Annotated in this window: 46 protein-coding genes (2 of these 46 running past the window's edge); 21 read left to right on the top strand and 25 right to left on the bottom strand. The window is 57.6% G+C overall.

Annotated elements, in window-relative coordinates:
• Window positions 1–186: the beginning of a protein rep gene (locus KI792_08405; GenBank protein ID MBV6633037.1), read on the bottom strand. It extends 1,161 nt beyond the left edge of the window; 186 of the gene's 1,347 nt are visible here — the first part of the coding sequence; its start codon is at window positions 184–186; its stop codon lies beyond the left edge, outside the window.
• Between the two features lie 26 nt (window positions 187–212).
• Here KI792_08405 and KI792_08410 point away from each other — a divergent pair, with 26 nt between their 5' ends.
• Window positions 213–614: a hypothetical protein gene (locus KI792_08410; GenBank protein ID MBV6633038.1), complete on the top strand. Its 402-nt coding sequence runs from the start codon at window positions 213–215 to the stop codon at window positions 612–614.
• A 182-nt stretch (window positions 615–796) separates the two neighbouring features.
• On the opposite strand, the gene KI792_08415 is transcribed toward KI792_08410, so the two are convergent.
• The 9 genes from KI792_08415 to KI792_08455 all read right to left on the bottom strand — a co-directional run bounded on the left by KI792_08415 (window position 797) and on the right by KI792_08455 (window position 15,084).
• Window positions 797–1,816 (bottom strand): hypothetical protein, encoded by a 1,020-nt coding sequence (locus KI792_08415; GenBank protein ID MBV6633039.1) that lies wholly within the window; start codon window positions 1,814–1,816, stop codon window positions 797–799.
• 245 nt (window positions 1,817–2,061) lie between these two features.
• Window positions 2,062–3,912, bottom strand: coding sequence for a hypothetical protein (locus tag KI792_08420; GenBank protein MBV6633040.1), 1,851 nt, complete (start codon window positions 3,910–3,912; stop codon window positions 2,062–2,064).
• A gap of 11 nt (window positions 3,913–3,923) precedes the next feature.
• Complete coding sequence (locus KI792_08425; GenBank protein MBV6633041.1) at window positions 3,924–5,426, bottom strand: MBOAT family protein; 1,503 nt, start codon at window positions 5,424–5,426, stop codon at window positions 3,924–3,926.
• A gap of 36 nt (window positions 5,427–5,462) precedes the next feature.
• A complete protein-coding gene (locus KI792_08430) occupies window positions 5,463–6,680 on the bottom strand; it encodes a sel1 repeat family protein (GenBank protein MBV6633042.1) in 1,218 nt (405 codons plus the stop codon).
• Window positions 6,680–7,990, bottom strand: coding sequence for a hypothetical protein (locus KI792_08435; GenBank protein MBV6633043.1), 1,311 nt, complete (start codon window positions 7,988–7,990; stop codon window positions 6,680–6,682). The genes KI792_08430 and KI792_08435 overlap by 1 nt, the downstream gene beginning before the upstream one ends.
• A 209-nt stretch (window positions 7,991–8,199) precedes the next feature.
• Window positions 8,200–10,086, bottom strand: coding sequence for a DUF4114 domain-containing protein (locus tag KI792_08440; GenBank protein ID MBV6633044.1), 1,887 nt, complete (start codon window positions 10,084–10,086; stop codon window positions 8,200–8,202).
• Window positions 10,087–10,289: 203 nt separating this feature from the next.
• A complete protein-coding gene (locus tag KI792_08445; GenBank protein MBV6633045.1) occupies window positions 10,290–11,702 on the bottom strand; it encodes a nucleotide sugar dehydrogenase in 1,413 nt (470 codons plus the stop codon).
• 197 nt (window positions 11,703–11,899) lie between these two features.
• The gene (locus tag KI792_08450; GenBank protein ID MBV6633046.1) at window positions 11,900–13,498 is read right to left on the bottom strand and encodes a glycosyltransferase; all 1,599 of its coding nucleotides are present in this window, start codon (window positions 13,496–13,498) and stop codon (window positions 11,900–11,902) included.
• Window positions 13,495–15,084 carry a PilZ domain-containing protein gene (locus tag KI792_08455; GenBank protein MBV6633047.1) on the bottom strand — a complete coding sequence of 530 codons (1,590 nt, stop codon included), beginning with the start codon at window positions 15,082–15,084 and terminating at the stop codon, window positions 13,495–13,497. The genes KI792_08450 and KI792_08455 overlap by 4 nt, the downstream gene beginning before the upstream one ends.
• A gap of 385 nt (window positions 15,085–15,469) precedes the next feature.
• Here KI792_08455 and KI792_08460 point away from each other — a divergent pair, with 385 nt between their 5' ends.
• The 6 genes from KI792_08460 (at window position 15,470) to KI792_08485 (ending at window position 22,884) form a co-directional block, all read left to right on the top strand.
• Window positions 15,470–16,957 carry a mannose-1-phosphate guanylyltransferase/mannose-6-phosphate isomerase gene (locus KI792_08460; GenBank protein MBV6633048.1) on the top strand — a complete coding sequence of 496 codons (1,488 nt, stop codon included), beginning with the start codon at window positions 15,470–15,472 and terminating at the stop codon, window positions 16,955–16,957.
• A gap of 24 nt (window positions 16,958–16,981) precedes the next feature.
• Entirely contained in the window at window positions 16,982–17,437 is a 456-nt protein-coding gene (locus KI792_08465) for a hypothetical protein (protein ID MBV6633049.1), read from the top strand.
• A gap of 87 nt (window positions 17,438–17,524) precedes the next feature.
• Window positions 17,525–17,731: a hypothetical protein gene (locus KI792_08470; GenBank protein MBV6633050.1), complete on the top strand. Its 207-nt coding sequence runs from the start codon at window positions 17,525–17,527 to the stop codon at window positions 17,729–17,731.
• Window positions 17,732–17,910: 179 nt separating this feature from the next.
• A complete protein-coding gene (locus KI792_08475; protein MBV6633051.1) occupies window positions 17,911–18,417 on the top strand; it encodes a molybdopterin-dependent oxidoreductase in 507 nt (168 codons plus the stop codon).
• A 22-nt stretch (window positions 18,418–18,439) separates the two neighbouring features.
• Window positions 18,440–21,445, top strand: coding sequence for a response regulator (locus KI792_08480; protein MBV6633052.1), 3,006 nt, complete (start codon window positions 18,440–18,442; stop codon window positions 21,443–21,445).
• Window positions 21,442–22,884, top strand: coding sequence for a sigma-54-dependent Fis family transcriptional regulator (locus tag KI792_08485; GenBank protein MBV6633053.1), 1,443 nt, complete (start codon window positions 21,442–21,444; stop codon window positions 22,882–22,884). The genes KI792_08480 and KI792_08485 overlap by 4 nt, the downstream gene beginning before the upstream one ends.
• A 5-nt stretch (window positions 22,885–22,889) precedes the next feature.
• Here the strand turns inward: KI792_08485 and KI792_08490 are convergent, their stop codons facing one another.
• The 3 genes from KI792_08490 to KI792_08500 all read right to left on the bottom strand — a co-directional run bounded on the left by KI792_08490 (window position 22,890) and on the right by KI792_08500 (window position 25,609).
• Window positions 22,890–24,008 carry a dimethylsulfoniopropionate demethylase gene (locus tag KI792_08490; protein MBV6633054.1) on the bottom strand — a complete coding sequence of 373 codons (1,119 nt, stop codon included), beginning with the start codon at window positions 24,006–24,008 and terminating at the stop codon, window positions 22,890–22,892.
• A 107-nt stretch (window positions 24,009–24,115) separates the two neighbouring features.
• Entirely contained in the window at window positions 24,116–25,006 is an 891-nt protein-coding gene (locus KI792_08495) for a methylenetetrahydrofolate reductase (GenBank protein MBV6633055.1), read from the bottom strand.
• A gap of 66 nt (window positions 25,007–25,072) precedes the next feature.
• Entirely contained in the window at window positions 25,073–25,609 is a 537-nt protein-coding gene (locus KI792_08500) for an NTP transferase domain-containing protein (protein MBV6633056.1), read from the bottom strand.
• Between the two features lie 74 nt (window positions 25,610–25,683).
• On the opposite strand from KI792_08500, the gene KI792_08505 reads away from it, so the two are divergent.
• The 3 genes from KI792_08505 to glpK are packed head-to-tail and all read left to right on the top strand — an operon-like array spanning window position 25,684 to window position 29,580.
• On the top strand, window positions 25,684–26,454 hold the full coding sequence (locus KI792_08505; protein ID MBV6633057.1) for an SDR family oxidoreductase: 771 nt from the start codon (window positions 25,684–25,686) through the stop codon (window positions 26,452–26,454).
• 27 nt (window positions 26,455–26,481) lie between these two features.
• Entirely contained in the window at window positions 26,482–28,065 is a 1,584-nt protein-coding gene (glpD, locus tag KI792_08510; GenBank protein ID MBV6633058.1) for a glycerol-3-phosphate dehydrogenase, read from the top strand.
• A 24-nt stretch (window positions 28,066–28,089) separates the two neighbouring features.
• The gene (gene glpK, locus KI792_08515; protein ID MBV6633059.1) at window positions 28,090–29,580 is read left to right on the top strand and encodes a glycerol kinase GlpK; all 1,491 of its coding nucleotides are present in this window, start codon (window positions 28,090–28,092) and stop codon (window positions 29,578–29,580) included.
• Between the two features lie 45 nt (window positions 29,581–29,625).
• On the opposite strand, the gene KI792_08520 is transcribed toward glpK, so the two are convergent.
• Window positions 29,626–30,564, bottom strand: a complete 939-nt coding sequence (locus tag KI792_08520) for a pirin family protein (protein MBV6633060.1) — start codon at window positions 30,562–30,564, stop codon at window positions 29,626–29,628.
• 214 nt (window positions 30,565–30,778) lie between these two features.
• Here KI792_08520 and KI792_08525 point away from each other — a divergent pair, with 214 nt between their 5' ends.
• From KI792_08525 to KI792_08545, 5 genes are all read left to right on the top strand, one after another.
• Complete coding sequence (locus KI792_08525) at window positions 30,779–31,198, top strand: MAPEG family protein (protein ID MBV6633061.1); 420 nt, start codon at window positions 30,779–30,781, stop codon at window positions 31,196–31,198.
• A gap of 68 nt (window positions 31,199–31,266) precedes the next feature.
• Complete coding sequence (locus tag KI792_08530) at window positions 31,267–33,693, top strand: transketolase (GenBank protein MBV6633062.1); 2,427 nt, start codon at window positions 31,267–31,269, stop codon at window positions 33,691–33,693.
• A gap of 165 nt (window positions 33,694–33,858) precedes the next feature.
• Window positions 33,859–35,124 (top strand): hypothetical protein, encoded by a 1,266-nt coding sequence (locus KI792_08535; GenBank protein ID MBV6633063.1) that lies wholly within the window; start codon window positions 33,859–33,861, stop codon window positions 35,122–35,124.
• A gap of 10 nt (window positions 35,125–35,134) precedes the next feature.
• Window positions 35,135–36,226: a hypothetical protein gene (locus tag KI792_08540; protein ID MBV6633064.1), complete on the top strand. Its 1,092-nt coding sequence runs from the start codon at window positions 35,135–35,137 to the stop codon at window positions 36,224–36,226.
• Window positions 36,227–36,250: 24 nt separating this feature from the next.
• The gene (locus KI792_08545) at window positions 36,251–37,591 is read left to right on the top strand and encodes a hypothetical protein (GenBank protein ID MBV6633065.1); all 1,341 of its coding nucleotides are present in this window, start codon (window positions 36,251–36,253) and stop codon (window positions 37,589–37,591) included.
• A gap of 24 nt (window positions 37,592–37,615) precedes the next feature.
• Here KI792_08545 and KI792_08550 read toward each other — a convergent pair whose 3' ends face one another.
• The 6 genes from KI792_08550 to ppa (KI792_08575) all read right to left on the bottom strand — a co-directional run bounded on the left by KI792_08550 (window position 37,616) and on the right by ppa (KI792_08575) (window position 45,850).
• Complete coding sequence (locus tag KI792_08550; protein MBV6633066.1) at window positions 37,616–38,428, bottom strand: DUF1499 domain-containing protein; 813 nt, start codon at window positions 38,426–38,428, stop codon at window positions 37,616–37,618.
• A gap of 92 nt (window positions 38,429–38,520) precedes the next feature.
• Window positions 38,521–41,964, bottom strand: coding sequence for an error-prone DNA polymerase (locus KI792_08555; GenBank protein ID MBV6633067.1), 3,444 nt, complete (start codon window positions 41,962–41,964; stop codon window positions 38,521–38,523).
• On the bottom strand, window positions 41,964–43,472 hold the full coding sequence (locus tag KI792_08560) for a DNA polymerase Y family protein (protein MBV6633068.1): 1,509 nt from the start codon (window positions 43,470–43,472) through the stop codon (window positions 41,964–41,966). Before KI792_08560 ends, KI792_08555 begins: the two co-directional genes overlap by 1 nt.
• A 46-nt stretch (window positions 43,473–43,518) precedes the next feature.
• Window positions 43,519–44,388: a hypothetical protein gene (locus KI792_08565; protein MBV6633069.1), complete on the bottom strand. Its 870-nt coding sequence runs from the start codon at window positions 44,386–44,388 to the stop codon at window positions 43,519–43,521.
• Window positions 44,389–44,593: 205 nt separating this feature from the next.
• Window positions 44,594–45,229, bottom strand: coding sequence for an inorganic diphosphatase (gene ppa / locus KI792_08570; protein MBV6633070.1), 636 nt, complete (start codon window positions 45,227–45,229; stop codon window positions 44,594–44,596).
• 93 nt (window positions 45,230–45,322) lie between these two features.
• Window positions 45,323–45,850: an inorganic diphosphatase gene (gene ppa / locus KI792_08575; protein ID MBV6633071.1), complete on the bottom strand. Its 528-nt coding sequence runs from the start codon at window positions 45,848–45,850 to the stop codon at window positions 45,323–45,325.
• 117 nt (window positions 45,851–45,967) lie between these two features.
• Here ppa (KI792_08575) and KI792_08580 point away from each other — a divergent pair, with 117 nt between their 5' ends.
• Genes KI792_08580 through KI792_08590 form a run of 3 tightly spaced genes read left to right on the top strand, consistent with a single transcriptional unit; the run spans window position 45,968 to window position 48,979 of the window.
• Window positions 45,968–46,894 carry a glutaminase gene (locus KI792_08580; protein MBV6633072.1) on the top strand — a complete coding sequence of 309 codons (927 nt, stop codon included), beginning with the start codon at window positions 45,968–45,970 and terminating at the stop codon, window positions 46,892–46,894.
• Between the two features lie 49 nt (window positions 46,895–46,943).
• Entirely contained in the window at window positions 46,944–47,864 is a 921-nt protein-coding gene (gene rocF / locus KI792_08585; protein ID MBV6633073.1) for an arginase, read from the top strand.
• Window positions 47,865–47,908: 44 nt separating this feature from the next.
• Window positions 47,909–48,979 (top strand): ornithine cyclodeaminase, encoded by a 1,071-nt coding sequence (locus KI792_08590; protein ID MBV6633074.1) that lies wholly within the window; start codon window positions 47,909–47,911, stop codon window positions 48,977–48,979.
• On the opposite strand, the gene KI792_08595 is transcribed toward KI792_08590, so the two are convergent.
• Together KI792_08595 and KI792_08600 are read right to left on the bottom strand one after the other, a co-directional pair.
• Window positions 48,976–49,824: a sulfotransferase gene (locus KI792_08595; protein MBV6633075.1), complete on the bottom strand. Its 849-nt coding sequence runs from the start codon at window positions 49,822–49,824 to the stop codon at window positions 48,976–48,978. The two genes, KI792_08590 and KI792_08595, sit on opposite strands and share 4 nt — an antisense overlap.
• A gap of 92 nt (window positions 49,825–49,916) precedes the next feature.
• The gene (locus tag KI792_08600; GenBank protein MBV6633076.1) at window positions 49,917–51,065 is read right to left on the bottom strand and encodes an alpha-hydroxy-acid oxidizing protein; all 1,149 of its coding nucleotides are present in this window, start codon (window positions 51,063–51,065) and stop codon (window positions 49,917–49,919) included.
• 371 nt (window positions 51,066–51,436) lie between these two features.
• On the opposite strand from KI792_08600, the gene KI792_08605 reads away from it, so the two are divergent.
• Complete coding sequence (locus KI792_08605; protein ID MBV6633077.1) at window positions 51,437–53,476, top strand: hypothetical protein; 2,040 nt, start codon at window positions 51,437–51,439, stop codon at window positions 53,474–53,476.
• A gap of 11 nt (window positions 53,477–53,487) precedes the next feature.
• Here KI792_08605 and pyk read toward each other — a convergent pair whose 3' ends face one another.
• Window positions 53,488–54,900 (bottom strand): pyruvate kinase, encoded by a 1,413-nt coding sequence (gene pyk / locus KI792_08610; GenBank protein ID MBV6633078.1) that lies wholly within the window; start codon window positions 54,898–54,900, stop codon window positions 53,488–53,490.
• 293 nt (window positions 54,901–55,193) lie between these two features.
• Here pyk and KI792_08615 point away from each other — a divergent pair, with 293 nt between their 5' ends.
• Together KI792_08615 and bfr are read left to right on the top strand one after the other, a co-directional pair.
• Complete coding sequence (locus KI792_08615) at window positions 55,194–55,469, top strand: hypothetical protein (GenBank protein ID MBV6633079.1); 276 nt, start codon at window positions 55,194–55,196, stop codon at window positions 55,467–55,469.
• A 154-nt stretch (window positions 55,470–55,623) separates the two neighbouring features.
• Window positions 55,624–56,109, top strand: coding sequence for a bacterioferritin (gene bfr, locus KI792_08620; protein MBV6633080.1), 486 nt, complete (start codon window positions 55,624–55,626; stop codon window positions 56,107–56,109).
• Window positions 56,110–56,112: 3 nt separating this feature from the next.
• Here bfr and KI792_08625 read toward each other — a convergent pair whose 3' ends face one another.
• Both KI792_08625 and KI792_08630 read right to left on the bottom strand, forming a co-directional pair.
• Window positions 56,113–57,279, bottom strand: coding sequence for an aminotransferase class V-fold PLP-dependent enzyme (locus tag KI792_08625; GenBank protein MBV6633081.1), 1,167 nt, complete (start codon window positions 57,277–57,279; stop codon window positions 56,113–56,115).
• Window positions 57,280–57,281: 2 nt separating this feature from the next.
• Window positions 57,282–57,671, bottom strand: the 3' end of a protein-coding gene (locus tag KI792_08630; GenBank protein MBV6633082.1) for a transglutaminase family protein. It continues 2,979 nt past the right edge of the window; 390 of the gene's 3,369 nt are visible here — the last part of the coding sequence; the start codon falls outside the window, past its right edge — the gene reads right to left on this strand; the stop codon is at window positions 57,282–57,284.

Consider the following 57,671-nt stretch of genomic DNA (forward strand, 5'->3'; position numbering starts at 1 on the left):
TTTCTTGACCCGTTCCCCTGGAAGTAACGAAGCAGATGTTCGGCGGAGCTGGTGCCGCCTGATCTTGGAGAGTCCTCTGTCACCATTATCCCCAGCCTGTGCATGGGATTGTTGCCGGTTACTGGTTACTAGGGCTGGGGGGGAAACATTATTTGCGTGTATATCAAGATTTGCAGGGGAGCTCATGTAGCTGCACCCCCGTTTTTCCGGAAATGAAAGGTAAGGTCTTGGCCAAAATCAAAGAGTTCGTTTGTGAAATACTCGAAGAGATTTCTGAGGCTGTTCTTGAGTTCAATGATCAGCAAAACGAGCGAGATCAAGGTCGGCGCTCTCACATCCCACTTGCCTCTCCCGAAGGCATGAGGGGGCTGGATGCTGGCGAAACAAGCCATACAAAGGTTGGGAAATGGCAAAGGCTGGTCTTGCCCGTGCGCTTCGATCTGGCACTTGAGATCGGCGAAGATGGCAAAGCGGAGATTGCGGTAGAGGGCAGCTTTATGGGCTTCCTCTCTTCCAGAGGAACGGGCTCTTTGGGACGTTCGTCTGCGCGGATCAGCCGTGCCAATTTTGAGATACCTTTGCTCCTGCCTACCAACATCAGAGGAAGCGACTAGAGCTTTCCTGCTCACCAGCCTCAGGGGGACGACTGCCCCCTGAGCCATTGGCAAGGCTCTGGGCGATGCCATCCTGTCAAACCCCTCCCGCACCACTACCGACCTGCGGTCGGTACCGGGTCGGGGTGTTGACAGGCTGTCTGCGGTGCTCTCCGGTAGGGCGTGTGCAGGCGATTGGTAGGTCATTGGCGAGCCTCCCCATCGGTACCGGGAAGGCTACCGGCCAGCTCCTTTGCGAGCTTTGCGACCTTTGCTTTTGAGATGTTTAGCCGTTCTGCAATTGATGCATCGGTAAGCCCCTCAGCCTTCAGTCGCTTGATTGACTGGATGCGTCGCCGCTTGATGTAGCGCTGCACGTGCTCGCGCCGGTGACGCATTTTGAATTCTGCGATTTCGGCAGTGATGCCATGTGGCTCACCTATGGCCTTTAGCGTTGCATGACGCGTGTCTGCCTTATGTTCGCCACGGCGGAAGGATCGATAGACTTGAATACTGATTGGATCGCGGGCGAGCTCATCTTTGATGCCGCTAGCCGCAACCGTTCCGCCCGCCCTCGGGGCGGCCGGGGTCTTTTCTTTAGGTTTGGAGGGGAGCCTGTCGGCCTTGGTGGCCTCCGGTGGTGCTCCCTGACCAACCAGCGGTGCCGGTGGTGAGGTAGGCTGGTGAGCGACACCGCGCGAGGTGCGAAGCATCGCAATAAAGTCTCGATGTTTCGCGAGCACCTTATTGACGGTGCTGGCCGAGACTGGTGGCTCGAGTTTCTTACCGATCTGTGCGTTGGTGTAGCCCAGAAAATAGAAGCGAATGATCTTTTCATCGCGCTCCCGTATCGCGGCCTTGCGCTGCTTCTTGCGATAGCTGGTCAGGATGGCCTGAAGGCTGCTGACCGGCGTGCTGAAGTTGCTGGCGAAGGTTGTGATAACTTCAGCCTCGGTAACCCCGCCGCTACCTGTTAAGCGCTTGATCTCGGCATCGAGTTCGGCAGCCAAGCGATGCCATTCATCAGTACGATCTTGAGCATCAGCATCTTGATACTGCTCTAGCCGTTTTCGGCGCTCATCGTTGCGTTTGACCAACTCAACCGCTTCGACGATTGCCTTGACCAAATCCATGCCCTGATCAGCAATGAGTTCGGCAACCTCGAAGGGTAACTCGAGGGTGACGCTGACCGTCTCTGGATTGATCGAAATTCGCTTATCCATGGGCGGCCTCCATCTCGAGAGGCTGGCCAATTGAATTTCCCGGACATGTCCGGGTTATTAATGGGTGTAGAGTGTGAAGCGCCCGCAAATGCGGGAATTGGCGGATAGGCTGTACAGGGCCAAGTGGTTGATGTTGTTTGTTACCCGCTCGTTGACATCGTAGGGGTCACTGGTTCATTCCCAGTCGCGCCCACCATTTTTTTCTAGAAATGCTATCTGTTCAGTGGGTTGCCTTGTCCGCTCGCTCAATCGCGCCTGCGCAGCATGAATGCGGTTAGATCGCTGATCGTCTCGACCTGATTGGTTGTGCAGCCAGCTTGGCTGCAGTGTTGATGGTGAAGCGTTAACCGGGTGTCCGATGCCTGTTTGGCATATACGGCGTAGCTGAAGAGCGTGTCAGCGGCGTTCCAACCCGGCATGCGGGATGCGAACAGATGTTTCATCGCCTTGTTGTCTAGATGGGCCCAGCCACCAGCGGGCAGCCACCTTGGATCCCTTGGTCCCTCACCATCGATATCCCTGGCTGGGAAGAAGCCTTGGCTAGCGACGGTCGTTAGGGTCTTTGATAAAGGCCCGCTGGCTTGCAGGCGGTTTTGATGACCAGCTGATGCGAGGCCCAGGATTGAAATGCCGGCATGGCTTACATCCTCAAACCGGTTTGAGGTGCGCGCGGGCCAATATCGCCATAGCTGATGGCCTTCTTCTACCTCATGGCTGCTTAGGAAGCTGGTCACGAGCTTATTGGCATCTCCCGTCCAGCTGCTTTGATCAAACATCTGCCCGGCTTGGGCGAGGAAACCTGCCATCGCCATCTGCCAGTTCCAGGGGGCAACCTCCCCGGCAAAGCGGAACGGAATATTGGCCGGGATCAAATACAGCCCGGTATCGGCATCAACCTGGGCGCTAAAGAAGCGAATGATGCTGCGTGCGGATTGCTCTAGCCGTCCCATTAGGGCTGGGTCACAGTATTCCTCAATACCACCGCACGCTTCGATCAATGCCATGCCGATCATGCCCAGATTGACCGCATGGGCGATGGGGGTGCGTTGGTTACTTGAATAGATGCGGGTTGCCCAGCCATGCGCCGGTAGGCCGTGATCTGCGGTGATCTGCAGCTGGTGATTGGTCTGGCCCAGGATCCGGTCGATAGCCTGGGCTTCTAACAGGGCAAAGACTTCATCGCCCGTCTTTTGATACAGCAAGGCAAGTGCACGAAGGCGGTAGCTCTGAGACCAGCTGAGGGTGCCAGCCTCATCAGAGGCAAGCGCCCTCGGTTCGCCAAGCTGCCCCATGGTTAGGCCAGCCAGGGCATGGAACATTGCCCTCGTCTCCGGCGAGCCTTCTAGCTTCAGTGCCCTCACGCCAGGCTGGTCTTTGGGGCCGCTGCCCCAGATGAAGACATCCTCACTGCCCGTAATGAACTGAGGTTTAGCATTTGGCTGCAATGGCAGTGAGATCAGTTGTGGTTTGTCCGTATGGTTGCAGTAGGCCTCAGCGAAGAGGGTGTTCTGGCGGATGCGGATGGTACCAGTGGCACAATCCACCAAGCGCCATTGATGGGTTGCTGAGGGCGCCACACGACCATCGTTACCAACGGCGTAGAGTTCGATCAGGGTCTCAAGCTCTTTGCTTCGCCATCGGCTGGTAATCAGGCGGTTTGCGTTGAACTCAATAATCGAAACCTGGGTGCCGTAGGGTAGGGAGATGACGGTATCACCATCCTGAACGATGTCAGTGGTGTCACCCCGGGTCTTCGTGGTTCGCACATAGGCATATGAACCATCACGGCGAAGGCGAAAGCTGCCGATACGGGACACGTCATTGGTATCCGCACCATCGATTAGAATCTGATCATTGATTGTAATTGTTGGTCTGAAGTCCCCTGCACGCCACTCGATTATGGCTTGGTGCTTGGGGCGATTGATCACCGCCTCAAGTCCCGGGCGGCTGATCCGATGTTTAGTGATGAGGCCGGTGACCAAATCAACCTCTGCACCGGTGTGTTGAGAGATCAGAGTCTGGGCAGAAGCGGGTGGTGCCGCGGTGATGAACACCGCGGCAACCACACTGGCTAGGATGAACCTGGCTGGGGGCATGCCGGTTCTTCCTAGAAGTTGAAGTAGATGAATTCAGTCAGATCACCGATCCGGTACATCTGAATGATCGAGATCACCGCGATGGTTGCGATGGCAAGGGACCAGGCCGGGGTCGGCTGCCAAAGCTTAGGCGCCTGGCCAAGCTTGATCCGCAGCTCCCGTGCCACATCGATCACGGGGCGATAGCGGGCGGTTAGCTCGATTGAGTTGGGCATCCACACTGCGATGATTGCCAGCGCCAGGAACTGCAGCCAGATCCATGCTGAACCATTGGTCAGCCCTTCCCACAGTGTTGGCTCCAACGCGGTTGAGAGGCCGGTCATGCCATGCAGGATGGCGATGGCGGCATCGAAGCTCTCTGCCCGGAAGAAGACCCAGGCAATGATCACCGCGATCATCGTGACGCCCCAGCTGGCACAGATCTTCACCGGGGCCGGGATGATTTGGGCCAGGCGGGTATCTTTCATCACGGCTGACCAAGCGTGATTGATGGTCAGGTACAGGCCGTGTAGCAGACCCCAAACCACGAAGGTCCAAGCGGCACCATGCCATAGGCCACCCAGCAGCATGGTGAGCATCAGGTTGAGATAGCGCCGTTGCTTGCTGCACTGATTGCCGCCCAGCGGGATGTATAGGTAATCACGCAGGAAGCGAGACAGGGTGATGTGCCAGCGACGCCAGAAATCAACGATGCTGCGCGCCTTGTAGGGCGAGTTGAAGTTGATCGGCAGTCGAATGCCAAACAACCGCGCCAGGCCGAGCGCCATATCGCAATAGCCAGAGAAGTCGAAATAGATCTGGAAGGTGTAGGCAAGAGCGCCAATCCAGGCCGCCTCAAGCGGTATGCCATGGGCATCACCGGCGGCCCCAAAAACCAGGTTCGCATAGGGGGCCATGCTGTCAGCCAGCACGATCTTCTTGAATAGGCCAATGGCCAAGAGCGTACCGCCAACGGCCAGGTTGGTGCTCAACTTGCCCTGGAACACCTTCAGCTTGAACTGCGGCAACGTATCCTTCTGGAGGACAATCGGGCCGGCGATCAGCTGCGGGAAAAACACCACGAACAGGGCATAGCGGGCGAAGTCACAATTGGTCACCTGGCCCTTATAGGTATCGCAGAGGAAGGAGATCTGCTGGAAGGTGAAGAACGAGATCGCCAGCGGTAGCACGATGTTTAACAGGGCCAGATCATGGCCACTGATCGCGTTGTAGTTCTGAATGAAGAAGTTGGCGTATTTGAAGTAAGCCAGTGCCGCCAGGTTCAGCACGATGCCGATCGTCAGCACCGCCTTATCTTTCGATATCGATAGGAACCGGTGCAGCAAGTAGTTCACCACCACCGAGCCAATCAGAAGCAGCAGGTACGGCACGCTCCACCAGGCGTAGAAGGCGATGGAAGCGCCAACCAACCACCAGATGATTGCAGCCTCATGACCCCGCCAGCGCAGGAACAGAAAACCTGCCAGTACCGGTGGTAGGAACAGATAGATGAATTCTAATGAACTGAAGACCATGATCCCCTCCTAGAGCATCAATTGGTTGGTGACTGTTTAGTCTGTTGCAGCCGCGACTTCCGTGACGGTCAGCGCGGCGTGCTGGGTGTCGAGTTGTTTGAGTAAGGCGCGCGCACCCTGGTGCCGTTGGGCGGCCCCCCGTTCGGCGAGCTCTCTCGCCCTGGCGAGGTCGCGTGGGACAAGATCCCCTTTGAAGTGCAGGCGTCCCAGCTCAGCCATGGAGCCGGGATGGCCCACCTCAACCCCATCTTCCAACAGGGCGACGGCATCTGGCCGCTCCAGGCCAAAGCGCTCTTTAAGGTGCAAGCGGGCGAGGTCGGTCATGGCGCCGCCATGGCTGAGGGCGATTGCTTGGTTCAGCCAATCGATCCCTTCCTGCGCTGCCTCGGTTGATTTGGCATTGCGGGTCAACATGAGGCCCAGCTCATGCATCGCGCCGGCATCGCCGAGCTCGGCTGAGCGGACAAACCACCGTTGGGCCTGATCAAGGTCGGGATCTTGGAATTCACCCCTCAGATAGAGGCGGCCAAGGGTCTTCGCCGCACTGGCGGAGCCGCTATTTGCCTTGCTGATGAGGCCGTCTCTCGCTCTTGCAAACCAGTACTGGGCCATGCGGGGGTTCTGTGCGAAGCCGCTACCACCCTCATTTAGCAGGCGGGCCAATTGTATGGTGGCGGTTGGATAGCCAAAGATGGCGGCCTGCTCGTAGTGACCGCTGGCCGCTTCATAGCTAACGGCAACGCCGAGGCCACGCTCGTAGTGTTTGGCGAGCTGCACATGCGCTTTGTCATGGCCGAACTCCAGGCTCTTCAAGAACCATTGGAAGGCCATGGTCATGCAACCTGGGCCGGTGGCCCGTTGGTATAGCCGCCCAAGCTCATAAGCCGCCGCCCCGCGCTCCGCAAAGTCGTAAGAAACGGCGCGTTTGAAGGCCTCTTTGGCCGCGTGTGGGTCCGGATCAACGCCATGTCCTGATTTGAGCGCCCGGCCGAGATGGTAAAGCGCTGTCGGGTGCCCTTCGGCTGCTAGGCTACGAATGATCTCGTAGGCCTCTTCCCATTGCTTAAGCTTCTGTAACGCTCGGGCGTGTTTCAGCTGCTCAAGAACCCGTGCATCAACGCGTTGGGTTGGCTCGACCGTTGTCATGAGCGCTGCGGCTGGTGGTTCTGCCATCATGAGGGCGGAAACCAGGGCGGCGCCTGCCAGGGTGCCAAAGGCGGTCTTCACCGTTCGGGTATTCGTCTTGCGTAACATCACTGGACCCCCTTCCAGATGCGGCAGCCTTTGCCAGTGCTTAGGCTGATGCCGTCTTGTTGAATGGTGTTGGTGGTTGATGCGGGATCGAGCGGGCATTCCACCGTGTCGCTGAAGTTGCGGGTGGCACGCTGCACATGCGGCGCCTCAACGGTCATCCGGGCCAGCTGCGCGACAATCTCGCGGGCTGCATTGGCGTCGAAGTGATAAGCGTCAGTGAACCGATCCAGATCGCGTGTGAAAGCGCTGTCGAAATCGAAGTCGACCACCGGTGCCAGTTCAGCGAGCCGGAGGCGGAAATCGTTATTGGCACGCGCCATGCCGAAATCATTCAGCCGTTGCTGCATCTCGGTAATGGTTGGCGGGATGACGAAGACCAGCTGGACGTCGTTCTGTCGGGTCCAGTCCGCGATCTCGACGATCTTTGACCATAGGCGATCGGAGAATTGGAACCGACGCCAATCGGCAGCCCCGTTGGTGCCCACTTGCTTGGCGAAGCGACTGGGCAGATCACGCTCAATCTCCTCAATCTGCCAGATGGCGGACCAATGACCGAGGCCGCGCCCAAGACCCAAATTCGGCCCCTTGGAATGATCGCCGATGATCAGCGACATGCGTTGGGCAATGGCCCGCTGGTCGACTTCACAGTCTTTGCAATTTTCGGGGTCGAGCAGAACTTCCAGCGTAACAGGCTCTTCGCCAAGCTTAATGGCTGTCGTCTGGCTGTCTGTGGCAGCTGCATGGGCTGTTGAGGTAAGCGATGGCAGGTTGGCATGAAGCTCCTCGCCATAACGGTCTTCGAGGTTCTTAATGGCCGTCTTTAGGACGAACCAACTCGTGTAGTACTCGAACGGGCTATCGGCGATACGGATCGCCTCAGGTACCCGGTTGAGCCCACCCTTATGCCGCTCATCAAAGCTGCGTAGGGGGAGGCTGACCACAAGGGTTTCAAGGTCGGTGCGGTCCTGCAGGTATTTGAAGGTGTCATAGATCTCAAAGATCGTGGCACCGCCATAGGCGAAGTTGTAGACGCCCTCGACACCAACCTCATTCCAGTATTTGTCCTGCAATGCACGGGCACGGCTGTCGCCTAGAACGATGAACTGATCCTGACGCCGTGGATACTCAATCATCTTCCACAGCGGATAATGGGCGCGGAGGCTGATTTCCTCCCGGTCCAAGCCAAGGTCGAACTGATTGTTCATCCGGAATGGATCAACGATCCAGTTGGCCAAGGCCGGGCCGAAGCCGAGTACCAAAGCCAGGATCAAAGCGGGTAGATAACGCCGTGGGCGATTTTGTTTAAGCATTGTTGGAACCTCCGATTGCCTAAGAAGTGGCAAGGACGATGCCAACGGGTTGGTGTTTTTTATTTCAGCAAAAACAAATGGTTATGGTTTTTTGTTGCTTTTGCGATCTGCAAAGGTTTGCGATTTGCAAAATGCCGTCACCACAAGATTCGCAGCATAAAAAAGGGGCGGGACCAAAGCCCCGCCCGTTCAAGTGTTGGTTGGTTTAGTTAGACGATGAAGATGCCTGCATCGAAGAGTGAGGTTGCATCCTCACCATCGATACCTTGCAGGATGACAAGATCGGTCAGGCCATCACCGGTCCCGCCTTTGCGGACCGAGATCAGGGCGCCATCATCCGTATCCTCGACATTGAGGCGGGCGATGATCTCATCATCAGTCTCTGCGTTCTTCATCACATGACGAAGATCGATGGCATCATCGTTAAGATCGAAGTCGGTGATGATGTCGGCATCGCCATCAATGTCATAGCTACGCCATTCGAAGATATCGTCACCCGACCCACCGGTCAGTGTATCCTCGCCACCAAGTGAGCGGATGCGATCATCACCGCCGCCAGCAATCAGCTCATTCGCTTCTTTGCTGCCCTTGATGCTGTCATCACCATCACCGCTGATCGCGTTCTGGATATACTTCAGGTAGTCATTGCCGATCTCAAGCCCGTGTGCCTTCTTATTGTGCAGTAGGATTCTGAGATCATTGTCGTAGTCGGAGTAATCGACCGTGTTGACGCCCCGACCACCATGGAAGGAGTCATCACCGGCATCGGCAATGAAGGTATCATCACCATGGCCACCCTGTAGGTCGTCATCACCATGACCACCAGACAGCGTATCCTCACCGGCACCACCCTTTAGTGTGTCATCGCCATAACCACCGATTAGGTAGTCATCGCCAGACCCACCGATGACCAGGTCATCATGGTTACCACCGTCGAGCGTGTCCTGGCCATGGCCACCAATGATGGTGTCATCCTGGCTATCGCCATTGATGACATCGTCACCGCTGTTACCGCCAAGGCTATCACGCCCCTGACCACCGGATAGGTTGTCATTACCCGAGTTGCCAAAGACGGTATCGTCGCCTGACTCCCCGACCGCCTGGTCATCACCAGAGCCACCATGCAGGGCATCATTGCCGTTATCGCCTTCAAGCTTGTCGTTGCCGGACCGGCCATGCAGTTCGTCAGCGCCATTACCGCCATAGAGGTGATCATTATCGGATGGCGGGATGATTACGACGTCATCGTCACCGTCGCCATCACCTGTATCCGGATCCTCATCGTCATTCCCGGTTTGGTAATGGGCATTCAGAACCTGGGCATTAACGGTGCCGATATCGACCGTGAAAACACTGTCATCAAAGTCGCGATCGCCGCCATTGTAGAGATCCTCAAACCCAATGGTCAGCGTGCCAGCATCAGGCTTCAAGATGCCCGCCGTATGCAGCAAACCATCCGCGTTTAGCTGTTGATGCTCACCGAATGCCGCCGTGTGGTACTTGTCCACACGGATTTCGGTTTCGGTGCCATCCTCGGCCACGTGGATCAGATCGGGGTTGATGCTGTTCAGGGTGGCAATCTCACCATCCGCATCACGAAACTCGAGAGCGCCAGCCTCTAGATCAACATCGTTGTATCGACCGTTGAGATTGTAACCATTGGAAACGATGAAGAAGGATATTTGGTCACCAGCTTCCACGTCCAAGTACTCTCTCGAAACCCCCTGAACCAAATCACCGCCTGAATATCTCAGCGATGCATTTGGCCAAATGATCTCAACATCCGTAATGGTCTCATCCTCCTGCACCTTGTAGGTGCCGAAGGTGTTTTTGTACCCGGCTGTTTCACCCTCAAAGATAACAGAGACATCGTAGTCATCGGTGATCTCGACAGATTCAACATCGACGATGTTGGGGCCGCCGGAGCCGAAGACGATATCGTTGCCGTTATTACCTCTTAGGGTGTCATCCCCGGTACCGCCCCAGATCTCGTCATTCCCGTTTTGGCCGGTGATAGAGTCATCGCCAGCCCGTCCGGACATAACGTCTGAGGTATTCTTACCAGTAATATTATCATCCTCATTGGTGCCCACGATGGGGCGACTTGCAATCAAGCTAGGCATGATTTGGTCCTCCTAGATTTGCCAAACGGACCACACAGCCCCTCGTCTGTGTGGTCTCGCTTAGGCAGGGGGGGTAAGGGGCCGTTGCGCGGGTTCGGAGGGGACTCTGGCGAGGTGGAGCTTGGGGGGGTGATCACCTAGCCTTAGAGTTGTGCGCAACGGCCCCAACTCTCAGGTCACCATCCGATGCCCTGGTAATTCTTGTGCGCTGGCAGCTCTTGAGACATCCGGACCAGGTCCAGGACTTTCGTCTCTTCCAGCCGCTCATAAGCAGCACCGCGATACGGATCCTTGTTGTGTGAGATCACAACCAGCTCGGCCTCCTCCGTCACTTCGCCAATGCTTTTACGGGCGATGTTTGGCAGGTCCTGAACCACCCGGCGCAGGTGAGGCCGTGCGTGCTTCATGTAGCCGTAGTGCTGTGAGAGCGAAGCATCGAGGCGCAGGTTCTCATCATGGAGGACAACCTCCAGACCAGCCGACTGACACATCGCGATCAGCTCAAGCGTTGGGCTTTCCCGCAGGTCGTCGGTATTGCCTTTGAAGGTGATGCCGAGGAAGCCGATGCGTTGCGCCTTGCTCTCGACGATCATGCGGAAGGCTTCCTCCACATGCTCTTCATTTGAGCGGTTCAGGTTCTCCATCAGCGGCAGGCTGATGTTTAGCTCATCCGCCAGGTGTTCCATTGCCCGCACCTCTTTCGGTAGGCAGGAGCCACCGAAGGCAAAGCCAGGCTTCAGGTAGTAGGATGAGAGGTTGAGGTAACGGTCCTTTACGAAGATATCCATCACTTCGTGGCTATCGGTGCCGAGTGCCTTACAAAGGCGGCCAACCTCATTCGCGAAGGTGACCTTGGTGGCGTGCCAGGTATTGTCGACATACTTCACCATCTCCGCCGCATCGATTGAGCAGAACAGGATCTCCTCTTCAACGGCTCGGTAAACTTCGGCCAGCATCTCGCCAGCGCGTTCGTCATTCGCACCGATTACCGTTTTCGTGGGGGTGAAGAAGTCAGCGACGGCGGTACCTTCGCGCAGGAACTCAGGGTTGAAGCAGAGGCCAAAATCTGGGCCGAGCTTCTTGCCCGATGCCTGCTCAATCTCAGGCTGCATCACTTTCAAGGTGGTGCCCGGTGGCACGCTGCAGCGCATGACGATGAGGTGATACTCATCCTTCTCACGAAGTGCCTCACCAATTGTGCGGGAGACTGAGCGGACAAAGCTTAGGTCACAGCTGCCATCCTCAGCGGTTGGCGTGCCGACAGAGACAAAGGTGATGTCGGTTTCAAGAACAGCGCGGTGGCCGTTGCTGCCCGCGGTGATGATGCCCATATCAACGCCCTGGGTCAGGAGTTGATCTAGGTTGGCCTCCAGCATGGGGGAGGTGCCGTTCTGAATGGCGGCGATTTTGTCTTCAGCCAGATCAACACCGACAACCCGGTGCCCAAGGCTGGATAGGCAGCCGATTGACACGGCGCCGACATAGCCAAGACCAAAGATACTGATCGCGGTTTTCTCTTGAAGCAGCTCTTCATAAGTGGAGGCGGCTTCATCGATAAGAGCCGATGGCAGTTGAGTAATAGCGTTCATTTTTAAATCCCTCCGAAGATCGGGTCTTGTGAAACTCAGAGGGATATTTTCAAGTGCTGTGCCACATGTATAAATTATTTAAAAACAAGGGCTTATAAATTTTTTGGCAAATTGGGTTTTATTATAAAATCGATATCTGAAAAGATTGGTTTGCAAATACGAAAGCTGGATTTTCAATTTGCAAAGTTGGGCAACTGTTATCGCAGCAGCGTGCCAACAATGTGCGCAGATGGCATGTGGACCAGCTTGCTGTACCAGATCACACCAATGAACAGCATGGTGACCGATAGGGCGGTTAGGTATTTGGCCATGCCATTGCGAAACTGGTCGATAAAGGTGCCGCCATCAAAGCCTGCGGATTGGTTTCCACGGTTTGACCAGCGTTGCTTGGATAACCGCCAGATGCAGTAGACCTTCACTGACGCATTGATCAGCTGGTTCAGATACAGAATGAACGGATAGGTGATGTCGATCTTGCGCGAGTAGGTAAACAGTACGAGCGACAGCATCATTCTCGAGAACAGAATGAACAGAACGTAAGAGACCATGTAGTAGGGGGAGACCAGCAGTGACGCCGATAAGGCAAGCGCCGGGCTGACCAACATGGTCCACATCGATAGCCGCTGATCGATCAGGCACCACCAAATGAAGAAGGGCATGGCACGGGGACCGAGTTGGATTGCGCGCATGCCATTGCGAAGCATATTGCCCGACCAACGACGGAAATTCTGAACCATCCGGTCCATACCGCCACCCTCAATCACCTCCACGGTATAGCCAAGGGCATCGGGCACATAGAGCATGCGAGAGCGATGCTTTAACAGGTAGTACCAGGTGCTCTTGTCATCACCGGATAGGAAACGAAACTTGCCCCATAGCCAGTGATCCAGGTGATCCGCTTCAAGCACCCGTATGAACTCTAACTGCATCAGGTGATTGGCACGGAACACCGACATCCGACCGGTAAGGGTTAGGACGCGGTTAGAAAGGGCGTGGCTTTGCATGGCGAGGCGTCGCTGGGCAAACCGCATCGTCAGCCAGCTGGCAATCCATTTGGGCCCGATGCAGATGACCTCCTCATCCGTGGTGACGGCCTGCAGATCAGGGTAGAGGCGGAACAGCGGCATGCATTTACCAATACAGCCTTGGCCAAGGATGAAGTCACCATCCATGAAGATGATCAGATCATCGGGCTCAACATTGCCGCGGTTCATAGCACGAAGCACAAGGCCAATCGCGGCCCGTTTGCCCGGCACGTTCTGGCGAACAATCTTAAGCTCGAAGTCAATGTCCGTGGTCTCACGCCGGATCAGGTCGGCGATGATCTCCTCATCATAGATATCACCGGATCCAAGCCAAATTGTGCCCGGAACACCGGCGTCGCGGACTTCACGGATAATGCTGCGCACTACCTTCTCGGTAATGTCCCGATGCTCTTTGAAGGTGGTGAACATGAAATGCAAATGGCGGGGGCGCCAGCCATCCCGCCAGAGTTGCTCACCCTCCGCTTTAAGCCGCGGATAGACATGGCGGCCATAGTTGCGGGCCCTAACTGCATGGGTCATCCACCAGCCATATCGCCAGACACCAAGTATGCCGAGGGTGAAGGTGATGGCCTGGGTTTCAGGATCCCACAGGGTGTTGGGGATGACGGCGCTGCCAATGAAAACCAGGCTGAAGAATAGGAAAATTTGATAGAGCACCAGTGGTGTCCATTTCTTGAAACCGGTGGGCCAGACCGTGGGGTCATCAATTTTATAGTTCTGGGTTACCGCCCGTCGGATGGGATGGGTCATTGCACCCCCTCGAGCATTTGTGGCGCCCCCGGCACCTCTGCGACCATCTGTTGATGACCGAGGCCGGATGACCATGCGGTTGCCAGGCTGTGAACCACGCCATCGGCGGCCCGCTGGTTGAAGACAACAATGGCGGGAAGGCCGGCCACCACATCATCGGCGCTACCATCCTGTGGCAGGGAGAGGCGAACCATGCCGGACCGGTCGGTCTCGGTCCGCCAGCTATAGCGGGAGCGTTCGGCCTGAACAAAGCCGTCGGTTCGGTCAACAACCTCAACCCGGCCAATGATGGTGCGATCCAGCGCCGGGATATAGATCGATGCCGGGTCACCTAGGCCGATGCGCAGGATCTGTTCCTGGCGAACAAATGCCAGGATTTCCCGCTCATGCGATTGCTCCACGATGAAAAGGGCATCGCGCTTATGAATGCTGGCGCCATTGGCCCGCAGGTTATCAATCAGGCGGCCATTGAATGGTGCCTTGATTAGATAGTCATCCCGCTCTTGCTGCAGCAGGTCAACCCGACGCCGGGCATTGCGTAGCTCGGCGCTGGCGATCTTGCGGTCTGCGTTTAGGCGATCGGTTTCGGTGGCGAGACGCGCACTCTCAAAGAAGTTGTCGCCGGACGCTTTCACCGAAACTTGGCGAAGCTCCGTAACATCAATCCGGGTTTGTTCAACCCGTGCGGCCTGTTCGGTAACTCGGCTGGCGAGTTGATCGCGCTTGGATGCCGTGGTCAGGCCTTTCTCTAACAGGATGTCGGCCCTAGCCAGTTCAGCCTTCGCGATGCGCAGCTCTTCAAGTTCAGCGCTTAGGCGTGCCTCAGCCCGTTTCACATTGTTTAGGCCGATAATCTCATGATCGCGGGCCCGACGCTGGGCGCTGCGCAGGTTTTGATCGATGGAGGCAACCTCCGCTTCAGCGGCGGCGACGGCGAGGCCTGCAGCGGCAATGCGTCGGTCCAGGGCGGGGTTTGCAATCTCCGCTAGTACTTGTCCGCGATAGATTTGGGTTGGCGCATCGGTGATCTTGATGATCAGCTCGCCATCGACCTTAGCGGTGATCGTCTCAACCGGTGCCGAGACAACAGCGCTATCGATCTCAAGCACGAAGATATTGCTGTAGGCGAGTAGCAGGGCGTAGCCGAAGACAATCAGGCCAAGGAAGGCATAGAAGCCGGTCATGGCCACCATCTTTATAGGCCAGCGCCGAACGGGGATCTCTGCAATCGGGTTTGGATCGGGCTTGGTTGAAACCGGTGTGACCGGGACATCAATACGCTGGATGGTATCTTCAATAACCACCATTGAGCCGCGCACCAGCTCATCAACATAGTGGGATAGTAGACCGGTTGCCCGATCATCAAGATCGACAAAAGACAGCCCAAGCTCGCCAACATTCCGATCAATGCGACAGACTTCCATCTTTAGTTCAAAAGAGATGTCAAAGCCCTGGAACGGCAACACGGCCGAACCGGATAGCCGGTCACCCTTCTGTAGTCGACCAATCTCGTCCACCTCTAAGCACAGCCCGCCGAGGCTCCAATTCACCACGGCATAGTCCTTGCCATCGATGATGAGCTTCATTGGTGCTGTCACCCTATGGTGCAGACGCTGACTTGGTCGTTCTCTTACGACCTTCATGATTGGACCCTCCGATTGTCCTCCCCTATAGGAGCAAAGGAGGGGCCAGTTTTTATTTGTTTTAAATCAACGGGTTAGAAATTTGCATTTTATGCGATTAGCAAATCCGAAAACGAATCTTTCGATTTTGCAAAAATTTTGGCCCCGACTTATCAGCCTGCACAATTTGGTGCCTTGGCACGACCAGCCGGTGTTTTGGGTTGAGGTCAGTGAACCCCGCAGAAAGACTGGCGTTGGCATGTAAATCATCCCCTGCAGATCAGATTTGGCATCGTGATTGCCCCGTAACGTCCATCAGGTTCAATCCAATCGGACGGAGGGTCCTTTCATGCAATTCACTAATCAGAAGACGACACCGGTGATTATGGCTGGCGGTTCAGGTACCCGCCTTTGGCCGCTTTCCCGGTCCATGCGCCCGAAGCAGTTTCAACAGCTGATCGGTAATACCACGCCATTCCAAGAAACATGCCAACGGGTTGCCGACCAATCGCGGTTCACCGCGCCAATCATCGTGACCGCCGAGAGCTATGTTGAGCTGGTCCACGAGCAATTGGCCGAGTTGAGCATCGAGCCATTAGAGGTGATCGTGGAACCGATGGCCCGCAATACCGGCCCAGCCATCGCCGCTGCTCTGATCTCTATGAAGTCGAAGATGCCGAATGGTCGGATCTTGGTTCTGCCATCGGATCACTTGATCCATGACCGGGCGGCCTTCCTAACCGCAACGGACCGTGCCGAAGAGCTTGTCTTGGCCGGTGATCTGATCACCACCTTTGGGATTGAGCCAACCGAGCCGCATACGGGCTATGGCTATATCTGCCGTGGTTCAGCGCTAGTCGTCTCTGAGACCACAACCATCGACCGGTTCGTGGAGAAGCCAAACCGTCAAACCGCTGATCAGCTGATTAGCGATAAGGGTGCGCTTTGGAACAGCGGCATGTTCTTCATGTCCGTGAAGCGCGGCCTGCGTGAGCTTGCGGTCCATGCACCGGAAATCCTGGCATCGGTTAACCAGGCTCTCAAATTCTCTAAGCAAGAGCGGACGACCGTTCATCTGGAAGCTGTCAGCTTCTCACGATGCCCCGACATCTCAATCGACTATGCGCTGATGGAGAAGACCAGCTATGGCGCCGTTGTCGCGGTGGATTGTGGTTGGAGCGACATTGGTGGCTTCACCGCCCTATGGCAGCAGCACAGCCACGACCTGGATGGCAATGCCACCAACGGCGATGTCATTACCAAGGACACCCGGAACTCATTTATCCGCAGTGACGGACGCCTGGTGGCGGTTGTCGGGCTGGATGATGTTGTCGTGGTCGATAGCGGCGACGCTGTCTTGGTCACCAGCAAAGACCGCTCCCAGGATGTGAAGTCCGTGGTGGCTGAGTTGTCTCAATCGGGCAATCAGGTCGCCCATGAGTTCACCGAACAGCAGGGTGCCTCCGCATCAACCCGCCCATGGGGCAGCTACCAGATCCTTGATGAGGATGAGGGCTTCAAGGTGAAGCGCATCACGGTCAAGCCGGGTGGTCGCCTATCCCTGCAGTATCACCACCACCGTGCTGAGCATTGGACCGTTGTTTCCGGCGTTGCCACCGTCACGGTCGATGACGAGGAACACACACTGAAGCCAAACCAGAGTGTGCACATCCCGCTCGGCGCCCATCACCGGCTTGAGAACTTTGGCACAGAGCCGGTGCACCTCATCGAAGTTCAGTGCGGCACCTATCTCGGCGAGGACGACATCGTGCGCCTCGACGATGTGTACGGCCGCGATGCAGTCGACCAGGCCATCCAGCCGGTCGCCGCCGAATAATCAAATTGGGAAAGGAGAGGACCAATGATCCATTACGTTTTCGATATCTGTGGAACCCTGCTGGATGATGAGGGCTTCCTGGACAAAGACTTCGCTGACTTCTTCCGGGAATGGAGTGAGGGACAGCGCGTGACCATCCTAAGCGAGGGCGCAAACTCCCGGCATATCGCCAATGTCTCCCTGCTTGGCCGTCACATCGAACCCATGGTCGGCCCCGATCACCTGCATCGGACCATGAACTCCATCCTCGCAGAGCCACGCCTTAGTCGCGTCAACCTGTTCATGAACCTGGAGCGCAATGTCGAACGATATCGGCCAATTGCTGAACAGCTCTGGGGCCATGCCCAGGGGCACTGCGTCACCCCAGTCGCCAGTTTTGAGGATACCTGGCAGGCCCTGCAGAGCACGCTACGGCCAAGTTGGGATCGTGCGGCCAGCCGACATCAGGTTCGGCCATTCATCTACCACAACGCCGCTTAAGAACGGCGCCATGAAGGAGGACACGACATGACCATGATCGAAGAAATGATTAGCAGCATTACCGCCAGATTCAGAGGAGGCCCCCAAATGACCCTGCTTGAATACGTCTTCAACGGATACCTAATCGCCTGCGAATGCGGTGAAGAGTTTCACGTCCCTGAAGCCCAGGCCGAAAACATTGTCTGCCCCTGTGGCCGATCCCTGTCTTGCCAACGCGATGATTTGGATAAGGCATGGCACCTAATTCGATCCGGGGAGATCAAGCCGGAGGAACTGACCATCGACGCAGCATGACGGTGTTTTGCAATGTCAAAAGTGCAAACAGCAAACTTTGCATCCTGCGAATCTAAACTTTGCAGGATGCAAAGTCTGTTCAGTCGAGAGTTGTCTAATATATTGTTTTAAATGAATATTTGTGGTGGCACGAAGATTGATCCTTCCCTCTTGAACAGACCAACCTGTCGGAGGACACAATGAAAACCATCGCCCTGCCCAGCCAGCTTCGTGACATCAGCTTTACCTTCATCACCGTTATCATCATGGCCTTTGCTAGCCTCAGTGCCGCCCATGCCAATGATCCCATCCTTATCGTGAAGGGTAAGGTCACCGGCGCGCCTCATGTGCATAGTCATGAGACGCTTAACCGGTTTAACCAGCACACCATCCGCACCACCACTGATTGGACGGATGGCATCACCGAATTCCAAGGGCCGCTTGCCCGTGACATCCTCACCGTCGCCGAGGGCGCCGGCGACACAGTCCGGGCCGTTGCAGTGAACGATTATGCCGTCGAAATTCCTATGAGCGACTTCTGGGACTACGATGTCATCCTGGCCACCTCAATGAACGGCCAGCCGCTGTCATTGCGCGATAAGGGGCCAATCTGGGTGGTTTATCCAAGGGATGAGCATCCCGAGCTGCAATCCGTTGAACACAATGATAAGTGGATCTGGCAGCTTAAAGAGATCATCGTCAAATAGACTGATTGATCGGGGGGTATCAGTGAAGAACGCAGCGGCCATCCGTTATGCCGTCGTCATCATCGCGATTGTCGGATGTGCAGCTGCCTTCTGGACTGGTATCCGGAATGCCCTGAAGGCTGATCAAAGCCTTCAGGAATTCCTGATTGAGGATGTGGTTTGGGCGGCTGCACAGACCCATAGCGAGCTCGTCAGGCTCAGCGCTGAAATTCACGAATATCAACGCATCAATGATCGTGCCCGGCTATCCCGCCGGGTCGATATTGTTTGGAGCCGGTTAAACGTTTTGCAACGCGGATCAGTGGCAGAATTCCTGGACCAGACCGATCTTGATGAGGTGCCTAGTCAGCTTGAGCAGGCGCTAGAAGATCTGGATGCCATGCTGGCGCCCGTGTTGCTGAACCAAGCCGGCCATGTTGATTGGACGGCCGCCAGTGAACTGGTAAACGGACAGGTGATTGCTATCCGGAGCTGGTCTAACAGCGTGCTGCATGCTGAGCAGGGGAGGATGGCGCGTTACGCCAGCCAACGTGACAGCGCTTATGGCTATATCATCGCCGCATTTGGTGGGCTGGCCCTGGGCAGTATTCTGTTCATCATTGCGTTTGGTTTGGAGGCGCGAAGTGCCCGCCGATCCCAAGCAGCGGCGCAAGAGGCGGGTGAACGTGCCAGCGCCGCCGAGCAGCGCCTGATTGACGCGATTGAGGCGCTACCTGAGGGGTTTGCCCTCTATGACAGCGATGATCGGTTGGTAATCTGCAATAGCCGCTACAAAGAGATCTACAGCCTCGCCGCGCCGGAGATTTATCCCGGCAATACCTTTGAGAACATAATCCGATACGGCGCCGAGCGGGCCGAGTATGTCGAGGCCCAAGGCCGCGTTGATGACTGGGTTCAAGAGCGGCTGGAGATGCATCGCAATCCCGGCCCACCAATTGAACAGCGGCTAGACGGTGGGCGTTGGCTGCGGATCGAGGAGCGGAAGACCTCAGATGGTGGTGTCGTCGGCTTCCGCATTGATATCTCTGAGATCAAACGGGCCGAGCAGCTGCTTTTGCGTGCTGAGGAGGCGGCCCAGCTGGGTCACTGGACCTACAATGTTGAGGATGATGAGATTGTCTATTCAGAGCAGCTTTTGCAGCTTCTGAACCTCCCGGCTGATTCCAAGAACATCGCGCTCGAGACCTTTGCCGAGCTTATCGATGATGGCTATCGGCAGGGCTTCTATGACCAGCTGCTGGACTTGGCCTTCACGGGTAAGTCCGCCGAATACATGGCCCGTTTGGTTGGGAACACCGATCGATATCTGTTGCTCAAGATTGTGCCAGAACTGGATGCAAAAGGCCGGGTGATCTCGCTGTTCGGCACGGCGCAGGACATCACGGCGAGGCACCTTGCAGAGTTGCGTATGGAAAGCGCCATGCAGCACGCACAGGAGGCAGATAAGGCAAAGAGCCAGTTCCTAGCCGTCATGAGCCATGAGATCAGAACCCCGCTCAACGGTCTCATCGGTGCGCTGAACCTGGTCGGCGATGCAACCGATCCGGGGGAGAACAGCCGCTACATCGACCTCGCGGTACGGAGTGCCAGCCGATTGCGCACGGTGCTGAATGATGTGCTCGACTTCACTAGGATTGAGAGCGGGCACCTGAAGATATCTTCTGATCCCTTCGACTTCTCCCGCTTCATTCAGGACACCATGCAGTTCTGGCAGGCCTCTGCCGTCGCGAAGCAGATTAACTTGAGTTCAGAGGTCGATGCGGAAATCCCACCGACCCTGATCGGCGACCAAATTCGGTTGCGGCAGGTGATCGACAACCTGATCAGCAACGCGATTAAGTTCACCCCGGAGGGCGGTGAGGTCACCATCTGCGCCGAGTTCAGCCCGATGGAATGGGCGGTGGCCGATGAGCGCTACCAAATCCGCTTCCGTATTTTGGACAATGGCCCCGGCCTGGATGAGAGCGTTCGCAGTAAGATTTTCCGCGAATTCGTTCAGGTTGGGTCTATGCAGAACGCGGAATCCCAAGGTTCCGGCCTTGGTCTTGCCATCTGCCATCGTCTGGTCGGCCTAATGGGTGGTGAGATTGATTTCCGTGCCCGACGGGATGGGGGCACTGAATTCTGGTTCGATGTGCCCATGCTGGCGATGGATGAGGCCCTTAACCCAATCGAACCACAGCAGGCAGCCCGCCCGAGTGAGGAAGTCACACTGCCCTCAGGCCTGCAGGTGCTGCTGGCCGAAGACAATTTGACCAGCCAGATCGTTGTGGAGGCAGAGCTGGCCAAACGAGGCTGTGAAGTTACCGTTGTTGGCAATGGCCAAGACGCGATGGAGGCCGCCCTGGCTGGCAGCTTCGATGTGGTCCTGATGGATGTCTCGATGCCGGTGATGAGTGGCACGGATGCGACCCAGGCGATCCGCAAGAGAACCTCTGAGCTGCCGATCATCGCCCTAACGGCCTATGCCAGCCTTAATGAGGCTGAGCAGTTCATTCAGGCAGGCATGAATGCCGTGGTTGCTAAACCAATCGATTGGTCTGTGCTGACGACCGAAATTAACCGATGCTTGGCCACTGGTACTTCCGGTAGCCAAAGCATTGGCCTGGTCAAACCCGCGCTGTCTGATCCGGAGCCTGAGATGTTGAATGATCCGCTAATCGACGCACCGCAACTTACCCAGATGTTGGATGCGCTAAGCGAGGCGGCGATCGAACGCATGTCCGGCCAGATCGGCCAGGACTTGGCGGGATGTCAGAGCCAACTTCAGGCCGGCGTCGATGATCAGGATTTGGAACAGCTGGAGGCTGGCTCTCACAAGCTTCAAGGTCTAGCAGGCATCGTCTTTGCTGATCGGTTAAATACCGCCGCTAAGCTTTTGAATGATCAGGCCCGGGCGGGTAATCTCGCAGCCGCGCTCGACGCATCCCAGACTGTGCTGCCCTTGATCAGCCAGACCAACCAAGAATTCGATAAGTTCATGGCCTTACGTCAGGCCGGATCTCAGACATTGAGTGCTGACACATGACCCAACACCCCGTCCTTCTCGTTGAAGACACCCCGTCCTTATCGGTGGTCTATGAAGATCAGCTGCGCAGCGCTGGCATCGGTTGCGATATGGCTGAAACCGGGGCGCAGGCCTTAGAGTTCCTCAATCAGCGCAGCTACAAGGCGATCCTTCTTGATCTGAAGCTGCCCGATATGGATGGCTTCGACATCCTGCGAAACCTCAATGATATGGGAGTGGATAGCGCGGTTATCGTGATCACGGCCCATGGCTCGATGAACATGGCGGTTGAGGCCATGCAGCTGGGCGCGAAGGACTTCCTGGTGAAGCCCTTTGCCAAGGAACGCCTGATCACAACGGTTAAAAACGCGATTGAGACGGCAACACTCCAGTCTGAGGTCACCTCAATCAAAGAGGACCTGGGGCGGCCAAGTTTCCAGGGTTTTGTGGGCAGCTCCCTACCGATGCAGGCGATCTATAAGACCATCGCCAGTGTCGCCACCTCAAAGGCCAGTGTCTTCATCACCGGCGAGAGCGGCACGGGTAAAGAGGTCTGTGCTGAGGCGATCCACAACGCCAGCCCGCGCCGCACCGAGCCCTTTGTTCCCTTGAATTGCGGTGCAATCCCGAGCGAGCTTATTGAGTCTGAGATTTTTGGCCATCTGAAGGGTTCCTTCACCGGTGCGACGGCGGATCGTCCGGGGGCCGCATTAATGGCCAATAAGGGGACGCTGTTCCTCGATGAAATCTGCGAGATGGACATCAACCTGCAGTCCAAGCTGCTCCGTTTCCTCCAGACCGGCAAGGTGCAGAAGGTTGGGTCATCCAAGCTTGAGGATGTGGATGTGCGCATTGTCTGCGCAACCAATCGTGACCCCCTGGTCGAGGTTGAGGCTGGCCGGTTTCGTGAAGACCTCTACTATCGTCTGCATGTTGTACCGATCCATTTGCCGCCCCTGCGAGAGCGTGCCGGTGATGTGTTGGAGATTGCTGAGGACTTCCTAAAACGCTTCAGCCGTGAAGAGGGCAAGGCCTTCACTGCCTACACGCCAGAGGCCCAGGATAAGCTGGTTACCTATGGTTGGCCCGGTAATGTAAGGGAGCTTCAGAACGTCATTCGCAATGCTGTCGTCTTAAATGAGGGCGAGCAGCTGGATGCCAGTATGATGACATTCAGTGAGCGGAGCGGCCAACCAGCCCCGACACCTATCACGGCGACGCCGACAATGACGGCGCCAGCGCCATCGGTCGCTGCGGCAACCCCGGCACAGCCAGCCCAAAGCGGCCCAAACTCAGTATCACTGGGCCGCAGCTACAAAGAGATTGAACAGGACGTCATTGAGAAGACCATCTCAATGTGCGGTGGCAGTATCCCAAAGGCCGCCAAGCTTCTGCAGCTCAGCCCCTCCACGATTTATCGTAAGCGTGAGGGCTGGATTGAGGTGACAGCTGGAAGTTGATCTGCCTAAGCCCAGAACTTCTCGTGCACGACCGCTTCTTGATCGCCGGTGGAGGTTTGGACGGTTAGTTCCGTGCCCGGGTCCCAATGGGTCATGCGGATCATGCCGATTGAGACATTGGTATTGAAATCCGGTGACCATACGGCCGAGCTAATCCGGCCAACCCGTTTTTGATTACCGTTCTTGTCGGTGGCCATGACCGGCCAATGGCGGTCGCAGGATGGTACTGGATCGCCTTTGATCTCAACTGGGCGGATGGCCTGAACGGGGCCTTCCTTGTCGACCCGCAACAGGGCATCACGGCCAATGCAGCCAATCGCCGATTGGATGTCGCAGAACCGGTCCAACCCACACTCATGGGGCGTGTTGTCATCGGTCATATCGTTGCCATAGGACAGCAACCCACCCTCAATCCGCTCGATCAGGTTGGGGCAGCCCGGATGAACGTCGAGGTCGCGCCCGGCCTCCATCAGCGCATCCCAAACTGGCATGGCATTCTCACTGCCCTCGACATAGACCTCAAAGCCACCCTGCTTAGAGTAGCCGGAGCGGGCGATCGGCATCGCCTTGCCACGATGTTCAAAAATGCCGAAGCGGAAGAACTTCAAGTCTTTCACGCTATCGCCGAAGACGCGGGCCATCAGCTCCTCAGCCTTTGGACCTTGCACGGCGAGGGGGGAGACATCGGGCTCATCCACCAGCACATCAAGGCGCCAGCCATAGGCGATGGCCTTAATCCAAAGCAGTAGGTCGCTATCAGCGATGGAGACCCACCATCGATCCTCGGCCAGTTTGATCGCCACCGGGTCATTCAGCATGCCGCCCGTCTCATCAACGATGGGCACGTAGAAGCATTGGCCGGGGTTCATATGGGTCAGGTTACGCGGGGTCAGCATTTGCATCAACCGCCCGGCATCGGGGCCACGCAACTCAACCTGCCGCTGAACCGCCACATCCCAAAGCTGCACCGCGGATTTCAGGTGGTGGTAATCCTCTTCCAAGCTACGGAAGACGGTGGGCAGCAACATGTGGTTGTAGACCGTATAGGCCTTAACACCGGCAGCCTCGACGGCGGCGGAAAACGGGGTGCGGCGAAGCCGGGCGGAGGGGGTGATCAGGACCATAGTGCTAGCCCCCGGGCCGATACGGAATGTGGCGTCATCTCTATTCTTTCCTCCCTCTGACCACGGGCATTTAGCACGCGGCAGTGGTCATGGCGGCGGCAGCGTCTTTATGCGCTGTCCTGCCTTAAGCCCTGCAACCAATCCACAGCATGGGTGAGGTCGCCAAACGGGTAAATATGAATTCCGCGCACCAGTGTTTCTTGGGCTGGATCGGCTTGCATTTCAGCAAGCTCCGTTAAAATGTCATCGGCAGCCCAGCGTCCCAGTAGCTTCATCGAGCTAGGTCGTTTCGCCAGCATTGCGGCGGACGCAGTAACCCCGCATTGAACGGCGTATTTCAACAGGGTTGGCAGCTTGGCCGGGCCGGGTAGGCCGACATGAACTGGCAGGTCAAACCCCTTATCCAGCAGGTGCCGGTCCCATTTGATCAGTGGCTCGGTGCTAAAGATGAACTGGGTGACGATCCACATCTCCGCCCCCTTGTCCTTGGCATAGGCGGATTTCACCTCAATCGCGCGGTCGAGCTCAGCGCTATCGGCATGGGGGTGACCCTCCGGGTGCCCCGCTACCGCAATCCGGGTCATACCGTGCTTAGCCAGTAAACCGGTTTCCAGCACATCCATCGTGCTATCGAAGGGGCCAGCTGCTGGGTTGGTGTCGCCTGCGATCAACAGCACCGTATCAACGCCATAGCCGGCCAGTTCGGACAGCGTCTCATCGAGCTCCCTCTCACTCTTCAGCGTGCGGGCCGGAATGTGCGGCACGGGGCGCAGGTCCTGAGCAATTAGCTTCGGTGCGGCACCGGTGGTGGCCTTAATCTCGCTGCCCGGCAGGTAGGGAATATAAACCTCACTGCCAGCGGCGAGCATCTCACCCAGATTATCCCGCTTGGCGATTTGACCTGCGGTCATCTCAACCGACACGCCGTTGAGCAAGCGCGCGAGAGCGTCTTGCTTGGTCATCGGCTCGGCGGTGGTGGTTTGGCTGCTATCTGTCATGGCACTAACCATAGGTCGCGAAATCTGTCCGGCTAGGCATTCAAAACCCAACCTTGATCGCCCCCTTTAACTGACCTGACCGGCAAACGCACGCGCCGCGATTTCATACTCTTCCGGCGTGTTGATGTTCAGGAAGCTGTGGGGAGGGAGGTCAAGCGGTGTGGGTAGGGCCTCAGCACCGTAAAGTGCCCCCAGTTCTCGCATCGTTACAACCTCGCCAGTGTGTGCAGGGCCGTGGAGGCAGATGGGTAGAATGGATGCTTCAAAGTAACCACTGCGCGCTGACTTGAGGAGCATTTGGCCAAGGGCAATCGGGAACAGCGGCATGTCCACCGGCATGGCTAGGTAGCGTTGGAAGCCCGGATGATTGTTGATGATGTCCATAATGGCCCGGGCAGGGCCGTTTCCCGGCGTATCATCTGTTGCATAGCGGTAACCGGGAACATCGCCGCTAACGATAATCTCACTGACGCCGATCTGCTCAAGCAGGGCAACCATATGCTCAATCATCGGGCGACCGTCGAGCATTAGGCTGGTTTTGTCCTGGCCCATGCGGCGGGAACCGCCACCTGCCAGGATGATGCCGAGTGATTGATTGGTCATTGTGCCCTTGATCCCTGGCCCTGATCGCCGATATGCCAGGCTTGCCGATTTCCCGAAGCTAGTTGAGCGTCACCATGGATTACCTCGCCGATAAAGTCATCATCATCACCGGTGCGAGTAAGGGCATCGGCGCTGCCGCCGCCGAGTACCTCGCGGATAAGGGCGCGAAGGTTGTGGTGGCCGCCCGCAGCGCCAGTGCGCTGGAAGAGCTTGTAGCCTCAATCAAGGATGCCGGTGGCATTGCCCAGGCGGTCGCCTGCGATGTCAGTGACTACACCCAGGTTAAGGCGCTCGCCGAAACAACCAAGCAAGCCTATGGCCGTATTGATGTGCTGGTGAACAATGCTGGCATCATTGATCCGGTTGCCCGGATGGATGAGATTGACCCAGCCGATTGGGACAAGGTTATCGATATCAATGTGAAGGGTGTGTTCTATGCCGCCCATTCTGTTCTTCCCGCCATGTTGGCCGAGGGGGCAGGCACGATCATCAACATCAGCTCAGGCGCGGCCTATAACGCCCTAGAGGGGTGGAGCCATTATTGCGCTAGCAAGGCGGCCGTTCTGTCCTTAACCCGCTCGCTCCATAAAGAGTATTCCGAGCATGGTATTCGGGCGGTCGGCTTGAGCCCTGGTACGGTAGCAACCGATATGCAGCGGACGATCAAGTCGTCGGGTGTAAACCCGGTTTCCCAGATGGATTTTGCGCAGCATATTCCAGCCGAATGGGTGGCGAAGGCGATTGCCTATCTCTGCAACCCTGTGGCCAACCTACCCTTGGGCGCTGATTTTACGCTGAAGACGGATGCCGAACGGGCGGCGGTTGGCCTCCCACCGGTTGGCTGAGCGGCATTGCCCCGTTAAGCTTTCAGCATGAGTGACCCAATCGACGACCTCTTCATTATTGGTGGCGGTATCAATGGCTGCGGCATTGCGCGTGATGCCGCTGGCCGGGGCTTAAGCGTGACCCTGGCTGAGAAGGGGGACCTCGCCGGGGAGACGTCATCCTCGTCGACCAAGCTGTTCCATGGTGGCCTTCGCTATCTCGAATACTTTGAGTTCCGGTTGGTGCGGGAAGCACTGATTGAACGGGAAATTCTGCTGCGTGCCATGCCGCATATCAGCTGGCCCATGCGGTTCGTTCTGCCCTATCACGACGAGATGCGGTTTGAGAGTGATACACCCACCTCAAAACTGCTGAGTGCCCTTATGCCCTGGATGAAGGGGCGGCGACCGGCTTGGCTGATCCGGCTGGGTCTTTTCCTCTACGACAATCTCGGTGGCCGCCAGATCTTGCCCGCTACACGCACGGTGAACTTGGCCACGGATGAGGTTGGCAAACCGCTCAAGCCCAAGTTCAAGAAAGCGTTTGAGTATTCCGATTGCTGGGTTGACGATGCGCGGCTGGTCTGCCTGAACGCCCGTGATGCGGCACGGCTTGGCGCCCAGGTCCGGACGCGGGAGCGGGTGGTTTCCGCCACGGTGGAGGATGGCGCCTGGACCATCACGCTCGAGAACCAGGAAACGGGTCTGAAGAGTACAAGCCGGGCCCGGATGGTGGTCAATGCCGGTGGTCCTTGGGTCGCCGATATATTGCGCAACAAAATGCGCAGCAATTCAGCCAGCGATATTCGCCTTGTCCGGGGTAGCCATATCGTTACCCGCAAGCTGTTCGAGCATGATCACTGCTACTTCTTCCAGGGTAAGGATGGCCGGATCATCTTCGCCATCCCTTATGAGACCGACTACACCCTTATCGGCACAACGGATGTTGAGCATAGCGACCCGAATGCCGACCCCGAATGCTCAGTTGAGGAACGCGACTACCTGCTGAACTTTGTCTCGGAGTACCTTGAGAAGCCGGTAACACCAGACGATGTGGTGTGGAGCTACTCCGGTGTGCGTGGGCTCTATGATGATGGGGCCAGTTCAGCAAGTGCTGCGACGCGGGATTATGTGTTGGAGCTGGATGGTCACCTAGGCGCACCGGCGCTTCACGTGTTTGGCGGTAAGATCACGACCTATCGCAAGCTCGCCGAGGCGGCGATGGAGCAGGTGGCGACCTGTCTGTCAGAAACCAAGCATGCCTGGACCAGGGAGGCGCCGTTGCCTGGAGGGGCCTTTCCGGTCGATCAAGTCACCAATCTGGTCGATGACCTATTGCGGCGGTATCGGTTTTTAGATCGCCGTACGGGCCTGCGCCTTGTGCGGGCCTATGGCACCGAGGCCGCCATTATGCTGGGTGATGCCAAGTCATTCGACGATCTGGGGCAAGATTTCGGCGCTGGTCTAACCCAGCGTGAAGTTGATTGGCTGATAACCCATGAGTTCGCCCGCACCGCAGAAGATGTGGTGTGGCGCCGGTCAAAGTTGGGGTTGAGACTGAGTGCTGATCAGATCGCCGTTCTAGATGATTGGATGCGCGAACGCTGCGCCACCCGTCCCGCCGCCGAATGATCAAAACGAAGAAGCGAAACCGCCATGTCCTATATCCTCGCCATTGATCAAGGCACCACCTCAAGCAGGGCCATCCTGTTCGACCAGAGCTTGCAGCCGGTTAGCATGGCGCAAGAGGAGTTCACCCAGCACTTCCCCAATTCAGGTTGGGTTGAGCATGACCCGGAGGATATCTGGTCAACCGTTGCTGGTACCTGCCGAAAGGCGATGGAGCGGTCGAATGCGCGCCCCGGCAGCATCACGGCAATCGGGATCACCAATCAGCGTGAGACGCTGGTGGTTTGGGATAAGGAGACGGGCAAGCCAATCCATAACGCCATTGTTTGGCAGGATCGCCGATCATCTGAGATCTGCCGCACCTTCCGGGAGGCAGGTCACGAGCCAGAGGTGACCAAGATCACCGGCCTGCTGCTGGATCCTTATTTCTCAGGCACGAAGCTTAAATGGTTGCTGGATCATGTGGAGGGCGCGCGAGCGAAAGCCGCGGATGGCAAGCTGCTGTTTGGCACGATTGATAGCTATCTGATCTGGCGCCTAACCGATGGCAAGGTGCACGCAACCGACGCCACCAATGCTGCCCGAACTCTGCTCTTCGACATCCGTGCTGGGGCATGGAGCGAAGAGATGTGCGCCATGCTGGATGTGCCCATGGCCATGCTGCCAGAGGTAAAGGATTGCGCCGCTGATTTCGGTATGGCGCGGGCCGATCTGTTTGGCGAAGAGGTACCGATTTTTGGCGTTGCGGGGGATCAGCAGGCGGCCACGATTGGGCAGGCTTGTTTCAAGCCCGGCATGGTGAAATCGACCTACGGCACAGGTTGCTTTGCGCTGTTGAATACGGGCGTTGAGGCCATTGCATCGAGCAACCGGCTGCTGACCACCATCGCCTATCAGCTTGATGGGCAGCGAACCTATGCGCTGGAGGGATCGATCTTCATTGCCGGGGCCGTGGTGCAGTGGCTGCGCGATGGCCTAAAGATAATCCGCGATGCGGCCGAGACGCAGCCGCTCGCCGAACAGGCCGATCCCAACCAGTCGGTGATTATGGTCCCTGCCTTTGTCGGACTGGGCGCACCGTATTGGCATGCCGAATGTCGCGGTGCTGTTTACGGGCTAACCCGAAATTCAGGCCCCGCCGAATTTGCCAAGGCAGCGTTGGAGAGCGTTGGGTTTCAAACCCGCGACCTGCTCGAGGCCATGCGCGCTGATTGGCCAGCCAGTGACGGGGCGGAGAACACGCTGCGGGTTGATGGCGGGATGAGTGCGAGCGATTGGACCATGCAATTCCTGGCCGACATTCTGGGTGCGCCGGTTGATCGACCGACGGTGCTGGAGACGACGGCGTTGGGCGCTGCGTGGCTTGCCGGCATGCGGGCCGGTATCTATCCGGATCAAGAAGGGTTCGCCGCGACCTGGGCGTTGGATAGACATTTTGAGCCAGCGCTACCGAAGTCAGACGCCGACCAGCGCTACGCCGCCTGGCAACGGGCGGTCCAGGCGACGATGTCTGTATAAGATGGCAGCTTAGTAGGGGCTGTTCAGCTGCCTTAGTTTCTATGCCTATTTGTCCGGCAGCGGGATGAACTCATCATGATCATCTGGCGGCAGTTGGAAGCGGCCGTGCTGCCAGTCGCCCTCGCGCCAGGCTTCTTTCGCGGCCTCAATCTTCTCTTTGCTTGAGGCGACGAAGTTCCACCAGATATGGCGCGGTCCGTTCAGTGTTTCGCCGCCGAGTAGCATGAGGCGGCTCGCCTCGATCGCCTTGAGGCTAATCGCGTCGCCGGGGCGGAAGACCATCATCTGACCAGCTTCAAAACGTTGGCCGGCGACTTCGATCACCCCCTGGACAACATAGAGGCCGCGATCTTCATGATCGGTTGGTAGGGGCATTTGGGCGCCCGCTTCCAGAACGGCATCGACGTAGAACATGTCGCTGAACGTCTTCACCGGCGCCTGCTCACCATAGGCCCGGCCTAAGATCAGGCGCAGCTTGGCGTCCGCATCTTCAATTACTGGCAGGGCGTCCTTGGGCTGGTGCTCAAAGCCAGGGTTTGTTTCCTCATGCTCATCCGGCAGGGCGACCCAGGTTTGGATGCCGAACAGCTTGTTTCCCGGGTTGTTGCGGGCCTCATCACTGGACCGTTCCGAATGGCTGATGCCTTTGCCGGCTATCATCCAGTTCACGGCACCGGGCTTAATCTCCATCGAGGTGCCAAGGCTATCCCGGTGATACATTGAGCCATCATAGAGGTAGCTGACGGTCGCGAGACCAATATGGGGGTGGGGGCGGACATCGATGCCCTTGCCTGTGATGAATTCAGCCGGGCCCATTTGGTCAAAGAAGATGAACGGGCCAACCATCTGCCGCTTGGCAGAGGGGAGGGCACGCCGCACCTCGAAGCCACCCAAATCGCGGGCACGCGGGACGATAACGGTTTCAATCGCGTCAACCTCGTCACCGGTTGGGCAGTGTGGGTCGATTGCTGGGTTCCAGGACATGGTTCGCGTCTTTTTGTTTGTTGGTGCGGTCACCCAACTATGTGCTGCAAACCCGTCCCTCAACAAGCGGCCAGTTGGTATCAAGTTGTTGCCTCTTGCGATGCAATTGCTGGGGAACCATCAGGCTGCAAGATGCTGGCGCTTGAGTTGGTGGGGTTAGATGGCGTAGAGCGACGGGGTGACTGCCCCTTTGAAGTGAAGAAGAGTTCGGATCATGAACCCACCCGTCATCACTGCCATCCTTGCCGCTGTTTTGATCATCATGCAGCAGGTGCTGTTGCTACAGATCGGTGCCTATCGTCGTAAGTCCCGGATTGGTGTTGGCTTTGCCGAAGATCCCAATCTTGAGCGGATGATCCGCCGCCATGGCAATCTGGCTGAGAATGGTGGCCTGTTCCTGATCGTCTTGGCCCTGGCGGAGTTGCTGCAGACGCCGATGTCGATGGTGATCGCCTTTGCCGGTGTGTTCTTCGTTGCCCGGCTGCTCCATGCGATTTCATTCTCGTCACTCGGCGGTTCCCACGGTCATACCGGCTCTCGCAAGTTCCTAATCCTGCGCAGTTTGGGCGCCATTGGGACCGCCCTGTCAGGCATCGTGCTGGGTGCTTACCTACTGTTCTATCTTCTTGTCTGAACGGCTTGATCTTGCGGGCTTTTCTGGGCACGCTGCCAGGCCTTAAAACAAGAAGATAAATGGGTGGAATGGCGATGGCTGAGAGTAAGCTTGCCTATTTAAGTGAGCTTGAGCGGCGGATACTTTGGCTCGCCTCTTGGACTATTCATAACGCCAACCATTTGCGTGAGAAATCGGACGCCGATGTGAAGGTTGGCGGGCACCAGGCCTCCTCTGCCTCCCTCGCGACGATTATAACCGCGCTCTATTTCGATGCGCTTCGCCCGCAGGACCGGGTCGCGGTTAAGCCGCATGCCTCACCCATTTTTCACGCCATTCAGTATCTGGCGGGCAATCAGACACGCGAGAAGCTGGAGAACTTCCGTGGCTATAAGGGCGCGCAGAGTTACCCATCACGCACGAAGGATATCGACGATGTGGATTTCTCCACGGGCTCGGTCGGTCTGGGCGTGGCGCAAACCTTATTCTCTTCACTCTCCCAGGATTATATCGCGGCCAAGGGCTGGCTAAAGGATGATCAGATTGGCCGTATGGTTGCCCTGATCGGCGATGCCGAGATGGATGAGGGCAATATCTATGAGGCCCTGCTCGAGGGCTGGAAACATGGGGTGCGCAACACCTGGTGGGTCGTCGATTACAACCGCCAATCCCTGGATGCCGTTATCCGTGAGGGGCTCTGGGCCAAGTTTGAGCAGATGTTCGCCAATTTTGGCTGGGAAGTTGTTGTCCTTCGCCACGGCCGAATTCAGGAGGCTGCCTTTGCTGAGCCCGGTGGTGAAGCGCTTAAGGATTGGATTGAGGCATGCCCGAACCAGCTCTATTCAGCCTTAACATTCCAGGGCGGTGCCGCCTGGCGGGAACGGTTGCTCGACGAACTGGGTGATCAGGGCCCAGTCTCCAAACTGATTGGCAAGCGCAGCGATGCCGAGCTTGAAGAGCTGATGGGTAACCTGGGTGGCCATGATTTGCCATCCCTGACCGAGGCCTTCGCCGAGGCAGCCACCCATGACCGACCGACGCTGTTCCTCTGCTACACGATCAAGGGCCACAACCTGCCGCTGGCGGGACATAAGGATAACCATGCGGGGCTGATGACACCGGATCAGATGGCCGGGTTTCGCCAGGCCATGAATGTGGCTGAGGGGGAGGAGTGGGAGAAATGGTCAGGCGCTCGCCTTGATCCAAACAAGCTCCAGCAATTCGTTGATAAGGCGAAGTTTTTCGCCAAAGGCACGCGCCGTTATACGGCACCGGAAGTGGCGGTGCCGAAGACCCTCAGTTTTCCCGATGCGGCCGGTAAACAGGTCTCAACCCAGGCTGGGTTTGGCCAAATCTTGAATGATATTGGACGCAGCGATAGCGACCTTGCCAACCGGATCGTCACAACCTCGCCGGATGTCACCGTCTCCACCAATCTGGGTAGTTGGGTTAACCGTCGAAAGCTGTTCGCACGGGAGAGTATGGCCGATACCTTCAAGGCCGAACGCATTCCCTCTACCTATCATTGGACCTTCACGCCGGAGGGTCAGCATCTGGAGTTGGGGATTGCAGAATCTAACCTGTTCCTGGCGCTCTCTGCCTTTGGTCTCACCCACTCAATCCATGGGGAGCGGTTGCTGCCGATTGGTACGGTTTATGACCCGTTCATCTACCGTGGTGCCGACCAGCTGAACTACGCCTGTTATCAGGATGCGCGGTTTATGTTGGTCGCGACACCCTCAGGCGTAACCTTGGCGCCTGAGGGCGGTGCTCACCAATCCATCGGCACGCCGCTGGTCGGTATGGCCCAGGATGGTTTGGCAGCGTTTGAACCCGCCTATCTGGATGAGCTGGCGGTCATCATGCGCTTTGCCTTTGCCTATATGCAGCGTGATGGTGAGGGCGATCCGGACGAACGGACTTGGCTACGCGATCAAACTGGTGGTTCCGTCTATCTGCGCCTCTCAACCCGCCCGGTTGAACAGCCGGTGCGTGAGATGTCCGACGGTCTCGCGAATGACATTATCGCGGGCGCCTATTGGCTACGCGAGCCAGGGCCAAATCCTGAATTGGTTGTGGTCTATACGGGCGCGCTTGCGCCAGAGGCGATTGAGGCAGTGGGCCTTATGGCCGAGGATCGCCGCGATATTGGCCTGCTTGCGGTTACGTCCGCCGACCGCCTCTATGCGGGTTGGACGGCGGCACAACGGGCGCGGGAACGGGGCGTTGCCAACGCCACCTGTCATGTTGAGCGGTTGCTAGCTGGGGTGCCCAGCCACTCTGCCATGATCACAGTGGTCGATGGTCATCCGGCGGCTTTGGGGTGGATACCCGGGGTGTTTGGTCATCGAGGCCGCTCTTTGGGGGTTGAGCATTTCGGCCAAACCGGCACGATTTCAGACCTTTACCGCCATTATGGCATTGATGCGCGGGGTATTATGCGGGCGGCACAAGCCCTCACCGATGGGCCCCCAATGCGCCATATGATCCGTGCCTCTGCTGCGGGTGAGGGCTAATTCTCACGCTAGATTGAACGTGAAATAGCGATAATCGGCCTCATCAGGCCGGTCTTGCTTCGTTGGCTCGGCAATTTCTGGTATAAATTTACCAAGGAAAGCGATGCCTTAGCTTGATGTTGGGCATTGTCCCGTGGGGTTCAAAAGCAGGGGATTTAGATCAGCATGACCGCCTATGCGCGTGAGCTGCAGATTCAAATCGATGATGTTTACAGCTGTCCTGGCAATTGCGCGGGCTGTGTTTTGTCGGCTGACGAACGCCGAACCCGCAATCCGGACATGTCGACCAGGGTCCTCGATCTGACCTATGAGCGGTTGGATCGATACATCCCGCAGCTCGATAATCTTTCTTATATCAACCTGACCTACGGCATTGGCGACCATATGCGCATGCCGTTGGAGTACCTTAAGAACCTGCATGAGCGTGGCGCCGATCTGCTTGAGCGTCATGGCTATGACGGTCCAAAGAATGCCGTGTTCTTCTCCACTAGCCTGATTGGTAAGGCGAAGAACCTGATGCCGGATTTGGAGGCGCTGGCGGATCATGACCGCCGGGTAAAGTTCCTGCCGATTGCGATCCTTGATCCGGCTTTGCTGTACAACAAAAACTTCGGTGAGGTTTACGAGGGGAATATCTCTCGCACCAAGGCGCTGTTCGGCCAGGTTGATTTGGCGATCAATCTGAGCGAAGAGGCAATCACCCGCATCACCCCGCGTGAGCTGCATGACTTTGCCGTCATGAATGATTTTGATGAGGTGACGGTCAACTGGGTACCAACCCGGATGAACATCGCCCAAACAGCCCAATGCATCGAAACCCTCGCCGATTGGTTGATTGAGTTTGAGAGCATTGCAACCAAACATGATCGGATCAGTTCAAGCTTCGCGCCGGTGCTAACCCGTTCCATCAACGCGGTGATGTGCAAATCCGCTGATGGTGTGGAACCGCCAAGCCTGAAGCAGACGATTGAGGAAATCCTGCCTGAGACGGTGCGGAAATCGATCCAGTTCGATCATTTTGGCAACCTGCTACCGAAGCTTGAGGCGGTGGGCGATGTGTCCCATGGCAGCCGGTTTGATCTGCCTGCCCTTGGCAATATTCGCGAGGGCGAGATTGATGAGATGCTGGACCAAGCCATGCCCGGTCTGAAATCCCGCATCATGGGTATCCATAGCCGCTCAAAGGCCTGCATGCAGTGCCCGAACCTCTCAGTTTGTGCAGCGACTGGTTTCCATGTTCCGACCCATATTCTGGGCGATACCGGCCGGGACAGCAGCGAATGCCCGCATGTGGCTGCCCAGCTGATCGATCACTTTAAGCAGCGCGCCATCATCACGGATCAGATGCCGGATGGATTTGATGGCGATGCGCTCGCGGTTGCATCACAGGCAACCAATGATGCGGGCCGCGAAGCAGTGACAGCGCATTAAGAGGTCTGGCATGAGCGGTAAAGCGACAGACATCACGATTGAGATTTTCAACCACTGCAGCGGTACTTGCACCGGCTGCATGCTCTCAATCAATGAGCGTAAGGAAGTCTATCCAGTCATGCGGCTGAAGGACTTCGAGATGGTGATGGACAAGCTGGTCGAATGGGAACGCCAGACCGGCCTGAACTATCGCTGTGTGTTGGTGTTTGGCGATGTGCCATGGCTGCCGCTTGAGGTTCAGGAGCAGTATTATCGGGCGGTGACCGATCGCGGTATGGGCCTCGGTGTGACCATGACAATGGTCGACGATAACCGGACAGAGCATTACGCCCGGTCAACCAAGCTGATCCGTGAAGCCGATCATGAGGCGATTTTTGACCTCACCGTTGACCCGGTCCGGCTTGAGCGGAACCCCGATTATGCTAAGCGGTGCCGTGATGCCATCGCATCAGCCCACCACGTTCATTTGGCCATTCTGTTGAGTGAGGCGATCCTCACCCGCTACTCACCAGAGGCGCTGTCTGATCTCTGCCAAAAGTATATTGGCGATGATCCGGTCTCACTCGGCTTTACGCCGACCCTGACCAATCTGGCGCGTAAGAACTACAGCTATGAGGTCACTTCTGCGGCTGATTATGCGGTGCGCTTCTACCAGAGCACTGAGGGTGGCGCGAAGCATCTGGAGCGTGAGCTGGACCGCTATGACGCGGTTGGCGACCACGCCGATTTCCTAAAACAAACCTGCCATATCAGTGGCCGCATGGATGTGTATCCGGTGGCCTACACGATCTGGGGTGATGTGATCCTGGATGATCGCAATGGTGGGCGCTCACTCGGTAAGTTGAGTGAGGAGCAGGGGCTGGATGCGCTGGTCTCCAACATCATGGCCAAACGTCACTCGATTGATGCCGTTTCCTGGATGTCCCGCGGTGAGTTTGGCTGTGAGGAGTGTGAGTTCCTCGATAGCTGCAGCTTCAACGGCATCGGCGTTGCGCGGAAGCTGTATCGCGAGTTTGAGAGCAAGACCGGCTCTTGCTACGGCCCGCGTGATGTGATGAGCCGTCTATCGCAGTCTGTTTATGAAAAGGTGCCGGCTGAATAAGCAGCCGATCAGGGGATTTTTGACATGAACCATATGCCGATTAAGCCACCTGTTAGCCCACTGCATAATGGTGGCCCGGTCTTTGACCGTCGGGATTCCACCCTTGGCATCATGGATGACCTGCAGGTCGCGGTGCATACCTATGATGGTTGCTCCCGTGGCTGCTCTGGCTGCGTTGTTGATAAGCATTTCAAGAACCGCGCCCGTGGTGAGCCGATCATGCCGGGGAAGGACCTGGCAATCGTCAGCGACCGGGTGAAAGAGTATTACGGCTGGGCGGTTGAGAACCTGAACACCCGGGAAGATGAGGATGCCTATTTCTCAACCACCGGCCACCAGATCGCCCATCACAGCTATACGATGCGGTTCGGTAACCACTCTGAGTTGGATATCGATCACCTTGAGATGATCGCCAAGACGCTGGATAGCGAGTACCGCGTTTGGTCCACGGCACCGACCGAGGAAGTGTCGAAATTCGCCGAGCTGCAGAAGCGTGTGCCTGGTCGTTACTTCCTGGAGATTATCTACGATCCGGTCGCCGATGACGCTGAATTCGTTCGCGACATGATCGTTGAGATGCGGAGCCACGGCATTCTTGGCTACCCCGAGGTTTTGATCACGCAGCGCCTGCTGAACTACCTCACGCCAGAGCGGTTTGTGGATGAATATCTGGCGCCGCTTGGTGATCTGGATGTACAGGTTCAGTTTGGTCGCTATTCACCATCTAAGACCCGGTCTTACTCCACCACCCAGGTGGTGCCAGTGGACCAAGAGGTTGAGTTCTTGGCGAGGGTGGCCAAGCGTGTGGTTGATCAGCGCCTGCGCCTCCACCCCATCCCAATTGCCGAATACGCGGTCACCCTGTTGGATGAGTATGATGAGCTCTCCGCCTGGGAAGATGGCAAGGGCGTCGACCTGACCCGCTTGCCTGAGGCGCAGCCCTTTAACCGCAAACGGATCATGGAGAAGACCCGCGATATCTTCCTGAGCAGCCTGTATATCGACCATAACCTCGATGTGTTTGTCTGGTCGGAGAGCATGGGCCAGCACGTGCTGGACTGGAACTTCGGGTTCAAGGCACTGGGCAATGTTCGCGATCGATCAATTGCCGATATCGTGACCGAGAAGGGTGGCGTGGTTGATCAGATGCTTGTGCAGGTTATGCGCGAGTTGATGACCCATAAGAAGTGCGGCCCCTGCCGGTATAAGAGCTTCTGCGCCAGCCATGCGGTGCCACTATTCCGTCAGTGGATGGATGATGATGGCGACCATTGCTATGGCTACCTGCCGGTCATCCGCGAGTTCCAGAAGGACTATGCCTTCCTGCAGAACATGATCGACGGCTTCCGCGATCTGGAGTTCTAATTCGGTTTTGCTGGGACGCTGTACCTAGCTACCCAAACGATCAAGCCGATCTTTCAGTAGGCGACGAAACTCGGCGATGCGGGCCGCATTAGCGCCGAGATCGGACATGCCAACCCGGGACTTTGAACGCATATCGATGCGCACCATGGGCTCAATGCCTGGCACCTCCCTGATCCGCACAATGAAATCATCGGTAAAGCCAAACCAAGGCGAGGTGGCAATTGCCTCAATTCGCCATTCGCCGCCCTTAGGCCCGCCATCATCACTGCTTTGAATGCCGGTTGAGGGGCCCTTTTGAATGACCTCAACGCCCAGCACATCGATGGCGCGCTGTGCCTCGGCGAAAACCGCTTCCATTGGTGCCTCAACGATCAGGGCCTCAATTTCCGGGTAGCCGTTGGCTTGTGCCTGGGCGAGGGTTAGGTCGCTGTTGCCTGGCACTGGCGCAGTGCGATCATAGCTGGGTGGGTTGCTGCGTGGGGCATCGGCACCGGCACGAATGCGCGGCGGGTCATCGAAATCGGTGGTGATGTCATGGATGAAGGGGTGCGCATCAGCCGCCAGCTTCATCTGTATCAGGGCACCGGCCACCGGAACGGCGATGAGGCCTGCCAGCAAGCCCAAGACCTGTAGGCTGGGCCCGCCACGCCAGAAGGCATAGGCAATCACCGGCACGCTAAGGGCGGCGGCAATCACGGCTGGCATGGCGATCTGGACGAGATAGCCAGCGGCGACACCATGGTCGATTACGCCAAATTTGGCGGCTGGGCCAATTGCAGCGGCAGCAGCGCCAATGGCGAGGATAAAGACAGCGAGAAACTGGGCGATGAAGTTCATACTGATAACAGTGCTAGGCAATGGAGTTGGGCGCGGGCGCCGTTGATCACGCATGTAATGCGTTTGCCACTGAATGCCAATCACCTAACAGATCAGTGAAAATCTCGCGACTTGGGCACTAGGTCACGGATCTGGCGTGGATGCATGCCGGGGTTAAAGCGTGGCAGCTTACGGTTACCTAGTCGCGCCGCTTTGTTTGGCGGGAGGGCACGGCCCAGCACGTCGTTATGGGCGCGCTGAACCAGGGCATCGGCGCGATCTAACTCTCGCCTATTCTCATGGGCGTTCGGATGATCCTGAATAACCTCTTGCACGTTATAGCGGCCAGGCGTCATGAAGGTCTCACCGTAAGGATCTGCGTAAGGATCAGGCCCAGGCTTCATAACCTCATCAGCGCGGGCGAGTGGGTTTCTCAGCTCCCGCTCATCAACAGAGAGGCGAAGAAGTTCCATCGACGCATCCTCAATATGATCGGCCACCACATGGATGATGTCTTTGGTGCGCTGTACCTTGCCATGCACGAGCACAAGGCGCGCGCCCATAACGATGGGGCGGTAAACCTCAAGCACCTTGGGCCACACAACCACATTGGCGATACCGGTCTCATCCTCCAGCGTCATGAAGACGACACCCTTGGCGCTGCCGGGGCGTTGGCGGACGATTGCCATGCCGGTGACGGTCACCGGTTGCTTGTCCGCCATGTCTTTGAGCGCGCTGTTCTGTGATGCGCCGTAGCGATCGAACCGGTCACGCAGGAAGGAAAGCGGGTGGGCCTTTAGGGACAGGCGCAGGCTTTGATAATCATCAACCACGGCCTCACTCAAACTCATCTCAGGCAGGGTGACTGATTGCTCCGCCCCGGTGTCTTTGGCATCCGCAATGCTGAAGAGGGGGAGGTCAGGGCTGTTATTCAGTGCCTTGATATCCCAGAGGGCCGAGCGGCGATCCCGGTTGATTGAGGTAAAGCCATCAGCATTGGCGAGCTTCTCTAACTGCTCCCGCTTAATGCGTGTGCGCCGGTGCAGATCATCAATGCTGTCATAACCATGATCCCTAAGTCGGATCAGCGTTTGCATCTCACCTTCATTCAGCCCTTTGACCTGACGGAAGCCGAGGCGAACGGCCATGCCGCCGGTACTGCTGCGGCACGGTTCCATCGTGTTGTCCCAATTGCTGTGGTTGATATCGACCGGCCGCATCTCAACCCCATGTTCGCGGGCATCACGAACAATCTGTGCCGGGGCGTAGAAGCCCATGGGCTGGGAGTTTAGGAGCGCACAGCAGAACACCGCCGGGTAATGGCATTTAATCCAAGACGACACATAGACGAGGAGGGAGAAGCTGGCGGCGTGGCTCTCTGGGAAGCCATATTCGCCAAAGCCCTTAATCTGGTTAAAGCAGCGCTCAGCGAATTCAGGTTCATAACCACGATCAATCATCCGGTTGATCATCTTGGCCTGTAACTTCTCGATCGTGCCACGGCGCCTAAACGTCGCCATGGCGTAGCGCAGCTCATTCGCCTCATCACCGCTGAACTTGGCGGCATCAATGGCGATGCGCATGGCCTGCTCTTGGAAGATGGGCACACCCATGGTGCGCTTAAGGATACGCTCTAGCTCGTCCGGTGGGCCGTGTTCAGCGCAGGGGGAGGGGAAGGTGACAGGCTCCAACCCATCGCGGCGGCGCAGATAGGGGTGCACCATATCCCCCTGAATTGGGCCGGGGCGAACAATCGCCACCTGGATCACCAGGTCGTAAAGCTCCTTAGGGCGGAGGCGGGGCAGCATATTCATCTGGGCCCGGCTCTCCACCTGGAAAACGCCCAGGCTATCGGCCCGCTGCAGCATCTCATAGGTGGCGGTATCATTGGCGGGGAAGAAGTCGCCAAGCTCTTTCTCAACCCCATAATGCTCTCGCATCAGCCCGAGGGATTTCTGAATGCAGGTGAGCATGCCAAGGGCCAGCACATCGATCTTCATCAACCCAGCGGCAGCGAGGTCATCCTTATCCCATTCGATAAAGGTGCGATCCGCCATCGCGGCATTACCAATGGGTACGGTCTCAATCAGCCTATCCTGGGTTAGGACAAAGCCCCCCACATGCTGGGATAGATGACGGGGAAAGCCGATCAGTTGGGCCGTCAGTTTCAGCACCATGCGGATGCGGCGATCACGTGGGTCTAGGCCAGACTCAACCACCTTCTGTTCATCCACCTCCTTACCCCAGGATCCCCAGACGGTGCTGGCCATGGCGCCCTGCACATCCTCTGATAAGCCCATCACCTTAGCGACTTCACGCACAGCACTTCTGCCGCGATAGGTAATCACCGTGGCGGCGATCCCGGCGCGCTCACGGCCATAGCGGCCATAGATGTACTGCATCACCTCTTCGCGTCGCTCATGCTCGAAATCCACATCGATATCGGGCGGCTCGTTGCGAGCGGCGGAGATAAATCGCTCAATCAGCAAATCCATCTCGGCCGGGTTTACCGAGGTAATGTGGAGGCAATAACAAACCGCAGAATTAGCGGAGGAGCCGCGCCCCTGGCACAGGATTCCCTGGCTTCGGGCCCATTGCACGATGTCGTACACGGTGAGGAAATATTGCGGGTAATTAAGCTCCTTAATCAGGGCTAGTTCCTTGCGGATTGCGGCTTCAACCTTCTCTGGAACGCCATCGGGATAGCGCACGGCAGCCCCGGTCCAGGTTAGCTGTTCCAAATGCTCTTGCGGGGTTTTGCCGGGCGGCACGGGCTCCTCAGGATAGTTGTAGCGGAGATCATCGATTGAGAACTCACACTGCGCTGCGATTATCTCGGCATTGCTCAGGGCCTGTGGCCAGGGCTTGAACAGGCGTGCCATCTCCGTCGGCGCTTTAAGGTGTCGCTCTGCATTCGCATTCAGGCGATAGCCTGCCTGTTCAATCTGACACCCCTCGCGGATGCAAGTGACCACGTCCTGCAACGGGCGTCGGGCAGGGTCGTGATACAGCACATCGCCCAGGGCAACGGTTTCCAACCCCACCTGGGCGGCCAGATCCACGAGCTTTTGCGTTTCAGCAATGTCCGTGCCGCCATGATGCCTGGTAATGCCGAGATATAGGGGCGCTGGTAATTGCTGCGCCATGTTGCGCAGCATGGCAGCGCCGAACGCCCGATTATCATCAGGGGGTAGGGCGATGAAAATCATACCCTCAGCATGATTGCAGACATCATCAAAGCTTAAGAAACACTCACCCTTAGGCGCTCGCATCTTGCCTAGGCTTAACAGCTGACACAGCTGCCCATAGGCCGCTCGGTCGGTTGGGTAGGCGAGCAGTGAGGCACCATCGGTAAGGTCTNGGCGGCAGCCTGTGATGAACTTGATGCCCAGCTTCTTCGCCGTGCTATAGGCCCGTACGATGCCGGCCAGACTATTGCGATCAGTCAGGGCGATGGCATCATAGCCAAGCTCACAGGCGCGTTCGACCAACTCCTCCGGATGGCTCGCACCGCGTAGGAAGTCAAAGTTCGATGTGGTTTGCAGGGCCGTTGCCATTAAGCAAATAACCCATGAAGGTACCAACGCGGGTTATGTCCGGCGGCGGCGTCTGTGGCGCTACTATCGCTGGGGTATAGGCCCTCGCGGTAGAGCCAGAAGCGTTGGCCTGCCTCACTCTCCACCCGGTAATAGTCACGGGTAAGCGTGTCGAGGGCGCGCCTTGCATCCCACCATTCAGGGGCGATGCGCTCTGGCCCCTCGGCTCGCTTGATCCGATGGGTGGTGCCGCGCCAGGCAAAACGGATGGGTGGACCGTCCGGCACTTCGGCCAAGGCTTCAACCGGTTCTGGGTGGGGGAAGAGGCGGATCGGGCGGGGGGCGTCACTGGGTGGTGCCTTGCTTTGCGCCGCAACATTCCAGGCAGCCGGGTACCAATGCTCTGCCCGTTCTGGCAGGTGGCTCTCATGGGCGCGCCAGCGGGTAACGCGACCGGTGCCGAGGCGATTACGTAGCCGGTCCATCAGACGGTCGATGGCCACCTCATCATTGGCCGCACTCTGGTCGAGTAGGCTTTGCCTGGCGGCGACCCGGTCAACCTTGTCGATGCTGAGCGAGAGCGCATCAATGCCGAAGCCTGGATCGATTGCATCCACCCGTGCCTCGAATAGCTGGGCCAAATGCTTGGCATCGGTGCTGGCGGCACCGGTCAGCACCGGGATAGGCCATACCCCACCATCGGCCCGGTAGGCGGTGAAGGTCAGGGCACGGGCACCAAGGCCATCATGGCCCAGCGCCTCACAGGCGCGCTCTAACAGGTCGAGCAGAACGGCCTTAATCGTATCGCCATCACCAATCGGATCGGCAAAGCCATGTCGTAGGTTCAGGTTAGGCGGCGGTAAGAGTGGGTCAATCGGCTCCTCAACATGCCCAAGCGCCTGGTCGATACGGTGCAGCAATTGGTCGGCATCACCACTCTTTCCCTTAATGGCATCAAAGCGTTTGTAGAGCGCATCCCTAGGCAGGTCGATCACCTCACCAATACGGTGCAGGCCAAAGCGTTTGAGGTCATGCTGCACCTGAGGGCTGAGCCGTAAGCCCGTGATATTGAGCGAGCCCAAAGCCTCTCTAATCTGCGCCTGGTCATGCAGCATCGGCAGACGGCCGCGATGGTGCCCCTGATGACTGTGCCGGGCTAATGCCCAGGCGGCGCCCGGTGTGGGGGCCATGGCGATATGGGCGTCTAGGCCAAGGCGATCCAGGCTACCCTGCATCTCTCGCAACAGGGCCGCATCACCACCGAAGAGATGGCCGACACCAGTAACATCAAGCCAGAGGCCGGTTGATTGTGCGGCGGGCAGGGTGCCCGCCTTAACGCTGTCATCAATGGCAACCCATGGGCTGAAGCGCACCATCCAGCGGGCCAGGTTATTAAGGTCTCGCCGGTCACTATCTGGCGCCGCTGTTTCGGTGATCAGATCCGGGGCAATCACCTTGGCATCGGCAAGGGTCATGTCAGGATGCAGACCGATACTGGCCGCCACCTCATCCAGGGCATGAAGGCGCACCCCCTGGGCCGCACGGGTAACGAGGGCGAAGCCTGGCTGTTGCGCCTTAGGCGACGTGCCTGCGTCGTTGGCCCTTGCCGAAGGGGAGGGTGAATAGTTGGCCGCTGCCTGGCTTATGCCTTGCCGCAACCGTCGCCGGCGTGCCGTGATCGGCCAGTTCGGCAACCAAATGTAAACGATCAGCCTGGTCATCCCACGCCACCTCCATCGCCAATGGTGGTATCCCCGTTTTGCTGCGGATCAGATTGAGCCCACAGCGCGCCATACCCGGCGCTTTTGCATCGTATTGATTGGCGGCACTGGGCCGCGCGGCCACCGACCAGCTGTTCCAAGCGGTTGGTATGCTGCCCGCCCCCTGATCCCGTAGCAGCAGGAGCGGCAGTCGGTTTCGCTCTGTCGCCAGGTTGAGGCGCCGCCCCACCGTGATGTCGAGGCCTGCCACGGCCCGGTCATCAAGGTCGGCGATCAGGCCGCCCACGGCACCGCTATCCAGTGCCTCTTCAAGCGTGAACCAGATGTCGCGAAGGTTATGGCACTGCACATGGATGATCTGCCGCGCGCTGATGCCTGTGCAACGCAGGCCCCAGCCATGGAGGCGACCAAGATCATGCTCGGTGCGTCCGCCGCTTAAATAGAGGATGGGATGATGCGCCGTCTCTGCCGCCAGCATTATGCGCCGCATGAGGTTACAGCCTAGGGCCAAAGCCGCGCCGCGATCGGCGGCTTGATGGGCTGCGATATCCTGTACCCGGTCACGCCGACGAAGCATGTCGGGCAGCCGTTCATCCAGGAGGTCAGAACCGCTGGACCAGCCCCAGGGATGTGTCTCACCATCGCTTAGGCTAATTGCCTTGTTCTGGTTTTGGTTCTGAACCGTATCGGAAAGTCCGGCGGATTTAAGCGCAGAAAGCGCCATGCTTCGCCCCGGGCTTGTCGATAAATTCCTATTTATATCAGTGCTTTGTGTTTTTCCCTGCATCACACTCTACCATCGGCGACCGGATGCCAATGAAGGCCGCCTGCAGGTATATGTTGCTATTTTGTTCTTATTTGAGTCAAGCAGATTTCGACTCAACATAAAGAGCAGAGGGATTCCAAAAGCTTAAGGTGAGGGAGATGGGTTAGGGCATCTGGCGGCGCTGGGTGTCGGGGCCATCATTGGCCGCCGGGCCAGCTTGGTCGCCAGGGCCGCCACCCTTGCGCTTATCCCGTTGCTTGGCGACTAGCTCCATCGTCTCATGTTGGGCAATGCCAGCCATGATGATGTCGCCCGCAGCCTCCGGACCTTCCCAGCCGCTGACCTTGGCCCATTTGCCATTCTCCAAATCCTTATAGTGGCTGAAGAAGTGCTCAATCTGCTCTCGCAGGGGCTGTGGCAGGTCCTCGAAGTTCTGATACTCGTCATAGGCCGGGTTAATGCGGCTAGCTGGTACGGCGAGAATCTTTTCATCCACCCCGCCATCATCAGTCATCATCATGACGCCAATCGGCCGAACCGCGATGACAGCGCCGGAATTGATCGGAATATCTGAGACCACCATCACATCAATCGGGTCGCCATCACCGCCCAGCGTGTTGGGGATGAAGCCATAATTCACCGGGTAATGCATGGAGGTGCCAAGGATGCGGTCCACCACCATGGCGCCGCTTTCCTTATCCATCTCATACTTCACCGGGTCTGAGCGTACCGGGACTTCAATCACCACATTGATATCGCCAGGCGGGTTTTCACCGGCGGGGATTTTGTCCAAACGCATCGCTTTTGACCCTTGGGATTGTTTCGATTTCACGAACAATAAGGGCTTGTCTAGAAAGCGTGGGCGCTAAAACGATGATGAATTGGTGACGGTTCAACCGGTGACGCGCTTGATGCCGTCGAGGATGAATTGGCCAGCCTCTTCAGGGCCGCCCCAACCTTCAACTTTGGCCCATTTGCCGTCTTCTAAGTCTTTGTAGCGACTGAAGAAATGCTCGATCTGATCACAGAGCGGCTGGGGTAGGTCCTTATAGGTTTTGTACTGGCTGAAAATCGGGCTGACACTGTTGGCTGGTACGGCGAGGATCTTCTCATCCTCACCGCCATCATCGACCATCTTCATCACACCGACGGGGCGTGCCTTAATAAACGCACCGGAATTAATCGGGATATCGCAGACCACCATCACATCCACCGGGTCACCATCACCGGAGAGGGTGTTGGGGATGAAGCCGTAATTCACCGGGTAATGCATGGAGGTGCCAAGGATGCGATCAACGATCAGGGCGCCGCTCTCCTTATCCATCTCATACTTAATTGGGTCGGAACGAACCGGCACCTCAATGACCACATTGATTTCGCTGGGGGGATTATCACCTGGCGTGATGCGTTCGATTTGCATAATGAACAGGTCCGGGATTACGGGAAGGTTGAAGTTCTGTTTTGTTGCGGCGCAGCATAACCGCAGCCCCCCTGGCTCGGCCAACAAAAAATAAGCAAGACGCGACCCTTTGCCATCATGAGTGCTGCCATCAACTATCAAGAGCTGCTAAACCGGATTGAGGAGGCGATCCAGCCCCTCTATGGCCGGGGGAAGGTGGCCGACTATATTCCGGCCCTGGCCGAGGTGGCGCCGCGCCAATTTGGTATGGCGCTCCGCACCGTGGATGGGGAGGTGGCAAGTGTGGGGGCGGCCGCCCATGCCTTCTCAGCGCAGAGCATTACCAAGCTGTTCGCCCTACAACTCGCCATCGTGCGGGGCGGGGATATGGTTTGGACCAAGGTGGGTAAAGAGCCATCGGGCGACCCGTTCAATTCTCTCGTCCTGCTAGAGCATGAGGGCGGTTTCCCCCGCAACCCGTTCATCAATGCCGGTGCGCTGGCGATGATTGATCTGCTGTTAAGCGCTGGCCGGTCACCGGATCAGTTGATCTTGAGCTATCTACGCATGCTGTCCGGCAATGCTGAGATCACGATTGATGAGGCGGTGGCCCAATCAGAGTGGGAGCATGCGAATGTCAACGCGGCCCTAACCCATTTCATGAAGGGGCATGGCGTCATCGATCATGATGTGGATACGGTGCTGAAGGCCTATTGCCGGATGTGCGCCATCACCATGAGTTGTGAGGATTTGGCCGCCGCCACCCAGGCGCTCGCCAATCGCGGCTTCTCCTCAGTGACCGGAGAGACCGTCCTGCCCGCGCGCCAAGCCCGGCGGATCAATGCCGTCATGCTGACCTGCGGTACCTATGACAGTGTCGGCAGCTTCGCCTACCGCGTCGGCCTGCCGGCCAAGAGCGGCGTCGGCGGCGGCATCGTTGCCGTGGTGCCTGATAAGATGACGCTCGCCGTCTGGTCCCCAGAACTAGACCGCTCCGGCAACTCCTATATCGGCACCGCGGCGCTCGAGCAGTTCACGACCATGAGTGGTTTGTCGGTGTTCTAAAAACTTTGCTCTTCACCCGACTCCGGCGCACGGGCTAAACCTTTGGCCCATGATCGATCTTATTCCCATTCCGATTGATATCAGCGGTTCCCAACGTGGCTGCTTGATGGGGCCTGATGCCATTAGTGTGGCGGGGCTGGAAAAGCAGCTGCGCGCCCTTGGTCATGAGGTAACCCGACGCCCGACGGTGATCCCGGCGGGGCTGCCGATGGAGGGGGCAGGGCCAAGCAATGGCTCGGCAACCTTAAAGGATATGGATGCGGCCCTCGCCTGGATTGAGGCGATGCATGAGCTAAAGCTCAGCGAGGCCACAACCCTGTTTCTGGGCGGTAATCACCTGCTATCGGCGGGCACCATCCCCGTGGTGGCCAAACGGGCCGAGACGGCGGGCAAGCCGCTCTTCGTCCTCTGGCTTGATGCCCATTCGGATTTCCACACCCTGGGCTCAACCACCAGCGGTAATTTGCATGGCACGCCGGTTGCCTATGTGACCCAGCGCGATGGGTTTGGCGACGGCTTCCCCGATCTGCCCGCCGCCGTTCCGGCTGAGCGGTTCTTTATGATGGGCCTGCGCTCCGTCGACGGACCAGAGCGGGCAGCCCTGCGCAATTTTGGGATTGAGACGGCGGATATGCGCCGGATTGATGAGGAGGGGGTGGCCCCCATCCTTCGCCAGTTCTTGGAGAAGGTGAACCATGCCGGCGGTACACTGCATGTCAGCCTGGATATCGACTTCCTCGACCCGGAAATTGCCCCCGCCGTTGGCACCACCGTGCCGGGCGGTGCCACCTTCCGCGAGGCGCATCTGATTATGGAGATGCTGCATGATAGCGGTGCCGTCAGCTCGGTCGATCTGGCAGAGCTGAACCCGATACTGGATGAGCGGGGCAAGACCGCCCAACTCGCCGTCGACCTGCTGGCCAGCCTGTTTGGCAAATCAGTCCTCGACCGAAAGACCACCCGTTTTTAAGCTCCCTAACAGCCGTTCAATCCTACTTACTAGAAAGACCGCCGATGCCCCCCGTGCCACCGCCCAAGGACAGCAATATCGTCCCCTTTGTCAGTGTCGACAACATGATGAAGCTGGTGCTCTCCATCGGTATTGAGACCTTCCTGCAAGAGCTTGCGGGCTATGTGGAGGAGGATTTCAAACGCTGGGAAAGCTTCGATAAAACGCCGCGCCTTGCCGCCCACTCTAAGGAGGGGGTGATTGAGTTGATGCCGACCAGCGACGGCAACACCTATGGCTTCAAATATGTGAACGGCCACCCGAAGAACACGCGTGAAGGCCTGCAGACCGTGACCGCGTTTGGTGTCCTATCTGACGTCTACACCGGCTATCCGGTCCTGTTGACCGAGATGACGATCCTAACCGCGCTGCGGACCGCCGCCAGCTCCGCCGTTGCGGCGAAGTACCTGGCGCCCAAGGATGCCAAGACCATGGCCCTGATCGGCAATGGCTCGCAGTCCGAATTCCAGGCCATGGCCTTTAAGACCATTCTGGGGATTGAGACGGTGAGGCTTTACGACACGGACCCTGAGGCGACGGCCAAGTTCCAGCGCAACATGGTGGATAGCGGGCTAAACGTGGTTGCGTGCAAAAGTGTGGAAACCGCCGTTGAGGGTGCAGAGATCGTCACCACGGTCACTGCGGATAAGCAATACGCCACCATCCTGACCGATAACACGGTGGGGACAGGTATACATATCAACGCGATCGGTGGTGATTGCCCGGGCAAGACCGAACTTCACCGCGATATCCTTCTGCGCTCAGACATCTTTGTTGAGTTCACGCCGCAGACCCGGATTGAGGGTGAGATCCAGCAGCTGGCGAAGGATCACCCGGTGACCGAGCTTTGGCAGGTGATTACCGGCAAGGTTGAGGGCCGCACCTCGGCAAACCAGAACACCCTGTTTGATGGCGTTGGTTTCGCGACGGAGGATTTCTCCGCGCTTCGTTATGTGCGGGATAAGATCGACGGCACCGAGTTCTACGACCGCCTCGATATGCTGGCCGATCCGGATGATCCGCGTGACCTCTTCGGCATGCTGCTCCGCGCGCAGGCGAAGCAAGGGGCCGGTTAGGCTGGCTTCTCATCCTTGGTCGGGGCGGATGAAATCACATTCGCCTTTGAGCCCTTAAGGTTGCGCCAGAAGTTTTCTTCCGCGAACCGTTTGAACAAATCCGGTGGCAGGACGGTTTTGCGGTCCTGGATCCCAACCTTCTTGCGCACCGTGTGCAGGTTGCGAACGCCTAGCTGGTTGTCAAACGCCTCGGCGCTGTATTCCACATTGTCGAAATCATGCTCGAACTCTGGCTCGCCGATGAACTGATAGATTAGCTTCAGCACGTCTTTCGGTTGAGAGACGAGATGCGCGTAATCGACGAGTAGTAGGCGGTCGGCATAATCACTCCAGCACGCCTCACGCAGGGCCTGATAGGCGAAGCCGACAAGGCGGTTCGGGCGGGCGAGGGTATCGGCGCGGGAGTAGACGGTGGCCCGCTCATCCCAGCTGTTGAACAGGCGAGTATTCTCAAAATTGTTGGAGCGATATTGCCGCTCTAGGCTGTCGATGATCCAAGATAGGTCACGGACACAGGCGATGACCTTGAAGTCCTTGTTGAACAGGGCATCAAGGTCGGCGAGGCGGGTGGTCCAGGCACGGTTGGTGTCGAACACCACATCCACCTGCTTAGGCAGCCCAGCATAGTAGCTGTCGAACAGGCCACGCAGCATGCGCTTGCGGGTGTCGTCATCGACCATGGGCGCCATCTCAGTGCCCGCAGAGACGTTATCGATCAGCGTACCAAACAGGCCGCCAACTGGGCTGGTCATACCGGCATGAAAACGCGGGTTCTGCTTTAGGATGGCCGACAACAGGGTCGAGCCAGAGCGGGGCAGGCCAGAGATGAAGTGATAGGTGGTCATGTGCGCCAACCAATTGTGATCACGGGCAAATTCTGTGCCCCGTGACCTAGCACGCCGTGGCTGGCTTATCTAGTCAAACGCGCCTAGCCAACTTAGTCCCGGAACCGCAGGTTTGAGCGTGATAGCTCACTGATCGAGGTGCAGCCCATCAGCTGCATGTCGCGGATAAGCTCTTCGCGCATCAACTCCAGGGCCCGCTCAACCCCAGCTTGCCCAGCGGCGGCGAGGGGGAAGAGATAGTAGCGGCCAACGCCAACGGCCTTGGCGCCGAGGGACAGCGCCTTCAGCACATGGGTGCCCCGGGTGACGCCGCTATCCATCATCACGTCCAGCTTATCGCCGACAGCATCAACGATCTCAGCCAGCTGATCGAAGGAAGAGCGGGAGCCGTCAAGCTGGCGGCCACCATGGTTTGAGATGACGATACCGGTACAGCCAATGTCGACCGCCCGTTTTGCGTCCTCAACGCTCATCACGCCTTTGAGGCAGTACTGGCCATCCCATTCCTTCACCATCTCGGCGACGTCGTCCCAGTTCATGGATTTATCGAGCATTTCGGTGAAGTACTTACCGATTGAGACGGCGCCACCGCCCATATCCACATGCTCATCCAGCTGTGGCAGGGCGAAGGGCTCATTGGTCATGTAGTTGATGCCCCACATGGGCTTGGTCGCGAATTCGAAGATACCACCGAGGGTCAGCTTCATCGGGATTGAGAAGCCGGTGCGCAGGTCACGCTCACGATTGCCGCCGGTAATCGTGTCGACGGTCAGCATCATGACCTCAATGCCGGCCTCTTTCGCCTTCTGCATCATGGCGCGGTTTAGGCCGCGATCTTTGTGGAAATAGAACTGATAGACCTGCGGGTTCTTGTGCTTCTTCTTCAGCTCGGCAGCACTAACGGTGCCGAGGGAGGAGACGCCAAACATGGTGCCATAGTTCTCCGCCGCGGCGGCGACGGCCCGTTCACCCTGATGGTGGAATAGACGCTGTAACGCGGTGGGGGAGCAATAGACGGGCAGGTCCAGCTTCTGGCCCAGGACCTCAACCGAAAGGTCAATCTCTTCAACGCCGCGCAGGACGTTGGGCACCAGGTCACAGGTGTCGAAGGAAGATGTATTGCGATCCTTGGTGATCTCATCATCGGCAGCGCCGTCGATGTAGTTAAAGATCGGACCGGGCAGGCGCCGCTTGGCGAGTTTGCGGAAATCCTCGTGATTGAAGCAGCGGTTTAGGCCCATTTCAGTATCGCTCCCTTAACGGCGGTTCTTATCGTGAACCGATAAATTATTCTGTTTATTGGGATAATCCAGTGTCCCTAATGGGATCAAGCGATCTGCCGATGCGGTTTCGCAATTGAGTTTTGCACGGATGCGGGTAATCCGCCGGTTCGGGTGAGATTTGCTCAATTTCCACCGGCGAATCGGGCGCAGTTTTTGCCAAATCGCTGCTCTAGATTCGGCGGTCGCGAAGGCGAAGCAGGCTCAATTTGGCGGCTATCAGCGCTTCGTCCCCAGAATTTGGCTGTTTTGTGCGGTTCTGGCCACGGCTGGGTGGCTTGTAGTGGGGGAGGCTGTCACCCTGATCAGTGGTCAGTTCTGGTTGGTAAGGGATGCGTCCCAATACCGACAAACTTGGTCGAGAGATGAAACCGCTGCAGCAGCACACCGATAAGGATCGGATTTCAGGCAGGCACCCCTGGGGTGGCCTGGCTGCCGTGCTGGTCGCGATCTGCGCAGTGCATGCGGCACCAATCACGCCGCAGGCCCAGGCAGAGCAGGTCGCCGCAGTTCCAGCGGCTGACACGGAAGAATTCAATCAACTGCTTCACGAAGATCGGTTGCGAACCGCGCAGCGCATGGCCCTGGGCTTTAAAGCCCCTGGACCAGCCCTTGCCCTGGCAGAGCGCTTATTAGCCAGGGGCAATCTGGCCGCCGCTGAGCAGTGGTTCATTCGTGCTGAGCATTGGGGCGGTGGCCATGCCGCGATCAGCGGCCAGGCGCAAACCGCGTTAGCCGCCGGCGACGACCTTAAGGCGCAGCAGCAGCTAGCCCGCCTACCCAGTACAGATGCGATGTCCGCTGGCTTGGTTAACCAGCTCAGCATTGTTGGGTTTGAGGCCGCCCTTGAAGCAGGTGATTTGGCCAAGGCCGCAAACCTCGCGCAGAACAGCCAGCAACCAGCCCAGGCCACAAAACTGGGTTGGGCCTATTTGGCAGATGGCAATCTGGCCTTTGCCCGGCTTTGGTTTGACCGGTCCTTGGAATGGGGCGGCGGTGATGATGCCCGTATTGGTGCCGCCACTACGGCCCTAACCGATGGTGAGGCAGGTATCGCAAGGACGCAGCTCAATGCCGTTCTGGGCGCTGATGCCCGGCTTGATGCCCTGCTGTTCCGGACGGATTTACTGGCATTCCAAACCGCAATGAAGGGCGGGGATTTCCTCGCGGCAACCGACTATCTACAGGCCGCCGCAAACCGGGCTGCGGCGATCGGTGATGATAGCCTGATCGAGGCCGCCGTTAATCAAGGTTACATCCTCTCCTTACGTCGTGCGCAGCTTGCCTATGACGTTGGTGACTTCAGGTTGGCTTTGGATCAGACCGGCGGGGTCAGTGCCGCTGCCCCGCAAGCCATCCGTGATGCCGCCGCGTTAATTGCCGGATGGTCCAGCCTTCGCTTGGATGATTACCAAGCAGCTGGTTTGTCCTTTGCCCAGCTTTATGGCACCGAGCTTGAGGCCATGGCCGCCGAAGGGATGGCGATTGTTCAGGCCGCCGCCAAGCAGCCACCGGTGCAGGAAGAAGACCCGATACGGATCACCAATGCACCGGTTGAGCGCGTGGTGGTTGAGCCGGTCCAACAGGCGCCTAAGCCGGTTGAAGCGGTTGCCGTCTCCGCGCCGATTGAGCCAGTTTCGGTTGTCGCGGTGGAGCAGGAGGTGCTGACACCAATCCCGACGCTGCAGCCCGGTGGTGCGGTTATCGCTGAGGGGGCAGCCGGGACCAGCATTGATGGTGAAGATGCCGCCACCTTGGCGCTCGCCACCAGCATTGATTGGTCGGATGAGAATAAGAAGGAAGGCTGGTTTGGCCGTGCGATTGATTGGCTCGCCGATGCCCCGCAATCAGCCTTGGCCTTGGCTGAAGAGGCGAACCCAGTTCGCCTGCTAGATCTCTTCTCAGATGATGAGGTGGTTGAACCAGCCCTGATCGAAACCAGTCTGGTTGAACCGAATTTCGAGGCCACGGTTCTACAAGCGGGTGGGTCTCTCGCGATAACGCCGCCACCGCCAAGCCGACCGACATTGTCGTTGAGCAATGACGTGCCGATCTTTGGTGAGGTGATCGATCGCCTCTTCGTCTTCGATCCGCCAAGCTTTGATGCCCCGGCGGAGCCGATCTTACCAAGCCATGCAGGTTTTGGTCATTACGGCGCCGATGGCAGTGAGCGCGTCGGCTTGTCTGGTGTGTTAGAGGGGGCTTACCAACTCAACTCCGATTGGGATTTGGTTGGTTTTGCCGGTGGTACTGAGGCCTCAGACTTTGATGAGTATGTGGCCGGCTTCTCGCTTCGCTACAGCTTTGGCGATAGCAACCGGCGGGTGGACCGTGAGGCACCACCCGTTCGCGTCACCTTCTCGCCGCGCTAAGCGCTAGGCGTTTAAGCGCCGATGTTGTGAACCCGGATAAGGTTGGTTGAGCCTGGTTGGCCAAATGGGAAGCCAGCAACGATTACCACCGGGTCACCCTCTTTAGCCAAGCCCATCTCGGTGAGCCTTGAGCTCACGGCACCCTGCATCCCCTCCATATCAAAGCTCTCTGGCTCGATAATTGGCTGGAAGCCCCAGTATAGGGCGACGCGCCCTGCAACCGTGCGATCAGGGACAAAGGCAATGGCCGGGGTACGTGGTCGCTCACGGCTCACCCGCGCGGCGGTGGTGCCGGTGGCGGTAAAGACGATCACAGCCTTGGCCCGGACATTGGCGGCCAAATTGGTGGCGGACTTCGCCACCGCATGGGGCACGGTGTCGTAGATGTCGTCATGATCGAGCGACATGATCGTGTGGTAGTTCTGATAGCCTTCAGTGGCGCTGATGATCCGCGCCATGGTGGCGACAGACTCAACCGGGTAATCACCGGCCGCACTCTCAGCCGAGAGCATCACCGCATCGGCACCGTTAAAGACGGCGGTCGCCACATCCGAGGCTTCGGCACGGGTTGGCGTTGGGGCGCTGATCATGCTCTCCAACATCTGAGTGGCGACAATGACTGGCTTACCAGCACGGCGGCAGGCGGCGACGATATCGCGCTGGTGGCCGGGTACGTCTTCGGCTGGCATCTCAACCCCCAGATCACCGCGGGCGACCATGATGGCATCGGATAGACGCACAATCTCTTCCAGATGACGGATAGCGCCTGGCTTCTCAATCTTGGCGCAGAGGCCAACACCATCACCAATCCGCTTACGCGCCTCATACAGGTCATCGGGGCGCTGCACGAAGGAGAGGGCAACCCAATCCACGCCAAGCTCTTTACCAACCTCAGCATCCGCGAGGTCTTTCTCGGTCAGGGCCAGAATGTCGATATCGGCGCCGGGGAGGTTCACACCCTTCCGGTTCTTCAGCGTACCGTCGAGCATGACCTTGGTCTGGATCTCGGTATCGGTGACGCCGGTCACCTGAAAACGCATCTTGCCGTCATCCACCATCAGCTCATTGCCAGGGATGATAGAGCGGAAGATTTCCGGATGGGGCAGGGTGACACGATTGGCGTCGCCCTCAATCTCATCAAGGGTAAAGGTGAAGTCCTGGCCAGCGCTTAGCAGCGCGCCTTCATTGGCAAAGGTACCAACGCGGAACTTAGGGCCCTGCAGATCCTGGAGGATAGCAATTGGGCGACCGATCTCGGCCTCTACCTTACGGATCGACTTCACCCGCTCCCGGTGGTCATCCGCGGTGCCGTGACTGAAGTTCAGGCGGAATACATTGACGCCAGCGAGCGCCAGTTTGCGGAGCATATCTTCCGAACCGCTAGCGGGTCCGACGGTGGCAACGATCTTCGTTTTGCGTGTCATGTGGATTTCTTGGGCGTTTTTGTTGGTGTCAGCAGCGTGCAGGCACGGGCTGGGTTCTACCGAAACCCAGGCAAAATCAACAGCTTCTTTTGTCGGCTTCCCTCTTGCGGCATGGCTCCCTGCGACCTAGTTGCGAATAATGATGAAAATCATTCGCATTTGTAAAAAGATGCGATATGATGCATTCATAGCTGATCTTGTGGTTAAGCGATGCGTAGGCACAAGATATGGTTGATCGGCCAGTGGGGCCGTGAAACAGTAGCGACGATTTTTACGGGTTCGGGCCTGATCAGATGATCGTTTGTCATTGCAATGTAATTCACTGCCACGAGATCCGTGGTGCCACCCAAACCGCCATGGATGCCGGTGCCGATGGTTTGTCTGCGGGTAAAGTGTTTCGCAGCCTGGACAAGAAACCCAACTGCGCCCGCTGCGTTCCGCTGATGACCTCAGTGATCGAAGACACCAAGGCGAATGGTGCTCGTCACTGCGGTGGCTGCCCATGCCCAACCGAGCAGGATTTGGCCGCCCCAGCCGCTGAGGTGGTAGCCAAGCAGACCGCTGGTTAAGTCCAACTGGAATTGCAACGCATTATCAGTGGCTTAGTCTTACTAATTTCCTGTGATTTTTCGTGAATAGGCCTCGACTTTTGTCGGGGCTTGTTTATGTCTGTGGTTAGGAATTATCGGGCGCTAGCCCAGCTCATGCAGAGAGGATGCACCCATGAAGGGTAACAAGCGCGTAATCGAATATTTGAATAAGTCCATCACCCACGAGCTGACGGCCGTAAACCAATACTGGCTGCATTATCGCCTGCTGGATGATTGGGGTTTTTCCAAGCTCGCCGCCAAAGAAAAGGAAGAGAGCCTGGAAGAGATGGTCCATGCCGACAACCTGATTGTGCGCACCATCTTCCTCGGCGGTCATCCGAACCTGCAGCAGCTCGACCCGCTGATGATCGGGACCAACATCAAGGAAGTGTTGGAATGCGATCTGAAGGCCGAGTACAGCGCCCGCGCCCTGTACAAGGAAGCGCGTGAGGCCTGCAATGAAGAGGGTGATTACGTCACCATGGGCATGTTCGAAGAGCTGCTGAAGGATGAGGAAGGTCACATCGACTACCTCGAAACCCAGCTTGAACTGCTCGAGAGCATTGGCATCGAAAATTACGGCCAGTTGCAGGCAGCACCCGCTGACGAGGCTGAGTAAGCCTTAGGCGGCAATCGTCCGCATCGCATCGGTGAGCCGTGCGAAATCCACCCTGTCCGTATAGCCATAGGCTGACAGGCGCAGGATTAAACGGCCATTTGGTTGCGGTATTGGGACGTTTACAATTTTGAAGTTGTCTAGCAGGCGGTGTCGAATTGGCTCCGCCTGTTCTGCTTTCCAGATCTCAGGCAATAGCATCGCCGCCATCATGCCGGGATCGCTGGGTTTGGTGATGGCCGTCGCACCCAGAGCGGACACCATCTCCGCATAGTCATGCTGCAGGATTGTCCGGGCATGGGCAAAGGCCCCTCGCTGATCGAGGCGGCTATAGCAATCAAGCACGGCATTCACCGTACTCCAGGCGCTAAAATCGATGGTGCCGTAGCGAATAAAGTTGGCATCAAAGCCCTGTTGGTAGCCATGGGACACCAAGGGCGATTGGGTTGCGTCCAACCACTTTTCATTGGCCCAGATGAAGGCCGTGCCGCGCGGGGCGCCGAGCCATTTATGGCCGTTGCCTACATACCAGTCAGGGTCCAGTGCGTTCAGATCAATGTCACGATGGCCTGGGCCATGGGCGCCATCGATCAAAACGGGCACGCCCGCCGAGCGGCAGGCCGCCGTGATCGCTTCAATCGGGAAAGTGACGGCCGTCGGGGAGGAGATGTGGTCGATCACCACCAGGCCTACGTCGCTGTCTAGGCGCTTGGCCACCTCGGCTTCCATCACCTCCGCTGCTTCGGTGTTGAGTGGTAGATCAATTACCTCCACCGTGGCGCCGCGTAGCTCAGCGACAAAGCTGATCTGGTTGCGCAGGGCGGTGTAGATGTGGCTGTGGATCAGGATGCGCTGGCCCTGCTTGATCGGGGCCGCCAAGGCGGCTGCCTGTAAGCCAGCGGTGGCGTTCGCAACGAAGCCTAGCTGTTCAGGTTTGGCGTTGAGGAACTCCCCCAGCTTGGCGCGGGATTGATCCCAAATCTCTGGCCATTGATCGCGGATGAATTGATCAGGGTTTTGATCAATGACGTTCTGCCAGTGCCGCTGCACATCCTTTAGCGGCTTTGCCACCGCGCCGTAGGAGCCGTGGTTTAGGAAGGTGACCTCAGGATCGAGGTCATAGAGCACCTTCATCGGTGCCCCGGGCCGGGGGAGGTTATCCTGCTGTGCCACGGTTATTGCCGCCGCATATCGAGCGTGTAGGGAAACTCACTGCTCATCTTCGCTGGCTCTGGCGTGAAGGGCCCGGGGGTGTGTCCCGATGGCCAGAAGCGGGCTTCACGACGGCCCTGGGCTTCCTGCTCGTTAATCGGGCGGGTTTCAAAGCTGCGGCCACCTGGATGGGTTGAATGATAGGTACAACCGCCGATGGCCCGGCCTTCCCAGGTATCAATTAGATCCAGTGTCAGCGGCGCATGGGCGGGAATGGTTGGGTGCAGACACAAGGCTGGTTGCCAAGAACGGAAGCGGATGCCAGCGATTTGCCGGTCCGGTTGGTCGGTGGCGATCAACGGTACCTCAACCCCGTTACAGGCCAGCTTGTACCGATCACCGCTGGCGCCGGT

This window comes from Alphaproteobacteria bacterium SS10, from assembly GCA_019192455.1.
Lineage (GTDB): Bacteria > Pseudomonadota > Alphaproteobacteria > TMED2 > TMED2 > TMED2.

Coding starts and splice junctions, on each gene's coding strand:
- KI792_08410 (MBV6633038.1), top strand. CDS start 213: ATGAAAGGTAAGGTCTTGGCCAAAATCAAAGAGTTCGTTTGTGAAATA.
- KI792_08415 (MBV6633039.1), bottom strand. CDS start 1,816: ATGGATAAGCGAATTTCGATCAATCCAGAGACGGTCAGCGTCACCCTC.
- KI792_08420 (MBV6633040.1), bottom strand. CDS start 3,912: ATGCCCCCAGCCAGGTTCATCCTAGCCAGTGTGGTTGCCGCGGTGTTC.
- KI792_08425 (MBV6633041.1), bottom strand. CDS start 5,426: ATGGTCTTCAGTTCATTAGAATTCATCTATCTGTTCCTACCACCGGTA.
- KI792_08430 (MBV6633042.1), bottom strand. CDS start 6,680: ATGTTACGCAAGACGAATACCCGAACGGTGAAGACCGCCTTTGGCACC.
- KI792_08435 (MBV6633043.1), bottom strand. CDS start 7,990: ATGCTTAAACAAAATCGCCCACGGCGTTATCTACCCGCTTTGATCCTG.
- KI792_08445 (MBV6633045.1), bottom strand. CDS start 11,702: ATGAACGCTATTACTCAACTGCCATCGGCTCTTATCGATGAAGCCGCC.
- KI792_08450 (MBV6633046.1), bottom strand. CDS start 13,498: ATGACCCATCCCATCCGACGGGCGGTAACCCAGAACTATAAAATTGAT.
- KI792_08455 (MBV6633047.1), bottom strand. CDS start 15,084: ATGAAGCTCATCATCGATGGCAAGGACTATGCCGTGGTGAATTGGAGC.
- KI792_08460 (MBV6633048.1), top strand. CDS start 15,470: ATGCAATTCACTAATCAGAAGACGACACCGGTGATTATGGCTGGCGGT.
- KI792_08465 (MBV6633049.1), top strand. CDS start 16,982: ATGATCCATTACGTTTTCGATATCTGTGGAACCCTGCTGGATGATGAG.
- KI792_08470 (MBV6633050.1), top strand. CDS start 17,525: ATGACCCTGCTTGAATACGTCTTCAACGGATACCTAATCGCCTGCGAA.
- KI792_08475 (MBV6633051.1), top strand. CDS start 17,911: ATGAAAACCATCGCCCTGCCCAGCCAGCTTCGTGACATCAGCTTTACC.
- KI792_08485 (MBV6633053.1), top strand. CDS start 21,442: ATGACCCAACACCCCGTCCTTCTCGTTGAAGACACCCCGTCCTTATCG.
- KI792_08490 (MBV6633054.1), bottom strand. CDS start 24,008: ATGGTCCTGATCACCCCCTCCGCCCGGCTTCGCCGCACCCCGTTTTCC.
- KI792_08495 (MBV6633055.1), bottom strand. CDS start 25,006: ATGACAGATAGCAGCCAAACCACCACCGCCGAGCCGATGACCAAGCAA.
- KI792_08500 (MBV6633056.1), bottom strand. CDS start 25,609: ATGACCAATCAATCACTCGGCATCATCCTGGCAGGTGGCGGTTCCCGC.
- KI792_08505 (MBV6633057.1), top strand. CDS start 25,684: ATGGATTACCTCGCCGATAAAGTCATCATCATCACCGGTGCGAGTAAG.
- glpD (MBV6633058.1), top strand. CDS start 26,482: ATGAGTGACCCAATCGACGACCTCTTCATTATTGGTGGCGGTATCAAT.
- glpK (MBV6633059.1), top strand. CDS start 28,090: ATGTCCTATATCCTCGCCATTGATCAAGGCACCACCTCAAGCAGGGCC.
- KI792_08520 (MBV6633060.1), bottom strand. CDS start 30,564: ATGTCCTGGAACCCAGCAATCGACCCACACTGCCCAACCGGTGACGAG.
- KI792_08525 (MBV6633061.1), top strand. CDS start 30,779: ATGAACCCACCCGTCATCACTGCCATCCTTGCCGCTGTTTTGATCATC.
- KI792_08530 (MBV6633062.1), top strand. CDS start 31,267: ATGGCGATGGCTGAGAGTAAGCTTGCCTATTTAAGTGAGCTTGAGCGG.
- KI792_08535 (MBV6633063.1), top strand. CDS start 33,859: ATGACCGCCTATGCGCGTGAGCTGCAGATTCAAATCGATGATGTTTAC.
- KI792_08540 (MBV6633064.1), top strand. CDS start 35,135: ATGAGCGGTAAAGCGACAGACATCACGATTGAGATTTTCAACCACTGC.
- KI792_08545 (MBV6633065.1), top strand. CDS start 36,251: ATGAACCATATGCCGATTAAGCCACCTGTTAGCCCACTGCATAATGGT.
- KI792_08550 (MBV6633066.1), bottom strand. CDS start 38,428: ATGAACTTCATCGCCCAGTTTCTCGCTGTCTTTATCCTCGCCATTGGC.
- KI792_08565 (MBV6633069.1), bottom strand. CDS start 44,388: ATGGCGCTTTCTGCGCTTAAATCCGCCGGACTTTCCGATACGGTTCAG.
- ppa (MBV6633070.1), bottom strand. CDS start 45,229: ATGCGTTTGGACAAAATCCCCGCCGGTGAAAACCCGCCTGGCGATATC.
- ppa (MBV6633071.1), bottom strand. CDS start 45,850: ATGCAAATCGAACGCATCACGCCAGGTGATAATCCCCCCAGCGAAATC.
- KI792_08580 (MBV6633072.1), top strand. CDS start 45,968: ATGAGTGCTGCCATCAACTATCAAGAGCTGCTAAACCGGATTGAGGAG.
- rocF (MBV6633073.1), top strand. CDS start 46,944: ATGATCGATCTTATTCCCATTCCGATTGATATCAGCGGTTCCCAACGT.
- KI792_08590 (MBV6633074.1), top strand. CDS start 47,909: ATGCCCCCCGTGCCACCGCCCAAGGACAGCAATATCGTCCCCTTTGTC.
- KI792_08595 (MBV6633075.1), bottom strand. CDS start 49,824: ATGACCACCTATCACTTCATCTCTGGCCTGCCCCGCTCTGGCTCGACC.
- KI792_08600 (MBV6633076.1), bottom strand. CDS start 51,065: ATGGGCCTAAACCGCTGCTTCAATCACGAGGATTTCCGCAAACTCGCC.
- KI792_08605 (MBV6633077.1), top strand. CDS start 51,437: ATGCGTCCCAATACCGACAAACTTGGTCGAGAGATGAAACCGCTGCAG.
- pyk (MBV6633078.1), bottom strand. CDS start 54,900: ATGACACGCAAAACGAAGATCGTTGCCACCGTCGGACCCGCTAGCGGT.
- KI792_08615 (MBV6633079.1), top strand. CDS start 55,194: ATGATCGTTTGTCATTGCAATGTAATTCACTGCCACGAGATCCGTGGT.
- bfr (MBV6633080.1), top strand. CDS start 55,624: ATGAAGGGTAACAAGCGCGTAATCGAATATTTGAATAAGTCCATCACC.